Source organism: Acinetobacter sp. MF4642 (genome assembly GCF_002018925.1).
Classification (GTDB): Bacteria; Pseudomonadota; Gammaproteobacteria; order Pseudomonadales; family Moraxellaceae; genus Acinetobacter; species Acinetobacter johnsonii.
Genome location: NZ_MVON01000016.1, coordinates 1 through 57671, shown reverse-complemented (window position 1 = coordinate 57671; position 57671 = coordinate 1). Strand labels below are relative to the sequence as shown.

Below are 57671 nucleotides of genomic sequence, written 5' to 3'. Positions count from 1 at the left end.
TCGTGACGTTTATGGCCATTTTAGAGTTAACCCGTCAGCAACGTATTCAAATTGTAAGTTCAGGTGTTGAAGCACCGCTTTCGATACAAGGAGTCAAAAAATAATGTTAGAACAAACCGCTCCTGTAACGAATGAAGACAACTTGCATGAAGTACTGATGCAGTTAGAAGCGATTATTTTTGCCAGTGATGCGCCTGTTTCACTTGCACGATTGAAAGAATCGTTCCAAAATCAATATAGCAAACAAGATTTACGCCATTTTTTACAACAACTTGCCATGCTACAGCATGGTCGTTCGATTGAACTGATTGAAACTGCTCAAGGTTTTCGTTTTCAAGTTCGAGCAAAATACCGTCAAATTGTTGCACAAACATGGCCAGAGCGACCAACTCGCCTTTCGCCATCGCTACTCGAAATGTTGGCCGTGGTTGCTTATCATCAACCAGTCACTCGAGCAGATATAGAACAAATTCGAGGAGTCTCAAATAACAGTCAACTGTTACGAACGTTATTTGATTGGAACTGGATTAAAGAATCTGGTTTTCGTGAACTCCCAGGAAGACCTGCGTTGTTAGTTACGACGCCCCAATTTTTAAATGCATTTGGCCTAAATTCTTTAGGTCAGTTGCCTCCCCTGCAGGATGCCAAGGAAGCTTTTATGGCGCTCGATGCGAATGCACCGAAGTCGTAAATAGGTGAACTGTTGATGATAATTTCTAAGGTTATGCTGTCATGAGTGAAAAGTTGCAAAAGGTACTCGCACGAGTTGGTTTGGGTTCTCGCCGTTATATGGAAGAAGTCATTGCCGCTGGTCGTGTGAGTGTCAACGGCCAAGTTGCCCAAGTAGGCGAACGTATTGAACCAGGTGATGAGCTTCGCATCGATGGTCGTAAAGTATCGTTCCAAATTGAAGATGAAATTCGTCGTCGTGTTCTGATTTACTATAAACCAGAAGGCGAAATTTGTTCACGTAACGACCCTGAGTCACGTCCAACCGTATTTGATCAATTACCTGCAATCGCGAATGATCGCTGGGTGATGGTGGGTCGTCTGGATATTAACTCAACAGGTCTACTATTGTTCACAAATGATGGCGAACTCGCGAATCGCTTGATGCACCCATCAAATGAAGTTGAACGTGAGTATGCTGTACGTGTTATGGGTGAAGTGACGCCTCAAATTAAGAACAACATGCTCAAAGGTGTGGTGTTAGATGATGGCCCAGCGAAGTTTGAGTCATTCTCTGAAATTGGCGGTGAAGGGATTAACCGCTGGTATCAAGTGGTGGTAAAAGAAGGTCGTAACCGCGAAGTACGTCGTATTTTTGAATCGCAAGGTTTAAAAGTCAGCCGTCTACTCCGTACACGTTATGGCACGGTTATTTTACCACGCGAACTACGTACGGGTCGTTGGATGGAATTGGACAAAAACGACATCGATAACTTAACCAAAGCCGTTGAGCTAAAACCACGTCAAGGCACAGGTTTGTACGGCATGGCAAAACGTCGTACTGAACGTATGCAAGAAAAACCAATGGCTGCACGTCGTGGTGGTTTCTTACGTCAACAGCGCCGTGACAATGAAGATGAAGGCCAACAACAAGCGAAGCCAGCCTTCAATCGTGAACGCCGTGAAAATCCAAATGGACATAGCCAGCGTCGTCAGGACAATGCACAAACAGGTTATGGCCAAAGTGAACCACGCCAAAACTCAGGCTATGCACAACGTGACAGCCGTCCAGAGAACTTTGGCAACAAAGGCACCTATGGTCAACGCGACGCACGTGATGAAAATGCGCCACGTAAACCTTTTGGAAATAAAGGCTTTAAGAAGTTTTAATTTTTAAAGTCAAAATTTGAGCCACTTTCGAGTGGCTCTTTTTATATGTGTTTACGATGCAATAATCGCTTTCTATTCTTTAACACGAACAAGCTGCAAACCCCTCATAAAAAACGCCCAATCTATTGAGCGTTTTTATTATTACAACAACAGCCACCCATTCATGACACACTTTGCGGAATAGCACTAAGTAAGCGTTTGGTATATTCATGCTGTGGTGACTGGTACAAATCATCTGAATTGGCTATTTCCACCAAATCACCATGATTCATGACCATGATTTGATCTGAAATATATTTCACCACTGATAAATCATGTGAAATAAAGATATAACTCAGTCCAAATTCATCCTGTAAATCTTGCAGCAAATTCAGTACTTGGGCTTGTACCGAAACATCCAACGCTGAAACAGACTCATCACAAATCAAAATTTCAGGTTTTAAGGTTAGGCAGCGCGCAATCGCAATACGTTGACGCTGTCCGCCTGAAAACTCATGTGGATAACGATAAAAAGCCTGTGCAGGTAAGCTCACGCGTTCTAACAAGTCCAAAGCCATCTGTTTGCGTTCAGCATCATTCGCTCCGATCCCATGCACTTGCATCGGCTCCATTAAAATCTGCCCGACAGTAAAACGAGGATTGAGTGATGCATAGGGATTTTGGAAAATGATTTGAATCTTGCGTTGATACCGAGCAAACTCTTTTTCTGACATGGCTAAAATATCTTGACCTTCAAACAGCGCTTTTCCTCCTGTCGCCTCCTGTAAACGCATCAGCAATAATCCGATGGTCGTTTTCCCCGAACCAGACTCACCCACCAAGCCCAAAGTCTTGCCTTTTGCCAGTTGAAAACTCACGCCTTTGACCGCTTGAAATTCCTCTTTTCCGAATAGTCCTTTACGACTATAAAATGACTTTTTAAGGTCACGCACATCTAAAATAACCGCTTCTTGGCCAGTTAAGCCGCGAGATCTTTGTTGAAGTGACTCGACATCGACGCTATGCGTTTCAATATAGTCATCGCCCTTTTGTTGCATAAAGTCACTGATCATCGGCAAACGCATGGGACGTTTAGATAGTTGTGGACGGCAGTGCAACAACGCTTTGGTATAGACATCTTGAGGACGTTCAAGTACATCTTTAACCCAGCCTTGTTCACGAATTTGACCATGCCGCATCACGATTACCTGATCGGCAATTTCCCCGACCAAAGCCAAATCATGGGTAATAAACAGCATCGACATTTGATGCTTCTTCCGCAAAGACTCCAACAAATCTAAAATTTGCTTTTGAATGGTGACATCCAGCGCTGTCGTCGGTTCATCAGCAATCAATAGTTTGGGTTTACACGCAATTGCCATAGCAATCATGACGCGCTGCTGCTGCCCACCCGACAACTGCCCCGGATAAGCATCAATCTTGGTTTCAGGAGATGGAATCCCAACTTCTATCAAGAGTTCCAAAGCACGTGCACGCGCCTGCTTACGACTCATGCCCAAGTGTAACTGCAAAATTTCTGCAATTTGTGAACCTACCGTAAACACAGGATTCAGTGATGACATCGGCTCTTGAAAAATCATGGCAATATCTTTACCGCACTTTTTCCGCATTTCACGGCGTGGTAAATCGAGTAGGTTTTGTCCCTCAAACAGAATTTTACTGTCCGAAGAAATTTGACTGCTTTCTGTAGGTAATAGCCCCATGGTTGCTAGCGATGTGACCGACTTCCCACTGCCTGACTCCCCAACCAAGGCCACAGTGGTATTCACTGGAATACTAAAACTGATGCCTTTGACTGTTTCAATGTACTGCTTTTCTTCATTTTTAAAGCTGACACGCAAGTTTTCCACCTGAAGTAAGGCTGGCGCTGTCATATGATTAAGTTCAGACATTCTCATGCTCCTATTTCAGTTTCGGGTCTAATGCATCTCGCAGTGCATCGGTAAACATTGAAAATGCAGTGACCAGAACCGCCATTGCTACCGAAGCGGCTGCTAACTGCCACCACTTGCCTAAAATCAACTCACTTTGAGCCTCATTCAGCATACTGCCCCATGACACCACACCGACAGGGACACCAAAACCTAAGAAGCTCAAAATCACTTCTGACTTAATAAAGGCCACCACTAAAATTGACATTTGAACCAGTGCAATATGACTGACATTGGGAAATATATGCACAAAGATGCGTCGGCTATGACTCACTCCAATCGCTTTTGCCGCCAGCACATATTCCCGCGAAGTATGCTTCATATATTCGGCACGAATTAAACGATATACTCCCGTCCACCCCGTTAAACCCAAAATCAAAACAATGGATAAAACGCCTTTTTGTTGTAGTACTGCGGCAATCGCTAAAACCAAGAGCAAATAAGGAATCGAAGTAAAAATGTTATAAAACCAGTTCAAAACATCATCGACCCAGCCACCAAAGTAGCCCGAAATGGCACCTAAAACCGTGCCAATCACGACAGCAAGAAAAGCTGCAACTAAGCCAACAATAATTGATGTTTCTGCACCTTTAATGGTTTTCAGTAAAACACTTTGTCCCCATTTGTCGGCACCTAAAATCAGGCTTTGCTTGAGTTCCGCTTGCTGATCTAGTAAATGACCATCCAACGCTTGGTCAATCGCTTTCATATCTTCGGCTAAAGGATCAACAACCCCATAGTAATCAATAGCACCACCTATACCCTGTTCAGCAGCAATTTCTGCGTTGAGCTCACGAATGACATCTTTTAAAGGATCAACAGGGTTTTCAGGCACAGCCGCTTCGACTTTTTGTGTTTCACTTTGCGTAGCAGGTATCGCAGCTGCACCGATAAACGTAGGCGGTGCATAACTCACAGCGACTTCTTTATTCCAGTCTTTTGCAATCAATCCTGTGGATGACAAAATTAACAGCACCAAATAAAACAGTACGATTAGGAGAGAAAACATCGCGATTCGATCGCGCTTTAAACGGCGCATGGCGAGTTGCCATAGCCCTGTAGATGCTGTTGTAGGTTCAGCAGTATCTGGTTTTCTTTTAGTGAGAACACTGAGCATAATTCACCTACTTCAACTGTACACGTGGATCGACCCATTTATAAATCAAATCGGCAATCAAGTTGAAAAACATCGTTGCGAGAGCAACGTACACAGTAATGGCTTTAATCACAGGAAAATCACTACGCTCTACTGCAATAATTACTTCACGACCAATGCCCGGAATACCAAAGAAACGCTCAATCAAAAATGCACCAATCAGCAAAGCAGGTAAACTTGCCATCACGTCTGTAATAATCGGGATTGAGGCATTACGTAGCACATGCACGCCTAAAATGCGCCGTTCACCCATCCCTTTGGCACGTGCAGTACGAACATAGTCTTGATTGACTTCATCCAAAACAAAACTACGATACAACCTTAAAGTCGGGGCAATACTGACCACCAACATGATCAGAATAGGCAATAAAGCATACTTAAACAGGTTCTCGCTAAAGCTATCACTCCAGCCTTGTACCGGAAACCAACTCAACTGATAGGCAAAGACATACTGAAAAACAATGATATACACCAAGATACTGATCGACATGCCAATCGTACACAGCATCATCACCATACGATCCGTTAAACTGCCGCGCACGGCTGCCACCGCCAAAGCCAAAATAATAGAAATAATGGTTTGTAAGATCGTCAGTGGAATGAGCAAAGTCAGTGAAGGCCCGAGTCGTGTCGTGATAATTTGCGATACCGACTCCCCTGTACTCCAACTTAGCCCATAATCAAATGTCAAAATCTGCTTAATGAAAATCCACAGTTGCACATAATAGGGCTGATCGACCCCAAGCTGCTGTCGGATATTTTCAATCTGTTCAGGGTTCGACATTTTCCCTGCTAAAATATAGGCAGGGTCGCCACCGACCCAGTTAAACAAGAAGAAAATCAGCAACACCACCCCAAGCATGGTCGGGATCATTTGCCAAATTCGACGAATAATATATGCCAGCATAAAAATGCCCCTTATTTCACCCGTTGACCGGTAATTTCATCGAAAAAGGCTTTGTTATCAGGTTCACGACCCAAAAAGTCTTTGACCAATGCTTTGGCAGGTTTTTGACCACCTTGGGACAAAATCGTTTGACGATAGTGCTGCCCCACTTCAGGGTTATTTAAGTTATCACCAAAGGCTGAAAGCATGTCCAATGCCATCACTTCTGACCACATATAGCCGTAATACCCGACTTGATAACCACCCATGATGTGACCAAACTGCCCCGGAAACTCGGTGGTTGGAACATAACCCAAGGCCGTTTCCCCTTCCATTTTCTCCCAAACCTTTAAGGGCTGAACCTCTCGTGCATCACTGCCATGTAGCGCCATGTCATACTGTGCATACAACGTCTGTCGTGCATAATGCAAACCACGCCCATAACTATGAACGGCATTGAGTTTAGTAATCAACGCATCATCCACGCGTGGGCAGTCAGGTTTGCAGTAGTCCGCCACCTTTGACAGAGTCTCTTTGCGTCGTGCCCATTCCTCATACATTTGTGAAGGTGCTTCGACAAAGTCTCGTTCAACCGAAGTTCCTGACTGAGATGAAAAGCGTGTGTTGGATAAAATGCCATGCAACGCATGACCAAACTCATGTACAAAAGTTTCTAACTCATCACTATTTAAACCATTGCGGTTAAAGTTAGTCACCAGTGCTGAAATCGGTTTGCGCCCAGTTAAGCTACTCCCGCCATAAACACCCCACACAGCAGCATGTCCATATTTACCTTTACGTGGAAATTTATCCATATATAAGCCGCCGAGCAGTTGCCCAGTTTTGGCATCGGTCACATCGTAATATTCCACTTCATCTTGCCAAACCTCGACTTTGGCAGGCTTAAACTTGATGCCATACAGGTTTTCAGAAATGGCAAATAGCCAGTCTTGAGAGGCTTGCGTTGGGAAGTATTGACGTAGCTGTTCTTGGTCGACCTGATACTTGGCTTTGCGTAATTTTTCACTCCAATATGCTTCGCTCCAACGCTCAATACGGGCTTGCTCAACAGGAATATTTAAACTTTGCGCTTTAAACTCACGTAGAGTTTGGACTTCCTTTTTCTCTAGGGGAGCTACGGTAGCATGTACATCTGCCAAGAATTTATTCACGGTTTCAGGGTTTTTCACCATACGACTTTGCAATACCCACTCGGCATAACTGGACTTACCAAACAGTTGTGCTAACTCATAACGTAGGTCCATGGCTTGCTTCAGCAGCGCCAGATTTTTCTCGCCACCACGTCGGGTAAATGCAATTTGATAACGCTTACGTGCATCATCGTTATCTGCCAACTCCATAAACGGCCGATAATCGGGATACTCAAAACCGAGTAAATAATTGCCTTTGTCATTTTTCTTTAAGCCATCGATATAACTTTGTGGCAGGCCTTTTAGCTCATCAGGGCTAAATTCGAGTTTTTCAGGATTATCACGGACATTACGCGCATACTCTTGTTCAATTTTTGCCAGTTCATCAAAAATCGCTTTTAAGCGTGCTTGTTTATCTGCTGAAAGCTGTATCCCAGTTTTTTCAAAGCCTTCCAAAATATCTTCACGGAACTTGGCTTCAATTGGATCAGCAATTTTAATTTTCTTAATTTGTTGATATAGCTTTGGATTCTGATACACATCAGTTTGGAATTGGCTAATTTTAATTTCACAATCTTCAGCCGCTTTACGCAGTGCTTCATCAGGGTCAACATTGCTATACAGACCAATCGGGCCGTAAAAATCTTCAAATGATGCAAAAATACGATCCCATTCAGCCAATACAGGCGCTGCTGCCGTTTCGTTTTTAAGGGGCTTATTTTCAAACGTTTTAAGTTGCTTTTTCACATCCGCAATTTTGGCATTACACATTGCAGGGATGTCTTTAGCTTGAAAGCTGGGTAATGTTTGGCGCTGTGCTGTTTCCGCCAAAGCCATCTGACTCATTCCTAGGCCCAACATGCACAATGCAGTGAATTTAAAATGTTGCTTTTTCATCATGACTCCAGTTTTGTTTAATTTCTATTTCTTCAAATCAATATCGATATACATCCACTCTGCAGGCAGTATGGGATGCTTTTTAAAACCAATCACCCGCGGTTGTGCCAAGATATTGCGGTAACGCGCACCAATCACCTGCACAGGCATATACACCTCTAGCAGACGCGACATTTTGGCGTAGATTGCATCGCGTTCTGGGCTCGGTATCATCTTTTGGGCTTGTTCATATAGACGGTCATATTCAGGAATTTTGACGCAGCCATTGTTAGTGATCTTGATGTTTTTGCCATAAAACAGCTGCATAAAGTTATCTGCATCTGGGTAGTCTGCAATCCATGCTGATGCTTTAAACATGGTTTTACATTGTTTTTCTAATTTCAAAGCTTCAGCAAAAGGCATCGACTTGGTGGTTATTTTGATTTTGATACTGTCTAAGGTTTTCTTCCAAAACTCGGCCTGTTGTTGACTGCGTAAATTATTGCCCGAAAGCGTCATCTCAATCACCAAAGGTTTCCCATTCGGCTGAGTACGCCAACCATCTGCAGCTACTTTATAGTGATAACGATCTAACAATAAATTTGCCGCTTTGACTGAGTAAGGAATACTGCTTCGATAATTGGGATCATAGCCCACCACACCACTTGGAATCGGTGCTTGCAGTTTTTGCGAATCGCCTTTTTGTAAAATATTGATGTAGTTATCGGCTGAAAACGCCATCGCCATGGCACGGCGCAGAGCAATTTTATCTTTACTTAAGCCGCCGACCACTGGGTTTTGCATATTCCAATAATGATAGTCAATCGAGGGATCGGTGATCCGTGACAGCTGTACGCCTTTTTTAACCAATTCCGGTTTTAGTTTTCCATCTTGCAAGGCTTGAACCGTCAACTCACCATCCAAAGCAAATAGATCCACTTCATCTTTAATAAAGGACAACCAGCGTGATTGCCCCTCTTCCATTACCTGAATATCAATCTCGCCAATTTGCGGCATTTTTTTGCCTTGCATGGCTTTGACGATCTTTTGATCCTCAGGCGTACTGGCCTTAAAGTTCCAAACAAAACTTCGGAAATCAGGGTTGGCCTTTAAAATGATCCGCGAACCCGGCGTCCAACGACTGAGCATATACGGCCCCGTTCCTATTGGATGCCCCATGACAAAACCCGCTTTGTCACGATATTTTTCGATGACTTCCCGTGCAACTGCACCTGCAGGCTGATGCGCAAGCAACATTGGAAAGTTCTGATCAGGGTTGGTCAGGCGAATAACCAAGGTATAACGGTCTGGTGTTTGCAAGCCCGCGACAGGTTGGTCGTAATTGAATTTTCCCGTTTTCTGTGCCTGTTTCAGCAAAGCCTCCATCCCTAAGATTCGCCCATCGAGCAGCCAACTGTTGGGTGAACGCAAGCTCGGATCCAGTAAGCGTTTAAAGGTATACACATAATCAGTCGAGGTCAGCTCACGCTTTTTACCTTTAAACACTGGGTCCGCAGCAAAATAAATCCCCTTTTGCAAACGAATGGTATAGGTCAATCCATCCGCACTCACCTCGGGTAAAGCCGCAGCTGTTCGTGGTACCAATTTCGCAGGTGAGGCTAAATAATCATAGGTAAACAAAGTTTCAAAAATCGAAGCGTTGACATGCGCCGAGTACAAATCATGCACGCCCGCAGGGTCAAAGCCTGTTTCAGCCACAGGAAAAACATAACGTAAAACTTTTTTCGGGTCGGCAGGGCTTTGTGCAAAACTGGAAACTGAACTACTCAGCAGAATGCTGCCTGCCAAAATTCCCAAACCCCATCGTTTCAATTTCTGATTTAGATCTCTCATTATGTTCTACATCTCAATTATTTTTTATGGGCTGAATATCCAAATACTGCCAGTTGGTGTTCATCATCGGATGTGCTTTAAAACCCTGAACTTGTGGATGTAACAACCAATTTCGAATGCGACTGTTATGAATAATCCATGGATTATCAGCCTCAATTTGACGACTGAGTTTTTCATAAAATGGCAAACGCTGAGGTGGTGGGAGTGCCATTGCTTGTGTATAAAGTGCATCATAGGCTTTGGACTGGTAGCAACTGAGATTGCCCTGAGCCGAATTGGGCCCATACAGCAGCTGGGCAAAGTTTTCCCCTTCAGGATAGTCCGCAATCCAAGCCCCACCCCAAATCATGTATTTACATTGCATCGCTGCTTTTAAATTGTCAGCAAAGTTACTCACCACAAAGTCGGCACGCAGACCAATCGCATCTAAATTTTTCTTCCACAGTTCAGATTGAATCACGGAACTGGAACTGTTTTCAGTCATAAACTTAAGCGTTAGAGGCTGACCATTCGGTAGCCGACGGTAACCATCTCCCCCCTTTTTATAACCGAAACGATCCAGTAATTTATTCGCCAAGAGCGGGTTATAGGCCACGCTACTCCGATAATTCGGATTAAAGCCTTGTACCCCCTCAGGCACCAACATCTCCGACTTCACCGCCTGCCCTTTATACAGTTGTTTAATGGCTTCTGCTTGGTTATAAGCTAGACTAATCGCACGTCTTAATGCAACTTTTTCAAGCCCAAAACCGCCCACTGTAGGATCTTGCATATTAAACATGGTATAGGTGATTTCAGCGTCTTTATTGGGGAAATGTTGAATGCCTTGCTTGACCAGTTCAGGTTTGAGTTGTTTGCCATTTAAAGCCCGTGGTACCGCATTGGAAGTCAGTTTGTCAAAATCGAGTTGGCCTGATTTGAACGCGAGCCAGCGTGATTGTTCTTCTTCAATAATACTGACGCTGACTTTGCCAATTTGCGGCATTTTTTTGCCTTGCATTTCTTTAACCAGACGGTTGTCCCAACTCGAACCTGTAGATTTAAAATTCCAAGTAAAACCACGATATTTCGGGTTGGCCACCAGTTCAATACGACTCCGCGGTACATATTTACTCAGTTGATAAGGTCCTGTTCCCACGGGATGCTGCGCGATTCGATCCCCATAAAACTCCACCACTTCCCGCGCTGTTCCACTAAATGTAGCGTAAGCCAAGATATACGGGAAATTATAGTCAGGACGGGTCAATGTGATTTGTAGTGTGTATTTATCGAGGGCTTTTAAACCCGGAATCGCGGCATCATAATTAAACTGGCCTGTTTTCTTGGCTTGAGCAACAGCAGCATCGCCACCGACAATTTTGCCTTCAATAAATGAATAGGTCGGTGAGCGGTTTTTCGGATCCATAATCCGCATCATGGAATAAATATAATCCTGCGCCACCAACTCTCGCGGCTTGCCTTTGAAGGCCGCGTCATCGCTAAAATAAATATTGGGCTGAATTTTTAAGATATAGACTTTGCCCTCTTGTTCTATTTTTGGCATCGACACTGCTGTATTTGGAACCAATTGAGCGGGGCGTGCCAAATAATCGTATTTTAAAAGCGGTTCAAAAATGGCTTGGGCAATACTACCACTATAAAAATTATAGGTTTTAACCGTATCAAAACCATCATCAGGCGCTTCATAAGCGATATTTAATACTTTGTTTGGATCTGCAGGCGACTTTGCATAGGCAGAAAAGCCAAAACCCATCGCAAGGGATAAAGCAGCAAGCTTCAGTTTTTTTGAATTCAAGTTCATACCTATACACATCTTTTTTTTAAGCAAGGTGATCTCATGCCATCCATGTTCAATGTCAGTGTTTTATTTTTCAGACAACACTAACAAAAACTTAAAACATAAACCCATGTTTTATAAATTAAATTTTAATTATCAAAATTTAAAAAACGGTCATGGGCAAATATTCACCTCAGCAACAAAGCGAATATCATGCCACGCCTATTTTTTTATCATTCTAATTTAACATTTTGTAAGAAAAATATATGGATATTAATTAGTTATAAATGAGAGGCTCAACTCACATCGGAACATTTTGCCAATTAGTAGCTATTTTTAAACATTCAGTTTAAATAAACTATTGCACAGATTTAATACACCAATGATTCAAATTCGAACATCTCAAGAAATACAAAAAACCAAATAAAACATCGCAAATATTTATTTATTAAAGATAAATACTGATAATTCAGTATAATTACAAATAAGATTTTGTATTAAAAATTCAAAAAATCACGACTCATTTTTGATCACTTATTATATGAATAATCATTTTATGATTATTTTTTAATCGATTTATAAGTAATTTTTTGCCATTTTAAATTTTTAAATTCTAGAAAAATGAAGATGAGTTACATAAATCCATACAAATAATAAAATAAAACAATATTTTCCAATAACTTAATTCACAGTCTTTTGTCTATCACTGAAAGTTGGCATTTGCCTTGCACTCCCTCAGCACAGCAATACCGCTAAATATAGAAAAAGAAGGGTTGAATTTACGATGCAAAAAAACAAACTTGTTCGATCTATGGGGACCCCAACCATCAGCAAATCAATACTTAAACTAAGTACCCTGACTTTAAGTATGATATGTTTGTCTTTAGCTCATGCAGAAGAAACCGAAAGCTCAGTCTCAGCAGAACCAACTAAAAAAGTTGCTAAAGTGACTGTCACAGGCTCCTCTATCAAAGGAGTTGCAGCTCAAAGTTCTTCACCCATTACCGTCATTAAAGTTGAAGAGCTTGCGCAACAAGGCGTCACAACTGCCGAAGAAGCTTTAACCAAAATCAGTGCCAACCAAGCGGGTTACACAACCGCGCAAAACGTGGGGGCAAGTAATACCTCTGGTTCAACAGCCAACTTACGTGGCCTAGGTCCAGACAAAACCTTAGTATTATTAAACGGCCGCCGTTTGGCTTATAGCCCTTTTAGTACCTCTGAAACCAACCTCAATACGATTCCTCTAGCAATGGTTGAACGCATTGAAGTCCTCCGAGATGGTGCATCCGCGGTATATGGCGCAGATGCCATTGCTGGGGTGATCAACTTCATCACAAAAAAACAATATGAAGGTTTCGGTATCAGCAGCGGTGTACTCAAACCCGAAGAAAAAGGGGGGGAAGAATACGATGTCTCTATCTTTGGTGGCTATGGCGACTTAGACGAACAAGGTTTTAACGTATATGGCGCAATCAGCTACCAAAAGTCTAAAGAAATTATGGCCAAAGACCGTAAAGTTAGCCGTCGTGGTGGGCTTCTACCTGAATTAGGGATCGATGCTGGCTCTGCGAATGGTTTTCCTGCTAACTTCTATGACCCAACCAGTGGTGTATTAGCCAATCCTTACGGTAATGCCAACTGTAATAACACTCCTAATGTCGTTGCGGACGATGGCCTGTGTTTTTTAAACACTCAAGCCTTGATTGGTATTCAACCAGAAACAGAAGACTTATCGGCCCTAGGTCGTGCAACTTTCAAACTCAGTGACCATTTCAACGCCATTGCTGAATATGTATATGCAAAAAATGAAGTCACTACCTCAATCGCACCCGATGTCTATAGTCGATCTGTGACACTTCCCAAAGGAAGCCAATATTATCCAGGTGAAGGTATCACACCTGCTGTTCCCGGTTTAAGTGGTGATCCTTTACAACTCTACCTACGCTCACAAGCAGGTAACCGTGTTTCTAAGACAACCAATGAATCACATCGTATTTTTGCAGGGATTGAAGGTGAAGCATATGGCTGGAACATCGACAGCGGCGTGACCTATGCAAAAGGTAAAGCAAAGGACAGTTTCGTTAGTGGCTATTTAAATCGTAGTCAACTGCAAGAAGGGTTAGATAACGGTACCATTAACCCCTTTGGTCCTTCAGCGGATTCAAGTGTTTGGAATTCATTAGAAGTCAGCGGTACGACCAATGATGCGACCTTAGACTCCACCACCTTTGACTTTACGATCAGCCGTCCAATTTTCACCCTTCCTGCGGGTGACGTGGGTTTTGCCTTCGGCGGTAGCTTTACCACGCAAGACTGGGAAGCAAGGGTAAACTCAGACCTTGTTCGACTTGTCCCAGGTAGTGGCATTGACCCTGACAAACCTATCAGTAAGGGTGACCGTGACATTACAGCCGTTTTCTCAGAGCTACAAATTCCGATTACTTCCACTTTAGAAGCGCAACTTGCAGCACGTTATGATGACTACAGTGACTTTGGCGACACCTTCAACCCGAAAGTGGGTTTACGCTGGGAGCCTTTAAAACAATTAATGTTCCGAAGTACTTACAGTACAGGTTTCCGTGCACCAAGCTTATATGAAATTAATGCGCCGCAAAGCCAAACTTACACGGGGGCAAAATACGATGACCCTGTGCTCTGTCCAGGTGGCGTAGCAACTTCACCGCAATATCAAACAGAATGTAATACCCAGTTTAAGCGTATGCAAGGTGGTAACTCTGAGCTTCAACCCGAAGAATCAACCACATTTACAGCCGGCTTTGTTTTTGAGCCCCTTAAGAACCTAGTCTTAGCAGTCGATTACTACAATATCGAAATCGAAAATCTTATTGGCTTAACGGGTGAAACTTCCATTTTCGAAGATCCAACCAAATATGCAGATCGCTTTGTGCGAGATGCAGACGGCCGTATCCAATACATCAATACCACTTTAATGAATACAGGTGGCATCAAAACTGAAGGGATCGACATTAGCTTAGATTACCTCACTCCTATGACATCAACAGGTCGGTTTGGCTTTGGAATTAATGGAACTTATGTCATCAAAAATGACTACCAAGAAGAAAAAGATGGAGACTGGGAGGGCTTAGTGGGCGTTTATGATGACCCTGCTGTACTGCGCTGGAAACATACCGCAAACATCAACTGGAGCTATGAAGACTGGAAATTGGTCTTTGAACAGCAATTTTTCCGAGGTTATCACGACCAAAATGCAACAGGTGAAGAAGGCTTTGATAACCACAAAGTTCCAGACTATACCCTCTACAACATTGCAGGCACCTATAAAGGTTTCAAAAACTTAACCCTAACGGGTGGCATCAAAAACCTATTTGATGAAGAACCTGCTGCATCGAATGTTCTCGATAACTTCCAATACGGCTATGACCCACGTTACAGCGACCCAACAGGACGTACTTTCTATGTAAGAGGTACATATACGTTCTAAGCGGATCTGAGCCACAGATTGAAGTATTCAATCTGTGGTGATGTTTATACATGCTCAACTTTAACCAGATATATATGGATTTTCCCAAGTGCAATCCAATGCTTTTAAAAAGTAGATTTGGCTTAAATTTTAGGAGTAACTATGGGCACTACATTTGAAGATTTAGAAAAAAACTCCGCCAAAAAACTCACAGGTATTGGCGTTGTGATTTTCTTACATGTTCTTGTTGGCTTGGTGCTAATGGCGGGCTTGGCAAAAGATATTGTCAAACCCTCAACCGAACCTGTGGAATTGGTCATTCTGCAAGATATCAAGCCGCCTGAGCCTGAACCACCTAAAGAAGTTCCACCAGAGCCACCAAAAATGGTGGAAAAAGTAGCGCAGCAGCCTGACCCTAAACCTGTAGAAAAAGTAGTCCCAGTGCAAAAAACAGTTGCTACACCCGTCACTAAACCGACGATAAGCACGCCGACGCCAGTTGCATCATCGCCTTCTCCAAGCCCATCTCCAACCCCAACACCGACTGCCGCTGCTCCATCACCGGCACCCAAACCCACAGGTGTTACACGTGGAGTCTCGGAAGGTGAAGCTGGCTGTAAAGCTCCAAGCTATCCACGCGAAGCAGAGATGAGTGGCATTTCTGGCACCGTACTGATTTCGGTCTTTGTCGATACCAATGGTAAGGCGCAAGAAGTCAAAGTGAAGCGTTCAACAGGTGACCGTACTTTAGACCGTGCTGCAACGAAAGCGTATAGCTTGTGCACATTTAAACCTGCAATGAAAGATGGCGTAGCTCAAAGCGCTTGGTTCGACATCCCATACGAATTTGTTCTCGAATAATTGAAAAAGATCAGCCGACATTAGGAGTTACACAATGCAAAAATTAAAAAACTTTACCGCAGCAAGCCTACTTGGAATGAGCACATTACTTCCTCTACAAGCTGTTTTCGCAGAGGAAACAGCTGTGCCCACTACAGCATTGACTACACCAGTCACTACAACTGAGAAAGTAGCAACACCTGTTCCCCCACCCTTAGCTGAAAAAGCACCTACTGCTTCAGAAAAAGTACATAACCCTTATGGCTTAGAAGCAATGTGGAAAGAAGGTGATCTGGTGTCTAAAGTGACGCTGTTTATTTTGGTGATTATGTCGATTGGGACATGGTACATCATTATCACCAAGTGCTTACAGCAAGGCAAAATTCGCAAACAAGGCCAACATGCCGATAAAAACTTTTGGGAAGCAACCTCTCTCGATACTGCAACTGCAGGTTTAGATGATGCCAGTGTGTATCGCTTTATTGCTGAAAAAGGCATTAAGTCGACAAAAAACCATGGTGGAACATTATTAGAGCGTATCGACTTTAATACTTGGGTCACTATCTCGATTCAACGCGCCATCGACAAAATTCACAGCCATTTAAGTGGTGGGCTAGCTTTTCTAGCAACTGTAGGTTCAACCGCACCTTTCGTGGGTTTATTCGGTACCGTTTGGGGCATTTACCATGCGTTAACCGCGATTGGGGTATCAGGTCAAGCATCTATTGATAAAGTCGCAGGCCCTGTGGGTGAAGCCTTAATTATGACTGCAATTGGTTTAGCCGTGGCTGTTCCAGCAGTGCTTGGTTACAACTGGTTAACCCGCCGGAATAAAGCCGTGATGGAAGAAGTTCGTACCTTCGGTTCAGACCTGCATGCTGTGTTGTTAAGTGGTGAAATCAGCACCAACAATCCTGTTAACCGTGACATGAAATAAGAACATGAGGAATCAGCCATGGGAATGACGGTAAATTCAAATGACAGCGATGATGATGTAATCGGAACCATTAATACCACACCATTGGTTGATATTATGTTGGTTTTGCTGATTATTTTCCTCATTACAGTGCCTGTTGCAGTTCATACCGTGCCAGTCAATTTGCCTGAAGAAAAGAATGTACCTTATGAAACTAAACCTGAAAATATTCAACTCGCAGTCAATAAAAATGGCGATATTTTCTGGAATGAAAGTTACATTGCCGATAAAGCCACCTTACTGGCACGCTTACAAATAGAGGCGCAAAAGAGACCTCAGCCCGATGTTCACATTCGTGGTGACCAACTTACGCCATACGATGCGATTGACCAAGTCATTACTACCACGCAGCAAGCGGGGATTGGCAAAATTGCCTTTATCACCACACCGCCCTCTTCCCCTTAATCAAAGAAGGATTCAGCTATGGGTATGAATGTTGGTTCCAACCAAGATGATGAAGATGTGATGCTTGATGTCAACATGACGCCTTTGATTGATGTCATGTTGGTATTACTGATTATGTTCATTATCACGATTCCGTTGCCAAACAACGCCATTAATATTAACCTCCCGAATGGCACACCACCACCAGTTCAGGAAAAACCACCTGAAATCGTGGAACTACGCTTAGATGCTCAAGGCAAAATATTTTGGAATGAACAAGCTGTGGAGTCCAAACAAGCGCTCGAAGCCTTGTTTCAAACCGTTGCTCAAAAAGCAGATCAAGACCAAATTAAACTCAAAGCTGACCGCGCAACGGAATATAAATACATTGCGATGGTCATGGCCGCAGCCCAACGCCTTGATGTGAAAAAAATTGGAGTCGTGAGTAATCAGTAAATAAAACCGTCAAAAAAACCGCTGACAACTTTTGCTGTTAGCGGTTTTTTATTTTTTAATGACTCTACGAATTACTTCAATACAGGAATATCGATCCACAATGCTTGCGGAAAATGTGTCGCCAAATAAGCTTTTAAATAGCTCGCAGTATCTTTAGAAATGAGTTCATCTTGAGATTCATCATTTAAGTTATAGGCCAAAGCATAAAGCTCCAAACCACGACTTTTCAGTGCTTCCAAACTTAAAATGGTATGGTTAATACTGCCCAAACGCCCCGAACTCACCAAAATTACAGGCAGTTGCTTGGCTGCAATATAGTCAATGCTGAGCAGATCTGTGGTTAAAGGCACCATCAAACCACCCGCACCTTCTAACAACACCACCTCATATTTTTCAGCCAGCTGCTGAGTAGCACGCTCGATTTTTGCAAAATCAATCTCACGACCATCAATTTTAGTCGCTAAATGTGGCGATGCAGGATAACTAAAAATTTCAGGCATGGTCAGCTTACTGTCATCTTCAGGAAACCAGCCCATACCCATAATTTTACGGTGCTGTTCAATGTCTTCAGAAACATCCACATTACCCGTTTGCACTAACTTTTGGGTAATGGTTTTTTGGCCTTGTTCATTCCAGAGCTTGGCTAAGTAGCCCGTGGTATAGGTTTTCCCAATGCCTGTATCGATTCCACTGATAAAGTAAACTGATCCAGTCATGGCATTCTCCGTGCAATACAATAAATAGGGTGATAACTCAGGCGATAATAAATCTGCCCAGAGGTATCGAGTTGTGAAAATTGTTGATAATCTTGATAAAAGCGTTCAAGCGAGTGCTTGGTCCAACGAAAGCTCGATGCAGTTGCCGTGACACCTGTGGCTTTTAAATGTTGCAGTACCTGTTTCGGTGTCGCAAAGTCTAAGTACTCAATCTGTTCAGACAAATGCAGAACTTCAAATCCTTGGTTTTGCAATTTTTCCCGTAGTTGATCGAGGTTGACATAATCTAAGCCTTGCCCCGTTAAGGTCTTAATCTCTTGTAAATTCCGCTCGCCAAAGGTGGAAAAACAAAACAGCCCTTGTGGGAGCAGACTGTCATTCGCTTTCTGAAAAACAGCAGCAAGATCTGTCATCCACTGCAACGCAGACGTCGATACAATCAGTTCCAAATGAGCTGGAAAAACGAGCTGTTCAATATCGCCCAATAACCAATCTATATTTGAATAACCCTGAAAGTGCTGCTGCACCTCGGCATATAAGTCATTCAGTAGATAGTGCTGAATTTGGAAATCCTTCAGCAAAAGATGGCTTAAATTGCCTGAACCACAACCAATTTCAAACACCCGCTCAAATTGCGATTTAACAGCATAACGTTGGATTAAATTAAAAAGCTGGCGTGCAATTTGCTTTTGCACAACCGCATGCTCACTGTAGCTTTGCCCTGCCTGAGCAAAGCGCAATGCGACTTGTGCTTTATCAATCTCTAAATTCTTCACGACTCACTCACAACAACTGAATCAACTGATCTAAATCAGTATGGCGAACTTGAGCGGTCAAGGAAATACGTAGTCTAGAACTATGCTGCGGCACAGTCGGTGGTCGTACAGGCATAATATAAAAACCTGCTTGTTGCAAAGCTTTCGCCTTCTCCACCGTTTTGCTCGAATCACCGATGATCACAGGGACAATTTGAGACGTTGATGGACAATCAAAACCTTTGGCCTGAACTGCTTGCTGTAGGCGCTGACTGATACTGTGTAAATGCTGACGTGCATTATTTAACTGCAAGACTTGTTGCAAGATAAAGTTGCTCCACGCCATGCAGATCGGCGGTTGTGCCGTACTAAAAATCAATGGGCGCATCGTATTGATCAGATAGTCTCGAATCACAGGATGACAAATCAGATAGCCGCCGATTGAAGCCATAGCCTTACCCAAAGCACCAACCAAAAAGTCGATCTCATCAATCACTTGATATTGCTCGGCACAACCCAAACCTTGCTCACCACGCACACCAATACCATGTGCTTCGTCGACATAGAGCATGACTTTTTCAAACTGTTTTTTGATGCGGACCAATTCAGCCAAATCAGTTTCATCACCATCCATACTAAAAATGGACTCGGTCACCACAATAATTCGCTCAAAAGCATCATCGGTATGATACTTGTGTAAAAGTTGGGTTAAATGTGCCAAGTCATTATGGCGATAACGTACCAACTTCGCTGTCGATAAACGAATGCCATCAATCATGCTAGCATGGATTAATTTATCAGCCAGAATTAGAGTTTTGCTGTCCGCTAACGCAGGTAAAATACCAATATTCATGTGATAGCCGCTGTTGAATACCAAAGCAGCGCGACCATGAAAAGCCTGACTTAGACTGGCCTCAAACTGTTCATATTCAGGAAAATTACCCGTCAATAAGCGTGAAGAAGCTGAACTCATCCAGCGCTGCGCATTTGGTGTTTCATCGAAAAACTGTTCTCGTAATTCGATATTTGCAGCCAATCCTAGATAGTCATTCGATGCCAAATTCAACATCTCATGATCATTGATTCGAATCATCCGCCCTTGCTGCACATTGGACGTAAACCGGCGCAAATTGCCTTGCTGTTTAAGGATATCCAACTGCGCTGCAAAATGCTCTACATGCCTCATACAACAGGCTCCTGCATCTGCGCTACCACTTCAACCAGTTGCTCAAGCAAGGTCTTCAGTTCCTGTGAGGTAATCACATAAGGGGGCATCACATAAACCAGTTTTCCAAATGGTCGCACCCAAATACCACGGCGGACAAACTCCTGTTGCAAGGTCTTCATATCCACATTAAACGTCAGCTCAACCACACCAATGGCCCCCAATACACGAACTTCATGGACATATTCAAGTGACTGCAACGGGGCCAAGGCGGTACGAAGTTGTGTTTCAATGCGTTGAATATTGCTTTGCCAATCTTGTGAAATGAGGAGTTCTGTACTTTTCGCCGCTACTGCACACGCCAAGGGATTGGCCATAAACGTTGGGCCGTGCATAAATACGCCCGCTTCGCCTCGACTGATGGTTTCAGCAATATGCTTTGTGGTTAAGGTTGCTGACAAAGTCATATAGCCGCCTGTCAAACCTTTACCCATACACATAATGTCAGGTTCGACCTGTGCATGCTCCCAAGCAAAGAGTTTCCCCGTACGCCCAAAACCCGTCGCAATTTCATCAAAAATCAGTAAAACACCATATTTTTCACAGAGCAATTTGGCCTGTCGTAAGTACTCAGGATGATAAAAACGCATCCCTCCTGCACCCTGAACAATCGGCTCAATAATCAGCGCGGCGATACTTTCATGCTGTGCAGCTAAGATGTTTTCAAGCTCACGAATGTCCTTCTGATCCCAGGCTGCATCAAAGGCAACTTGCGGTGCAGGAACAAAAATACGATTGGGTAAGCTTGAGCCAAAAATTTGATGCATCCCTGTGACAGGGTCACAGACCGACATCGCATTCCACGTGTCACCGTGGTAGCCCGAACGCGGGGTGACAAAATTGGTTTTGTCTTGTTTCCCAAGCGAAGTCCAATACTGAACTGCCATTTTTAACGCCACTTCAACCGCAACAGAACCCGAGTCTGCATAGAAAATTTTATCTAAACTTGGCGGGGTGATTTGCAACAGTAATTTACCCAGTTGAATGGCGGGATCATGGCTAAAGCCACCAAACATAATATGTGACATGTTTTGCAGTTGGTCTGTCACCGCCTGATTCAGTTCAGGATGGTTATAGCCGTGTATGGTGCACCACCACGAAGACATTCCATCAATCAGCTGACGCCCGTCTTCTAGTTCAATGGTTGAGCCAAAGGCTTTTTTAACTTTAAAGGTGGGGAGCGGATTGGTCATCGAGGTATAAGGATGCCAAATATGTTCCCGATCAAATGCTAAGTCATCCAACTCACCATCCAATTTGGCATTGATCTCAGTCATCCTTAACTCCATATCGACTACAGTTACAGCAAAATTTCAATTTGACTGATCTTAAACCTGCGCGCATCAAAAAGAAATTGCGATATTCGCCACTCAGCGAATTGTTTAATCCATTTTTTGTAAATATTGGCAGATTTTGTCAGTTACGTCATCGGCATGAAAAACTGGAAGTCCATGTGAACCACTTAAAAGCATCGCATCTAAAAAATTTGCACCTAAAGCTTTTAAATTATCCAAGACTTTGTAGCTAACTAAAAAATCTTGTTTGGCCAATAGATGGAGTTGATGTCCCGTATAATTTTGTAAGATCTCAACCGTATTTAAATACTCTAAACAATTGAGTCCCTGTCTTAAAAGATCTAAAGACTGAGGCTGAATCAAACTTTGCAACTGCAAAAAATCTTGCTTGGTGGTTGCTGTCCCCTGGCACACCATAAATCCAAATTTCTTTAAGGTTGCAATCGCATCTGCTTCGAAGGATTGTTTAAAGCTTTGAAATGTCGCTGGACTCATCGCAGTTGGCCAGTTTTCATGCGCCACAAAGCACGGATTTGAAGCCAGAGTGATTAACACTTTTTGCTGTTGATACTGCTGTTCAACAGCCGCGACCAATAAAGTTGCCAGTTGCCCCCCCAAAGACCAACCTATAATGACATCAAAATCTTTGGCTTGTTCAGCATGTTGCTGCAATACTTGCGCATCCAATCCATTAAAAATATTGATCAGCTCAACCGAATGACCTTTATGTTGCAAAGCATGAGTTAAAGGTTGCAGTAACTTGGCTCCACCACCCCAGCCCGTGATGAGTAAAATACGTTGATTCAATGCAGACTCTAAAACTGTAAATTTCAAACAGTATAAAACCTCAGACTCCGTTGCAAAGCAAGCCCTTTGAATGAACAGTAAATTTAAATAAATAATTCAGATTTAGACACCAGAATCTCAGCACTTTAGTGCCTTAAAATTTGCTAAGATCGATGGAATACATTTCTGGACAGCCTACACAATGAAAATAATGCAAATGGCAACGATTAGCTTAATTTTGCTAGGTAGTTTCTGTGCCATCAGTAGCGCCACTTATGCAGCACCGGCTTTTTCAAGCGCTTCATCAGACCAAAAACAATGGGTAGGCAAGCCCGCACCGAGTTTTAAGTTACAAGATCAAAATGCCAAATGGCATGAGCTCAAACAATATCAAGGCAAATGGGTGGTGTTATATTTTTATCCGAAAGATGACTCGCCGGGCTGCACCCAAGAAGCCAATCAGTTCAAAGCACTCTACCCACAATTTAGCAAAAATAATGCGGTGGTCTTAGGCGTGAGTTTGGACGATGTACAGTCACATCAAAAATTTTCTAAAAAATTGGGGCTAAATTTCCCTATTTTGGCTGATAACAATCATCAACTGGCAAATCAACTCGGCATCGTGCGCAACTTAGGCATCGCAAAAATTGCGAAACGTGAAACCTTTCTGATTGACCCACAAGGTACGGTGATCTATCACTACAGCAGTGTAAACACCCAAACCCATGCAGGACAAGTATTGGCAGATATTCAAAAATTCTCTAAAAAATAACCCATACAAAAAAGCCTTCGAACATTGATTCAAAGGCTTTTTAATTACTCAACATGTAAATATACATGCCACTTTTTACATAAAGTGGCATGTATCTCTTACATTTGAGACTGAATGTAGTTTTGCAGACCAATCAACTCGATTAAACGTAATTGTTTTTCTAACCAATAAGTGTGGTCTTCTTCAGTATCTGACATTTGCTGACGTAACATGTCACGGGTAATGTAATCACCCTTTTCTTCACACAATTTTACGCCTTGCGCTAATTTTTCACGTACATGGTATTCAAGCTTTAAATCGGCTTTTAAGCATGAAACCACATCTTCACCAATTTCAACGTCATCACGTTGCATATTCGGTGTACCTTCCAAAAACAAAACACGGCGAATAATCGCATCTGCATGTTGTGCTTCTTCTTGCATTTCATGATCGATACGTTCAAAGATTTTGCTTAAGCCCCAATCTTCATACATGCGTGAATGAATGAGATATTGATCGCGTGCAGCCAACTCTCCACCGATCAACATATTTAAGTAGTCTACGACTTCAGGATTGCCACGCATTTCAAAATCTCCATTCTCTAATGCAACTATTATGGACACATTTAATTCACTTTGCAAAAGATAAATTATGTAAGTTTATGATTTTTATAAAATTAAAATGAGAAACATACGCATTTGCAGTATGAATCATCAAAATAATAGTTATAAAAGAAGCCTTTGCAAAACTTTATCCTTTTTGCAAAGGTTTTTTAGGCTTGAACCGCCCTGTGCTTCATTTTGTAACCATTAAAAATGCTTCTTATTTCAGCCTTGGAACGGTATTCCTTCTTTCACTTGTTCTGAGCAACGGACCAAAGAGAACCCACTCCTGCGGACTGGACTCGGGCCTGAGCTTGGCGATAAAAACGGAAAAATAACCCTGCAAAAAGAATAGCAAAGACGTCAATCCACCATAAAGAGGAAGAAGATGACCATAATCCAATCTCAGGTAAGAGCAGTGCTATAGCAGAAGTCAAAGGCGTAAGCAGTAAAACAATCACAATCGACAGCAATAACGTTGGCAATGCTCGTGCCGCGCCCAGTACAAAGCTCAGCATTAAACTGAAGATAAAAATCGCATAATAGATATACATAAACCATGCATTGATACTGTGTAGCTCAGGACTGAATACATAGGCCCAACGCCCGATCAACATACTCATAACAATGCCAAAGACCGTTCCCAAACATGCCCCTATGGTTAAGTTTGCAACGAATTGCACATCTTTACGCTGTGTAGGTGGTGCTAAATTTGGATTTTTTTGTCGCTTTACACGCGATTCAATCCATAGAATATTGCCTGAGTAAAATAAAAATGCTCCGCCTAGACCCAAGGCCAAATACAACCAACGGGTAAAATCTCCGCCATAGTTACCAAAGTGCAAACTGAACATCGATCGAATCAGTTGATCTAGACCAGAACTTTGGGTATTTAAATTGGCTGTACTATAGGGTGCAGGCTGATAAGGATTGAAGAACATCACGTCGAAGTTATCACCGCGTAACATCTGATCTGGACTATATAAACTGACGCGTGCCGATGCCTTGGCAGGTTGGTCTAGATTGTTAAAGCTTACAGACGAGACCTCATAGCCCTGTGCTTGTTGCTGTACCTTTAAGAGTATTTTTTCAACATCCAGTTGAGGCACCGGATCTGCAATCTGCACCGCAGCGGGACGTTCAAACAGTGGTTTACCTTTGGTGACCAACTGCCCCAAGCCATCATAAAATAAATCATGAAATGCAAAAACAATCACCGTCACACTAATCAAAATATGAAACGGTAAACTGGTAATGCCAATCACATTATGCGCATCGAGCCAAAAACGTTTTTTGTTCTTACCTTGCCGTATCGCAAAATAGTCTTTGACCAACGTCGGCAAGAGGATGATTAAACCTGTCATTAGCGCCAAAAAATATAAGACCGAAACCACACCCATCACATAAACACCGAGTGTATGATGCCCAAGCATCCCCGGAATGCCTGCGGTTTCATGCAGCTGTTCAATCAACCAACCCAGTTTAGATAAGTTTTCTTGTTCAACCTGTAAAGTCCCATCTGGTTTCAGTGTTGCTAACATCGCGCTTTGATCGGTATCAAAGGCATGATCATCATGTACTTGACTTTGCGCAGGTTGCCACTGAATCGGGGCATAATGAAACTCTTTGGAGTTTAAATTGATCTGAAAGCTTTTTTGAGCTTCAGGATAATGCTGCTGTACCTGTGACACCAAATCGTTGTACTGATGGAATTCAACCGTATTTAAACTTTGTTGCGGTGGCGTTGCCCACTTACTCAAATCATGCTGAAACATACTCAGTCCACCTGCAAAAAAGCAAATGAACAAGAGAATGCCTGCACAAATTCCTACCCACGTATGTAACTCTTTGGCCAGTCGGAGAATATCTGTACGTACCTTCATGCCCTATTGCCCTCTGAGCCAAAACACAAGTGTGTAAGCCACGATATTGAAAAACAGATAAATCACAATGGACTGCCATCCACGTGGAATAAAATAGGCCACGAAAAAGAGTGGTAACCAAATCCACGGAATCGACCACATCCCTAACTGTGGAGCAAGACTACGATACTCAGATTGCAGTCCCCACATTGTGATTAATGCAGCTAAAGCGAAAGCTAGGCTGAGTCCAAGAACTGCTCCTGCAAAGCTTTTCGTCCACCAGTCAGGTTGTATCTTTTGATCGCGTAGTAACCTCATGCGTCAAAGCCCCATGTAATAAAGGAATAAATGGTAGTGCTGACCACAACACCAATGGCATCAGTAACCACATCAACACCGCCACCAGTTTTGGTAATACCGCCAGTAAAAGAACCAATGCCAAAATAAAAGCAAACCACCCGACCCAACGATACTTTTTCGCCACAGCCTGTTTAAGAACCGTTTGATTAGGATGGGTCAAATACAGCAGTACACAACCACCGCAGCACAGGAATAAACCGAGAAATTTCATCATTGCGTTCAACTTAAATGAGACAGCATTCAGACATAAAAAAGCCCACTGCATCGCAATGGGCTGATCATAAAAATTAGAAATCGAAAGTGACGCCAAGTTTATAGGTACGTGCACCACCAACCGTTGCATAGTAAGAGTTGAACACACCTTCCCAATATTTTTTATTAGTCACGTTATCGACATTGGCTAGGAAAGTCGTGTTTACACCACCCAGTTTTGTTTTATAGCGCGCACCAACATCAAGAATAGTATAGTCAGGAAGTTTATAGGTATTCAAACTATCTAAATATTGTTCACTAACATAGTTAGCCCGAGCATTAACATTTAAACCATCTACCACATGTACGGCATAATCCAAGCCTAATGAGGCAGTAAAGTCTGGCACACCATAAATCGTATTGCCTGAAATATCAGTGGTGCTTGTAGAACCTTTTGTATATTCAGCATCAATATAAGCCATGCTTCCCAGTAGATTTAAGTCCTCAGTCAAATTCCCTGAGAAGGACCATTCAATACCACGTGATCGACTTTCCCCACCGTCTTCAGTGATCTGTGTATTACCATTAACCGCTGTCGCCAAAGCTGTTGTGATCAGAGTCGGTTTTTCAATTTGATAAAGTGCCAAGCTATTTAACCAAGAACCAGCTTGATACTTTGTCCCCACTTCATATTGCTTCGTTTCGTAAGGCTTAAACAGTTTTCCTTCATTCACATCCGCGGTAGAAGTTACTGAGTCTGCTTTTGATAAACCTTCAACATAACTTGCATAGAAAGATAAATTTTCTCCAAACGGTTTGATTACGATGCCTAAACTTGGTGAAAGCTTATTTTCATCGTATTTCACATCTGTAGTGAGACTTTCTAACTGCATATCTTGATAACGAGCACCCAAAATCAACTGAAATTTGTCATCCAACATTGAAATTTGATCCGTCAAAGTATAACTCATGAATTTATCATCTTCATAAGGTACAATTGTTGGATAGGTCGTTGGCATTGTCCCGTTCGAGTTAGGATTATAAAGATTCGTTGTAAATGATGAACTTGTCGCACGAGAGTGTTGATCGTATTCGCGATGCACATAATCTGCACGTAACCCAAGGGTATGTTTAATGGCGCCTGTATTGAATTTAGTTTCAATACCCGTATTACCACTTAGGTTATTTTCTTTAGATGCGACTCGATAGTACTGCGAAGTTGCATCACCTGCACTGTTCTGCAAGATCATACGCGTACCAAAAATATGGCCCGAATAACCTTTTTCAACATAACCCACACCTGCAAAAACCTTGGTATCAGGAGTGAATTTATATTCTCCATTTAAGCCCGCATAACGGCTATAGGTTTCCCCATGAATTTGATCAAAGTAATTATTATCACCCTTTGGTGCAGCAACTACGCCTGTTTTTTGCATAGAGACCATTGCAGGTGAACCATTATCACGGTTTTCACGAATGGCATAAGCATCAAAGTTTAGTTTTAATTTATCGGTCGTATAGTCTGCTGCAATCGAACCCAGTGCTAAACGATCATCCATACCTTCAATAAGATGCTCACCGTCTCCATATGTGCCGTTTACACGAACGCCAAATTGTTTTTGGTCACCAAAACGACGAGAAACATCTACATTGGTTTTATAATAACTCTCATCTTCTAATGACGTCGAAATACGTGTTAGATCTTGGTCGGCACGTTTAGAATTAGCAATCACTACTCCGCCAACGCTTCCTGCTGGTGCCATACCTGCAACCAAAGCATTCGGCCCTTTCAATACTGTCACCGATTCTAGTAAATCTGTTGGTATACGTCCCATAGGAGCTACAGCGTATAACCCGTTATAAGCCATATCATCATAGCCGACACTAAAACCACGAATTTGGAAGTTTTCGTTTAAATGACCTTGATTGGTCGTCGCACGAATACTGGCATCATTTTCTAAAACTTCCCCCACTGTAGATACTTGTTGATCACGAATCAGTTGCTCTGTATAAGTAGAAACCGTAAATGGTGTATCAATCGCTGACTTATTCCCTAAAGCACCCAAGTTAGCCGCCTTCGCCAATTTACCATCGGCATAGCCTTGTTGTGATTGCGCTTCTGATTTTAAGGCAGGTAAAACTGAAACCTCCTCTGCAAAAGCAAGCTGTAAACAGCCTCCACCCATCATCAAAAGCCCAACAGAGCTTGCAAGAATTTTCTTAGAGAAGGATTTCATTTTAAACAACACTTATTTTTAATGAGAATCATTATTATATGTAAAATAATTATCATTATTTATTGTATTTTATCATTTGACTTATCTATCTGATCTAAAATACAAATTTAAGGTTACTTCAAAAAATACGTTCTACTCGCTCATTTTCAATACAGTGTGGTGCAATATTATAAAATGACGCATAAGTCAGACACCTGTTCACCCCATAGGCAAAGACTTTCATGGCATTCACGTTTACACTAAGCCAATACTTAAAACAACAATGGGTAATCTATGACAAACTTAGCAACACAAGCACCGGTACTGGTTACAGGTGCATCGGGTTATATTGCCAGTTGGGTGATTCAAAAATTATTAACCCAAGGGTATACCGTTCATGCCACTGTACGTGACTTGAACAAAACCCAAAGCTTCGCGCATTTATCTAAAATTGCAGACAGCAGTGCCGGAACACTGAAACTCTTTAAAGCCAATTTGCTCGAGCCCAATTCCTTTAAAGAAGCGATGCAAGACTGTGAAATTGTTTTTCATATGGCCTCTCCTTTCGTAGTCACCAACTATAAAGATGCGGTGAAAGACATCATTGAACCTGCTGTTTTGGGCACAGAAAATGTCTTAAACACTGTCAATGAAATCGAGTCCGTTAAACGTGTCATTGTCACTTCGAGTATTGCGTCGACCTATGGCGATGCCATTGATATTTTAAAAACAGACCATAATACTTTTGATGAAAGTCACTGGAACAGCAGCAGTTCTGAGACCCATCAGCCGTATCCCTACTCTAAAGTGATGGCTGAGCGTAAAGCTTGGGAAATGGCTGAGGCACAAGATCGTTGGCAGTTGGTCTGCATTAACCCTGCGTTGGTCTTTGGTCGTTCATTGACACCAAATACACAGTCAGGCTCAATTGAGGTCTTACAACAGTTTACCAATGGTTTGACTTTAGCTGGTGTCCCACCTATGTGGAATGGTGTGGTCGATGTTCAAGATGTTGCTGAAGCACACTTACAAGCAGCATTCAACCTAGAAGCAACGGGTCGTTACATCGTAAGTGGTGGAACTTTAAGTCTGCTTGAAATCGGTCAATTGCTTAAAGCACATTTTGGTTGGAAGTTTCCATTTCCACGAAATGAACTGCCCAAAGCAGCCTTTAAGGTGATTGGTCCATTCATTGGTTTTAGCCGCGAGTTTGTTGAGCTGAATATGGGTTATCCAATTTATTTTGATGCGAACAAGAGCCAAAAAGAATTGGGTTTAGAGTACCGAGATGTCAAAGAAAGCCTCGTTGAGCACTTCCAACAATTGCTCGATGACGGTGTCATTAAGCAATATATTCCCTGAAATAAACAACCTAAGTTTGACTTAAATATTCCTCCAGCTCATTGAAAAGCAATGATCTTGGCGGAGTCTTATCAAGTTCTCACCCCATTTCATCATCAGCCTGCAGCTGGCCCTACTTTTGTTTTGGCAAAAGTAGGCAAAACATGTTCACTTTTGGATTTATCAGAAATATGTCGCAGAAACATTAGCTTATTTACACCACACAGGTTGCAGATGACGTTATCGAGTATCATATTTCTGATTATAAATGAGTTAAAAATCTAAACCTCTAACTGGCCATAATCTTTCATCAGTTGAATAAACTCAGCTTCATTGATCACAGCGATCCCAAGCTTCTCTGCTTTATCCAACTTTGAACCTGCTTTTTCACCTGCAACAACACACTTGGTTTTACTCGACACACTACCACTGACACGTGCGCCCAGTGCTTGTAGGAGCTGTGTTGCTTCATCACGCCCCATCGTACTGAGTGTACCCGTCACGACCCAACTTTCTCCATTTAGAGGTTGGCGACTTGGTGCCACAGGCGCGTCCCAGTGAATACCTGCCGCCAATAATCGGTCTAAAACTTCAAGATTATGTGGTGCTTGGAAAAAATCGACAATCCACTCCGCCGTGATATCCCCCACATCTGGAGTTTTCTTTAAAGCGTCAATGTCTGCAACACGTAGCGCATCTAAAGTTTGGAAAGTATTGGCCAACATACGTGCTGTGGTTTCACCCACCCCACGAATCCCCAGTGCATAAATAAATGCAGCCAAGGTGGTCTTCTTGCTATTTTCAATCGAATCAATCAAGTTCTGAACGGACTTCTCACCCATTTTTTCAATGGTTAATAGTTTTTCTCGGTGCTCGTGTAGGTGATAAATATCAGCCACATCTTTAAGCAAATCAAGATGTAACAATGATTCGACCCAACGATCACCCAAACCTTCAATATCAAGAGCTTTACGTGACACGAAGTGGCGAATTGCCTCAATACGCTGTGCGGCACAATACAAACCACCTGAGCAACGTGCTAAAGCTTCACCTTCGGGCATCACCACTGGCGATTCACACACGGGACATTGGCTCGGGAGTTCAACTTCAGTCGCATCGACAGGACGGAATTCAGGCCACACTTTTTCCACTTTGGGAATCACATCACCACTACGGTAAACACTGACAGTATCGCCAATTCGCACATCTAAACGGTGAATTTCCCCAATATTATGCAAGGTCACATTTGAAACGGTCACGCCGCCCACAGCAACAGGATTCAAACGCGCCACAGGGGTCAATGTACCTGTACGCCCCACTTGCCAGTCAATATTTTCAACCGTGGTGAGCGCAGCCACCGCAGGGAATTTATAAGCCGTTGCCCAACGCGGTTCACGACTTAAAAAACCGAGCTGTTGCTGTTGTTTGAGACTGTTGACCTTAATCACCATGCCGTCAATTTCCACACTCAATTGTGGTCGTTCCGCATTGATTTGCTCATAAACAGCTTGAACTTCTTGAATACTATCGCAGACAAAATGACGCTCACCAACTGCAAAACCAAACTGTTGCAACCACGCTAGACTTTCCGACATGGTGCTTTGACCATGATTTGGTTCACACTGCGCAATACCATAAGCATAAAATGCAAGTGGACGCGAAGCCGCAATATTCGGGTCTAACTGACGTAGACTTCCAGCTGCGGCATTACGTGGGTTGGCAAAAGTCTTCTCACCTTTGGCTTCGTTTTCTGCATTGAGCTTTTCAAAGCCTGCTTTAGGCATCAAAACTTCACCACGAACTTCCAGTAGCGTAGGTACTTCGCCCTGATCTGTACTCAACACCTTCGGCAAGTTACGAATGGTTTTGACGTTTTGGGTAATGTCTTCCCCTGTCTCACCATCACCACGCGTTACCCCACGCACCAGCACGCCATGTTCATACCACAGTGAAATCGCAAGACCATCAAACTTCAGCTCGACATCATATTGAATCGTTTGATTCGGCAAACGTTCTTCTGCACGGCGTGCAAAGGCAAAGAGTTCTTCTTGATTAAACACATTACCTAAGGACAGCATCGGTACCACATGCGTCACGCTAGTAAACTTCGCCAAAGGTTTACCACCGACTTTATTGATCGGGCTGTCTGGCTGAATACACTCAGGGTATTGTTCTTCTAAAGCTTTCAGTTGATGAAAGAGCTGATCATATTCACTGTCTAAAATGGTCGGCTGATCCATCACATAATAAGCATGATTATGCTGTGCCAAAATTTGGATCAGTTGACGCATTTGCGCAACGACAGTCGAAGGTTGAGTCATAATTTCACCATAAAAAAGGGCGGTCTTTGTTCCGCCCTAAAAATTGTATTTCTACTGTCTATTATAGAAATCGTTACCGCTGCTTTCAATCAGATTAAGCATCGATTGCTTGTCCAGCACGGTAATCAATCGCCAAGTGGCGCCAATGCTCACGCAGTTGTGGCGTGAACTCTTGGTTATTTTGATCATAAACCGTTCCATCGATTTCACGGGCAATTAAACGTGAAATACTGTCCATGGTGTCAAAGGCATTTTGCACGTCACGGTGTGGTAAGGCCAAGAAAAATGCCAAGCCTTTAATTGGATCGGTTGACAGATTTTCCAAGTCAAAACCATCCATACCTGTATCGGTAATTTGCAACACAGAGAACAGTAACTTGGTTCCATCTTCGTTATAGCGATGGAAACAAGACATTTCACCAAAACGTAAACCATACTTCATTAAAACTTTTAAAGTTTTCTCACCAGACAACGCGCGACGCTCAGGATAAACATTCAAGGCAATAAACGACTCTGCTGTGGCTAAGGCACTTTCATCATCGACAATTTTCTGCTCATACAAATGTGCATCTAAAATGCTGCTTTCATCGTCAAACTCTGAAATTTCAGCTTTTTCGACGTTGGCATTTAAACTAAATTCAGCTTTATCCGCTTTTGCTTGGTCATCAACAAGCGAGGAGCTTGCACTTTCAGTCGTTAATTCCGTTGCATCTGCTACAGCATTTTCAGGAGCGACTAAGTCTACTGCTTTATTTTCTACCTCAGCTGACGCATCCAAACTTGGTTCAGTACTGCTGCTTTCGAGCACACTGTCTGCATCCAAAGCTTTCGGTTCGGCTTTTTCAGACAGTGTCTCTTCTACAGAGTTTTCGTTTAAAGTCGGCTCTTTACGTTCAGCCTCTTCAACTGATGCCGTTTGCAGTTGATCACGTACGTGACGCGGGATAATCGGTTTTTGACTGTCAGCATCGATATGCAATGCGGACTCAAGTGAAGGCGCTGCATCTGCCGGCTTTCGAAAAATCATTCGAACCCCAAACAGCATAATGATCACTGCTATGACGATACCAATAATTGTTGTGTATTCCATCTTATTAGGCCTCCGCGACTAAACCGTATTCTTTTGCCTGTTCTAAATTTACAGTCACTAATTTTGATGTTCCCGGTTCAGGCATCGTAACACCTAACAAGTCGGTCGCCATCGTCATTGCGAGTTTATTATGGGTAATGTAAATGAATTGCACCTGTTCAGAAAGCTCTTTTACAAGATTACAAAATCTTCCCACGTTCGCATCATCCAAAGGTGCATCTACTTCATCCAAAACACAAAATGGCGATGGGTTGAGGCGGAAAATCGCAAACACCAAGGCCAATGCCGTCAGGGCTTTTTCTCCCCCTGAAAGTAACGCCAAAGAGCTATTGCGTTTGCCTGGCGGACGGGCCATGAGTTTAACCCCAGACTGCCAGTCATCTTCCAAAGTCAGACTCGCTTCTCCACCATTGAAAACTTTCGGGAACAGATCTTGTAGTTCGGTATTAACCCGATCAAAAGTGCTCATGAACAGTTTACGGGTTTCTTGGTCAATACTTTTCATTGCAGCACGCAACTGCTCAACGGTATTTTCCAAATCTTGAATTTGATGGCTCAACTCTTCAAAACGTTTTGATACTTCTTCATATTCTTCTGAAGCCGCCAAATTGACGGCGCCCAATTTCTCAAACTGCTGCTGTGCTTTTTCTAAAATCTGTTGATGGCTGCTGATCTCAATGTTCAAACCCTCAATAGCTTCAACATTCATCTCTTTCAGCTGTTCAGAATAATGTTGTAAGTCTGACTTTGCCGCTTGCCATGCCAAACGCTTCTCTTCTAACTGGGTTCTCAGCTTTTCATCTTGTTGTTGCTGTTGATGACGGTGTTCGGTCAAACTTTGCTGGCGCTCTTGCACTGCATTCAGTTCAACTTGCCATTCAGACCATGTCTTTTGCAGCTTTTCAGTAATCTGTGCTTGTTCGCTAAACTGGCTTTCCAATGCAGGCAGCTCAAGTTGTACAGGGTCAATAAACTTTTTGGCCTGCTCCATCTGTGACAATATTTGCTGATACTGCGCTTTTAAGAAAGTACTGTCTTTTTCTAACAGTTCAATCTGCTGTGTGGTTTGCACCGCCTGACGACGCACCATTTCAAGTGCTTGCCAAACCTGCTGCGCCTGCTGCTGGCTATCATCCAGTTGCTCAGTCAAAGACTCCACTTGGAACTGCATGGTTTTGTAGTTTGGCAAGTTTTGCTCGAGCTTAATATTCAATGCATGCAGATCAATCTCCAGATCATCTTTTTGCATGGCATCTTCTTCAAGCTGACTGTCTAACTGCGCCAGTTGATTGGCCAATTGTTGCTTTTGCACTTCAAAGGCTTGGTTGGTACTTTGCACTTTGGCAATATTCAAATCAATCTGCTGCGTCGCTTGAACTTCTTTTTTCAACAGTTGTTGATCCGCTTTTAACTGTTCATCCACCGCTTGGACTTGAGTACGAAGCTCGGTAGTTTTCGTTTCAAGCTGGGTCAGAAGTCCCGTTTTTTCAGCAAGACTCTGTTCAATTTCATCTAAACGAATCCGATGGCTTAACGCACCCTGTCCAGCTTGGCTTGCTTCGTCATAATCCAAACCAATCACCCAGTCCACGCCGACATGGTAACCGTCTAAACTCAGAAGAGACTGACCATCTTTCAATTGCTTTTGCAGCGCTAGGGCTTGTTTTAAGTTGGTGGTCACACCCACCTGCTGCCACAAAGAGGATTGCGGCGATTCAATCCAACTGGCTAGGCTATCGCAACCTGCAATTTCGATCAGTTCAACATGCGGCTGAGGCGTTAACTGACGTGCAACGGCATCGGTGAATGCATCGCTGTTGTCCAAACAATGCGCTGAAAGCCATTTGGCTAAGAATTTTTCGACCAGCACGGCATGGGTTTTAGCCGCATCTTTAAGCTGCAGCACATGCATCAACTGTGGATGATCACTATTTTTTAAGGCACTGACTTTGACCAACAACTGCTTTAGATGCTTCTGCTCGGCACTTAAAACCTGTATATCTGCTTTGTGCTGATTCAACTCAGTTTGAGCAGCTTGATGTTGGATACGCAAATCATCCAGCTGCAACTGCACCTCAATGATACTTTGCTCACGTTGTAACTGCTGTGCCTCAGCATCTTGCTTGGCATGTAACAGTTGATCAATCGCATCCAACTGGCTTTGGTTTTGAATTTGCGCCGCTTGCTGCTCTAAAATTTGCTTTTGCTGTTCAAAGCGTAAAATGTTTTTGGCCAACTGTTCACTTTGCGCCAACATTTGCGTTTTTTGTTGCTGCTGTTTTTCAACCAAACTTTTGACTTGTTCAAACTGTTGAAGCAACTGTTGCTGCTGTGCTTTTAAATCCGTTAAACCTTGGCTTTGCTGTTGGTTTTGACTTTCTTGCTGTTGTAACTGTTCGGTATGAAGCTCATTTTGTTCGTGCAAACTTTCCAGTTGCAGCTCGATCAGTTGCATACGTTCTTTGGTTTGCGCCTTCTGCTGTTCAAGCTGTGCCAAAGTGGTGGTGTTTTGCTGGAACAGTGTCTGCTTTTGTTCCAAAGTCATTTTCAGCTCAGCCAGCTTTTTCTCTGCCTGTTGCCACTCACTCTGTAGTGGCGTGGACTGCTGAATCAGGCGTTGAAATAGTTCACTGGTCGAAGTCAAATCATGCTCTAAAGTGGTTAACTCTGAACGCACCAGCTTGAACTGCTCACCTAAATCATTCATGTGCAGCGTATATTCTTGCTGTAAACGGCTGCTTTGTTCACACTGAAAAGATAAAACTTCGACTTTAATGGTGCGAATTTGGCTTTCCAGTGTTTTGTATTGAATCGCGGTTTCAGCCTGACGTTTTAAAGTTTTTAACTGTGATCTTAATTCAGAGGCAATATCTTCTAAACGCGATAAATTTTGCGTAGTGTGATCCAAATGCAATAAAGTTTCACGGCGACGTGCTTGATAACGTGAAACTCCTGCAGCTTCCTCAATAAAAACCCGCATTTCTTCAGGTTTCGCATCGACCAAACGGTTGATCATGCCCTGTTCAATAATCGAATAAGAACGTGGCCCTAAACCTGTGCCTAAGAATATATCGGTAATGTCCCGACGACGGCACTTAGTACCATTTAAAAAGTATTCAGACTTGCCATCTCGGTTAACCTGACGTTTGACCGCCAGTTCAGTATAGGCATTATAGCTACCGCCTAACTTGCCATAGGTGTTGTCAAAACGCAGTTCTACACTCGCGACACTGACAGGTTTACGCTTTGCCGTACCTGTAAAAATGACATCCTGCATACTACCACCACGCAACTGACGCGCACTGGATTCGCCCATGACCCAGCGAATAGCATCGATCACATTGGATTTACCACAACCATTCGGCCCAACCACTGCTGTGCGGTTATCTTTAAAGTGTAATGTGGTACTGTCGGCAAAAGATTTGAAGCCGGAAAGTTTTAAACTGCTTAAACGCATAATGTCCTGACTAACGTCGTGAGCGTCTCGCCCACGCAAGTTCAATTTGTTTCATTCGGGTCAGAGATTCCAACACCAAGTTACGTAAGTGTCGACAAAAATCTTCCATAAATAAAGTAGCTTGTTGTGATTTTCTGATTAAAACCGCATCAGTCACCAGTTTAAATAAATCATAAGATTCTTGTAACTCTCTACGCGAAGTATTTAAGGTTAAAAAATAGCTCCGCCGTATCGAGGGTAACAGTTCTTGGTAAAACTTCATCAAATAAGCATTGCCCACCATTTCATGCTGGCGCGCCAATCCTTCAAAAATCAAATCATAAAATTTTTCGATACTGCCCTGTTTCAGCTGATTCCCCAACTCATCCAATAGCAGCTGTAAACGTTCCGCTTCATAGCTGCGCCATGTCTCCGCTATGCGTTGCACAATTTGCCCCAACAGCAGACTACTGGTGTCAAACAAGGCGCGCACTTGCTGAGCGGACATTTCAGAGACTATAGCGCCGCGGCGCGGGTAGATTTCAATCAGATGTGTACGTTCAAGCAGTAACAAGGCCTCACGCACCGAGCCGCGACTCACATCCAGTTCAGCGGCAATACGTAATTCTTGTATGCGCTCACCTTCGACCAACTCACCGCGAATGATTTGTTCACTGATGTGCTTGGCAATTTGTTCGGACAAACTCTCTGTATCATGTGCTTGCATACTGTTCCTAACTTGTTTTTATAAGATGCAATCCATGGTCTTTAGTGACCTATTTTTAGGTTTTACCCGATCTTAAACGCTAAACACTATGTCATTGTCTAACAATTTTACCGTCTATAATGCCAATCAACAGCAACGCACACAACATTGTCAAAGAAATTAAGAACTAAACCCTTGATAAATAAAATATAAACCAACTACCACCAACAAACCAGAAAAACACTTTTTCAACATCGCAGGCGATAAAAGATGCGCCACTTTTGCCCCAAACTTGGCAGTGATAAAACTCATCAGCGCAATCCCGAAAAAGGCATAGACATGAATATAACCAATGGTATTCGGTACATTTACTTCAGCTTGGTGCCCAAACCACATAAAACCTAAAGCTCCAGCCACTGCAATTGGTAAACCACAAGCCGCAGACGTCGCTACTGCTTTTTGCATAACCACACCATGACGGTTTAAGTACGGCACCGTCAAGCTTCCCCCACCAATGCCAAAGATCGCAGAAGCCACACCAATGCCTGCACCGACAAATAACTGTTTGCCTGTAGAGGGCAACTGACGCGATGGATCGACCTCAACATGTGCGCCACTAAACATTTTGTACGCCACCCACACTGCAAAAAAACCGATCAGCAGTTGTAAGCCATGTCCCGACATATAGTCTGCAATGCCCGCACCTAAAAAAGCACCCATGACTAAACCAGGAGCCAAATTGCGAAACACAGACCATAACATTGCCCCGCGTTTATGATGCGCACTCACGGAACTCATTGACGTGACAATAATGGTCGCCAGTGATGTACCAACCGCCATGTGCATAATGACACTCGGGTCATAGTTTAGATGAGTAAACACCACATATAAAATCGGGATGATAATAAGTCCACCACCGACCCCAAATAGCCCCGCAGCAAAACCAGCGATTGCGCCAATCAGTAAATATATGATTAACTCCATGATCATTTTTCACTTTTCTCAGATTCATATGGATTTAGAGACACGCCAATTACAACAGCTTCTCGCTGAAGCACAGCAACTTCCTGAAGTTTTATTGCTTAAGCCAGTTACCACATCCACCAATGATGATGTGCGTGAAATTGCGCAAAAAGGGATTCAGAGCGTTTTGGTCTGCAGTACACGACAAACTCAAGGTCGTGGACAGCGTCAACGACAATGGGTTTCTCCTGAAGGAAACATCTATTTAAGCACATTGCTACAAACCAAAACACCTATAGATGGGCGCTTGGCTTTAGAAATTGCGTTAAATATCTTGCAAATGCCGAGTTTGCAAGGCCTTGCTCTGCAAGTGAAATGGCCGAATGACCTTTACAGTGCTCAAGGTAAATGGGGCGGAATTTTAGTTGAACCACTGTCAAGCCACCAAGCTATTATTGGGGTGGGCATCAACATCAACCAAGTCGAAGATACCCAGCTTGATCAAGCCACCAGCTCACTTGAACAGCTGGGTTTAGCCCAAGCAGAGCGAATTCGCTTAATGGCGGAACTATATCTAGCGATTCAACAGGCAGGCCTATGGTTCACCCATAACAGTGCAAATTTGGCTTCTCGTTTCAATCATTACGCAGCATTTATGCAGCAACAAGTTGAATTTGAACATATGAAGGGTCTGTCTCAAGGCATCTTCTTAGGCATTCAAGATGATGGTGCGGTACAAATTCAGACCGCCAATGGTGTTGAAAGCTTTTATCAAGGCCGTTTACGCCCAATGATCCCTGTTTAAATGATTGAGCATCATCATGAAAAATTTATGGTTAGATATTGGTAATACTCGTCTGAAGTATTGGATTACGCAGGAAGATCAAATTTTGGAACAAGGGGCTGAGTTACATTTACAGTCCCCTGCCGATTTGCTTTTAGGTCTGATTCAGCATTTTAAAAACTTAAACATCCAACAGATTGGTGTTTCTTCGGTTCAGGACAAAAAAAATAATGACCGAATCCGTAGACTTTTAAAAAGTTTAAATGTGCCGATCACCTTTGCTCAAGTACAGGCCAACTATGCTGGCTTACAATGCGGCTATGAACAACCTGAACAACTCGGGATTGACCGTTGGTTGCAAGTGTTGGCCGTCGCACGTGATCCTAAGCAGAACTATTGTGTGATTAGCTGTGGCACTGCGCTGACCATCGACTTAGCGGATGGTTTGCAACATTTGGGCGGCTATATTTTACCCAACCTCTACTTACAAAGAGACTCGCTGATCCAAAACACCAAAGGCATTAAAATTCCAGATGCGGCTTTTGATGAACTTGGGCCCGGTCGTAATACCATCGACGCAGTGCATCATGGGATTTTGCTCGGTTTGGTCAGTACCATTGAAAAAGTCTTGCAACAGTCTCCACGCCAACTGATTCTAACTGGCGGTGATGCGCCTGTATTTGCGCGCTATTTGGCAGAGTATACACCATGCATTGAAAATGATTTATTACTTAAAGGGCTGCAATATTATATTCAGCATCAACCCTGAGCCACCGCCTGTTGTTGTAAAAGGGGTTTTAAAGTATTTAGCAGTAGCTCAAATTCAGCATAGCCATTTTCCCGCATAAAATGCCCTGCACGTTTCACCTCCAGTACCTCTGCACTCAAAAAGTGCCCAAAGGTCAGTGCCAAAGGCGGTGGAACATAGGGGTCATTATTGGAAAACATCACCACACGTGAAGCGATGTGAGAGTGGAGTATCCCGCTGTCCAACTTCGCTTGCGCAATAAAACCACTTAACTCAGGTAAGCTTTTTAAAGCCGCTTTAAATCCCGCAATACAAAAGATCGCTTTGATTCGACGTTCACGCAGTTTACTACTGAGATAATGTAAAGTCGCCAGACACCCCAAACTATGCGCAATGATGATGGTATTTTCATCCAAAGTGGCCATTTGCAGGGCCAAAGCCTGTTGCCATTCTTCGAAATGTGGTGCATCGCTGTGCGGGAGCACTAAGCGTTTTACTTCAGCATGCAGATCCATCTGACTGAGTTTTTGACTTAGCCACGGAAACCAATGGTCATTGGGCGATGCTTGATAGCCATGCACAATATAGATATGTTGTTTTGATCCATTCATTTTCAACTTCTTATTATAATGTTTGAAAAGAATAAATTTTACGCAACTTTCAAGCCATAAACAGTGCGTTTTTGTTATTGATTGAGAGTATTGAAAACGCACACAATAATTTCCATAACTCAGAAAACAACATAAAAAAAGGCGCTCAACGCGCCTTTTCTGAAATAGTTAGAAGCAGATTACTTCTTATCGCTCCCACCAAATAATGGTCCCATTCCACCGCCACCACCAAACTGTTTTTGCATACCGCTTAATGATTTCATCATTTTTGCCATACCCGATGGATTGGCAAATTTCTTCATCATTTTAGCCATTTGCGCATGTTGTTTAATCAACTTATTGACTTCAACGACATCCATGCCACAGCCTGCTGCAATGCGCTTTTTACGGCTTGGGTTCATGAGGTCTGGATTACGACGCTCTTTGATGGTCATCGATTGGATAATCGCTTCCATCTTTTTCACTTGCTTTTCTGGGTTTGCTTGCGCCAACGCATCTTGAATCCCTGCATTGCTCATGCCAGGCAACTTATCCAAGAAGCCCATCATGCCGCCCATTTTATTCATTTGCTCAAACTGCATTAGCATATCTTCAAAGTTGAAGCTGCCGCCTTTTTGCAGTTTTTTCGCCATTTTTTCGGCTTTTTCTTTGTCGACTTTACGTTCAAGCTCTTCGACCAAAGAAAGTACGTCACCCATACCCAAGATACGCTGTGCAACACGTTCAGGATGGAATGGCTCTAAGGCATCAAGCTTTTCGCCCATACCTAAGAATTTGATTGGCTTACCTGTGATTGCACGTACTGAAAGCGCCGCACCACCACGTGCATCACCATCAGTTTTGGTCAGAATCACACCCGTTAATGGCAGTGCATCATTGAAGGCTTTGGCTGTATTTGCCGCATCCTGACCGGTCATTGCATCGACCACGAACAAAGTTTCAGTTGGCTTAATTGCCGCATGAAGTTCTTTGATCTCGTCCATCATTTCATCGTCTACGTGTAGACGACCTGCAGTATCGACAATCAAGACATCCGCAAACTGAATTTTGGCTTGTTCAATTGCACGCGTTGCAATGGTAATCGGTTTTTCGTCAGCACTCGATTCAAAGAAAATCGCGCCAACTTCACCTGCAACGGTTTGTAGCTGTTTAATTGCTGCTGGACGGTATACGTCGGCAGATACCATCGCTACTTTTTTCTTTTGGCGTTCTTGTAAGAAGCGAGCAAGTTTTGCAGCCGTTGTTGTTTTACCTGCACCTTGTAAGCCCGCGAGTAGGACTACAACAGGAGGTTTTGCTGCAAGATCAAGGCTTTCATTTGCCTCGCCCATCATTTTTGTTAATTCGTCATGCACGATTTTAACAAATGCTTGGCCCGGCGATAATTGAGTCATGACTTCTTGACCCAACGCCTCTTCCTTAACTTTCGCGATAAATTCACGAGTTACAGGAAGTGCAACATCGGCTTCAAGAAGTGCCATACGTACTTCACGTAGGGTATCTTTAATATTGTCTTCGGTTAGCTGCCCAGAGCCAGTAACATTTCTTAAACTCTGCGTGAGTCGTTCCGTTAAGGTATCAAACATTGCAAAATCCGCTTAAAATTGCTAGTTGCAAAAAAATCTTTCTTAAAATAGAAAATTTATGCATAGAATGCTATAGGATACTGTAGTTCGCACCGAATTTATATAAATGAATATTCATCATCCTGAAAAAGGTTTGACATGATTAGCCTGCCCTTGGTTTACACCATCTTAGCATTAGTCGCTTATACCACCTCTTTTTGGTATTTGTTTCTCAAATTAATGGCTAAACGTGATCCAAACCATTGGTTTATTGGCATTATTTTAGACTTAGGCTTATTGCTACATGCAACTGTTTTGTACCATGACATGCTCACGCCGATGGGGGTGAATTATGACGTTTTTGTCTTAATGTCATTTACATCAGGGCTCATGCTGTTACTTAGTCTACTCTATAGCACTTATCGTCCAATTCTAGCTTTGAACCTGATTGGCATTCCTGTGGCCGCTACAGGACTCATTTTAGGTTTTGCCTTTAGCCAGTCTACCCAATTTATTGAACAGCGCTCATTGGGTTTAGATATTCATATTATTTTATCGCTGTCGGCCTATGCGGTGCTACTCATGGCAACCATACAAGCCGTGATTTTATGGTTCCAAGATCGTGAGTTAAAGAACAAACAAAAGAAACGCTTTTGGGTCAACTTACTGCCCTCTTTTCAAGCCATGGAGTCTTTACTGTTTGACTTGATTAAAACGGGTTTTCTTTTACTGACCGTAGCGTTGGTGTTTGGTTTCTTTACCATCGATAATTTTTTTGCCCAACATCTGGCACATAAAACCGCTTTTAGTATTATTTCTTGGTTTGTGTATGGGGCTTTGCTCATCGGACATTACCGTTTTGGTTGGCGCGGTCAAAAAGCGATTCGTTTTACCTTAATTGGATTCTTCTTGTTGGCTGTCGGTTTTATCGGATCTAAGTTTGTATTGGAAATGATTTTAGGTCGATAAAGTCTTTTGTTTAATTCGCTTAATTAAAGATACAGAGCTCTACTCACAAAGTAGATGTGCAACTTGATAACCTAAAAGAAAAGCCCAGCTTGACCAAGCTGGGCTTTTCTTTTTTACATAACTTACTTCGTTAATTTTAGTTTATCTAATAACCATTTACTTGATCCAATAGCCATTTTGCTCCGCGAGGAGCTTATTATATTCAGTGGAGTTATACATACTAAGGCAATTCATCAGTATTGCTGTATTTCCTGTACTTTGATAGACATCATTATTTTTACTGATATACCTATCAACAAATATTTTTATATTTTTATATGCTGGCTCTTCATACGTGCCTTCTTGAAAATATCCTCCCATTGCTAGAGAAGATTCAGAAAGCAATACTTTGTCTTTAGTTTTTGTTAGACAGTAGCTAAAGCCAAAATTTTTAATATTAATTTCATCTTTTTTAAATATATCTACTTCTATTTTTTTTGAATAACATGAACTTGCAATAAAACAACTGAATATGATTAAAAGAAATTTCATTATCTTAAGTTCCAAAAAAGAATATCTGTGGTACTGACATTTGGTCTATCATGAATAAAATAACAACTATCACCACAATCGCTTTCATTCCATAATGTAACATGCCCTGAAGCATCTCCCCAACCTGACACTTTAAAAATAATAATTCCTTTTTTTCCTTGTAATTGAGAAGATACATCCTGATTGTTTTGTGGTTTAAACGTTATATCAGCCTTACCTAAATTTTGCTCGACAAAAGTGATCATCTCACGAACTCTTAATAAATAAGGCTTATTATCAGAACCTTTGACTTTGTATCCCTTTGTAGATTGTTTAATTGGCATACCTCCATAATTAAGAGAACGACTCAACCTCAAAGCACAGGCATTTGCATAAGGATTTTGTTCTAGATGTGAATTCTCTTCATATAAAGCGAAAGCTTGCCCACCAACTAAAGCATAAACGTCTCCAGCAGCCATTTTTACAGGATAGTTTTCCCATAAATTTAAAAATAAAGGTCTTTTTGCTTGTACCGTTGAAGACTGCCCACCAACTGTCGCTGTTATAACTGCCATGATTAATATTCCGTATCAATAATTATAGTTTTTCCTTGAAAAACATTCTTTAATAACCCTTTACCGTCACTATCAACAGTTAATGAAACACTAAATTTCTTAAATGTCTCTAAATCCTTACATTCAGGACTTATTTCCACATCAACACTTTCACCGATCTCATAACCCGTAGTTTCTATATGTAAGTTTAAATCATCAAAAAAGCGTGATTTGTTTTCTAATGGGATATAATTCCCCCCATAGCTCCAATATAATTTATTAATTATTTTTTCTTCATTATTTTGAATAAAATTTGATGTTAATGAAGATGTTGGAGTGTTTACTTTCGATATTCCGGACCCATTACTCATAACAGCCAAATCTGAGGCTTTTAGATATTTTGAACCACAACTAGAAGAGTCACCTACAGCAACAATACTTCTCCCACTAACCGTCATAAAACCTTGATTAGAAGAAATTGCTCGTGATTGAATTTTACATTTAGGGCAAAAATGTGTCATTCCATCAAGATGTACAGCCTTACCATCTACTAAAAAAGAAAAATCTCCTAAAACAATGATTCCACCATGATCCGTTTTACAACCAACTGTTATTAATGCTTTCATTTTTTAATTTTTACTTTTAATAAAAGAATGTGGATATTAAAGCATAAAAATAAACGATACAAAATTTGAGAACTCTATCTCAATATCAGGTCTATTTAAAATAATAAAGCTTATACGAAATAACGCTAAAAGAATTTCTAACACCTTACAATATTTTAGTTCTCTATTGCTTATCATCCCTACTAAAAACGTATAGCACCACTGTGAAACTCATCCGTACATTCATAAAAGCCAAACTATCTCAATCCTGCGGGTTGTACTCACATCTACAGGAAGCATCGACTAGTGTATGACAATATTCCCTAACCAATAGCACTGATCGATAAACCTTAAGTACATAAGAAAGATAATAAAATGGATCGTTTTTTATCCACCTGCTATACTTGTTAAAATTATTACACCTCCCTTGTTCTATTTTAGAGTAACGCCAATGAAGTAAGTCTTATTTTCCGTCAAATCTAATTTATGTGTTTTCTGACGTGCAAAATAAACTTATTTACTGCTCTATATCTCTATAAAAATTTATTTTGTATGTCCTGTATAAAGGAGTCTTCAATGACCCAACAGGCCTGTACTGTAAAAAATCTCAGCGTTCAATTTGCTCATGAACCACTTTTTCAGCATTTAAACTTTGAAATGCCCGCTGCTCAATGTTCAGCTTTGATTGGACGTAATGGTCAAGGCAAATCAATATTAATGTCCCTACTCACTCAGGCGCACATGCCCAATTATGCGAGTGGCGAAGTGATTTGGTATATGCCATTTTCCTACTTAAGTCAGCTTGAGCGTTTAAGCAACTGTACGCTTGCCGAAGCCCTTAACATCGCTGATCTGCATGCAAGTTTTCAGCGTATTGAACAATCGACTGCGAGCTTTGAAGACTATGACCGCGTCGAACATGCATGGCATCAACCCACTGAGTGGCTGAAATTACTGGAAAGTGCCAACTTACCTACAGATCTATCTAGCTCGGTTTCTCAACTCAGTGAAGTTCAGAAAATCAAACTGGCACTGTGTCGCCTTTTTTTACAAACTGGGCATTATTTACTTCTTGATGAGTCCAGTAATCACTTAGACCATGCAAGTCGTGCATGGTTAAGTCAAAAAATCCTTCAGCATCCTGCGGGCTGTTTAGTCATTAGCCACGACCGCACATTGTTAAATCAAATCTCCAATACCTATGTTTTAAATGATTTTGGTTTGCAACACTTCCATTGCAACTATACCGAGTATTGATCCTAGCCAAAATCCTACTCGACTTTAAAAAAGAACGTGCGAGTCAAACCTTATCGGGAGTCGCGCAGCAACAACTTCGCCAAAAGGAACAAGCGCAAGATGAGCTCAAAAACAAACAGCAGCAACTAGAACAGATTAAGTCACAAAAGTTTGATTTCCATTTTCAACCTAAACAAACTGGTGAAATTCTTCGTTTGAAAGAAGTGGGTTTAGCAGCACTTTCTATCTCGCCTATTTCTTTCGCCTTACACAACGGAGAAAAAATCCAACTGCGCGGCCAAAATGGTTCAGGTAAGTCGACCCTACTTCGTGCCATTCAAAATCATAGTCATGTTCAATCGGGAGACATTTTTAAGCGTGGAGCATCGTTATATTTAGATCAAAACTTTAGCCTACTGAATCCAGAACTGAATGCGGTACACAATTTACAATTATTGAATCCGTCTTTGTCCGATGAGGAGTGTCGGAATCAATTGGGGCAACTTCGAATTCGACGAGATAAGGCTCTGCTTCCCATCTCACTACTCAGTGGCGGTGAACAACTCAAAGTCGCTTTACTGTGTATCAGTCTCGCAGCACAGCCTGTGGACTTACTGTTACTGGACGAACCCGAAAATCATCTCGACATCAACTCAAGACAACTGTTGGCACAGGCTATACGCGATTTTACAGGGGCGGTTATTTTAGTTTCACATGATGACGCCTTTGTCGAGGAGACACAGATTCAAAGCTATTTCGATTTAACCCAAACGCATTAGACTAGACAGCGTGATCGGATTTGCGTATAACACCGTTTTTCTATTTGACTGGTGACACCGCTGTGAAACTCATTCTTGCACCAATGGAAGGCTTAACCGACCCAATCATGCGTGATGTGCTCACGTCTGTAGGTAGCTTCGACTGGTGTGTGACCGAGTTTATCCGTGTGACCAATTCGGTCTTACCCGATCATATTTACCACCAGTATTGCCCTGAATTACTCAATGGCGGAAAAACAGCGGCGGGAACACCCGTGCATGTGCAGTTTTTGGGCAATGACCCTGAAATGTTGGCTGCCAATGCCATCCGTGCAGTGAAACTCGGTGCGCCCGCCATTGATATGAACTTTGGTTGTCCAGCCAAAACCGTGAACCGTCATCGTGGTGGCTCTGTGCTTTTAGATGAGCCAGAAGTGGTACATGAACTGGTCAAAGCAGTACGTGATGTGGTTCCTGCACACATTCCTGTTTCTGCGAAAATGCGCTTAGGTTATATGGACCGACATTTTATGTTGGACAATGCTCATGCCATTGAAGATGCAGGTGCAGCATGGGTTACGGTTCATGCACGTACCAAAGCCGATGGTTATACCCCACCCGCTTTTTGGGATCAGCTCCGCCCGATTCGTGAAGCATTGAAAATCAATGTGATTGCCAATGGCGAAATTTGGAACAATGCAGACGCGAAACAGTGTCGCTTAGAGTCTGGCTGTGAAGATTTGATGATTGGACGTGGTGCCGTGACCACACCCGATTTGACCCAGTGTATTCGTCAAAATATCGATACGCCTCTGCTGACATGGAATGAGCTATTGACTTTACAAATCCGTTTCTTAAACGGCGGGTATAAGAAAGAAATGAATATGGTCGGACGCTATAAGCAATGGTTGGGCATGATGTCTAAACACTATCCTGAAGCCAAAGCCCTCTGGGATGAAGTCAAACGTATCAAGCCGCTGGATGACATTATTCTTAAACTAAACGCAAGCGCGACTTAATCCGTTCGCGCAACGATCGCGACATAAGTGGGTAAGTTCCACGCACCACCTGCAAAGCCTTTACATTGCTGCGATTGAGCCTGATAACTGAGGACAAAAGCCTTTCCATTCCAAGCCCACTCGGAACGAATACCACAGTCAGCGATACCCCGCCCTTTTTGCTCTGAGAAAATTTGCGCCTCACTAAAACTTGAGCCTGATGTGGTGACTTGCTGCTGAATCTTTTGCAATGCTTTGTCCATAACCCAATAGCCTAGACCTTCATTGTACGCCCCACGCCAGCATGGCACTTGAACCACCACTTGTTCCACATTCAGCGGATAGACTGAAACCCGATCTTCCTCAAAAAACTGTGCCTCATAGAGATTTGGACAGTCTTGTTCATCTGTTGTTGCTTTTAATTTTTTAAAGAGTTGATTTGCAATTTTACTGTCCACGGCAAAATGACTGGCAACCGCAGGTCGGTATCCCGTAATACCAATTTGAGGGATGGCTTTGGGCTGTAGAACATTTTGCTCAGACTGATTGCCTTTTTGATATACCGCGTTCGGTGTATTTACACGTTTTTGTATATCATCCATTTTAAGCAAAACTGCATTTGCCCCAGCAGTTGAAATTTGCCATTGCTGTGCTTGGGTCGTAAGACGAATATCTTCTGCACCTACCAAAGCCTTTAGCAACTGCGCACTTTGAGCACTGGACAGTTTCGCTGTACTTTTCTTGGCATCGATGGTCAGACTCCCCAGAGATGTTCCTCCTACATTTAAACTGGCTTCAGTATCCTGCGTAAACTCCTCAGCCACTTGAATTTGGCTGAGCACCGCACTGCCTGCACCTGCCGGACGAGAAATCAGTAATGAAACTGGATGACCAAACTGAGCATCACTTTGATACCCTACCGCGCGGCACATACCCGTATTATCACAGGCAAGCTCCCAGTCTTTATGCATAAAATAGTTACCCGTTTCAGCATGAGTCAACTGGCTCAAGGCACTCATCAGCAACACACCAATAATGGGACTATTTCGTTTTATGATCTTATTATTCAACATATGCACTCACTCCACTTTAGAGGAATATAATCTTGCACTCAAAAACTGCGGCTTTGCACGATACCTGTATAATTTAAACAATCTTCAACGCGTATCCGTTGTACTTTCGACAGCTGATCTATATCAAACCAAGCATAAGCCGTATGTTCATCACTGAGCCTGATCTCAGCAGATGCAGCCAAATGGCATCTAAAAATAAAGGCATGCGAGGTCACTGCCGAATGAAAATACACACCCGATAAATACTCGATCTGAACCTGACAACCGAGTTCTTCTTGGCACTCACGCAGTAAAGCCTGATGAATGGTTTCTCCCATATCCAAGGCTCCACCGGGTAGTCCCCAAGCCTGATCGGCATAATTGGCTTTCAGTAATAAAACCTGTCCTGCATCATTGGTTAGCACCGCATGAGAACTCAGTCGGTAAAAATCTTGAAATGCCATAGATACCTTCTTCTTAAGTTGTTCATGTTGTCATTCAAACATAGCCCAGCAAAACGGAGGTGGCTCAATCTGTACCCAAGCCAAAGCTATAATCGAGCTCAGTCTGGAAAATGAATCGGCTTTGACATTTTAGTTTCAAAGTCCACAGGCACCGAAATATGCTGATGGGCAACCAACCACTCACCTGCCGTTTTTTGAAAACATAGCGTGGTTCTGCACCAAGGAATCTCTGGGGTTGCAACGCCACTGGCATGATCCAATTTAGAATAACAATGTAAAAAAGCTAAACCATCACGACTAAAAATATTGATGTTACGCCTGAACACTTTGATTTCCCCCTGAAAAAATGGGGCATATCGTCTCCACAATTCTTGATAGGCTTGCACGCCTTGCAACTCAAATCCAATATCAAACAAGCTGACATCACTCTGACAAAGACGAATGATATTTTGTACGTCCATTTTACAAATGGCATCATCCCATTGTTTGAGTTTGAAGATAATTTCATGCCCTGCATGCTCATCTCCAACTAATCGAAAATCCACATCGCACTCCCACACTACAAATCAAACCGCATAAAAAAACGCGTGCGCCATCCATAGCAAACACGCGGTTTTCTTTAATTCTTAAAACAAGCAAAATATGTAATCTGATCTTAAGTCGTCAAATCCTTAATCGTGGTACTTGAACCATTGTTTTTGACCGATTCAATGCCTTTGTCTCGGGATTGCTCACTGGCATAAAACTGACTGGTACCAATAATCTGATGATTGGCAGCCTTTAAGTTAAAATAAGGTTTACCATTTTTGGCTTCCAAGCGTTCATAACGCGTATCATCGGGGCTGTTTTTTTGCACCGACTCAATTCCATTATGTGCTGACGCTTTTGCTTTATACAGTTCACTGGTCAAAATGACCTCACCATTTCCCGCTTTTAAAACAAAGCGATATTGGCCATCATTTGCCTGACTTACTTCGTACCATCCTGACATAAGCTCACCTATTGTTATTTTAAAGTGATTGTAAATCCACCAAAACCGAATAAAAAATCATCCAATTTCATAAAATATAAATGACTTCTTTTATAAAAAAAAGTGCATTTACTACCAGCCCAGATTTTATTTTTTTAAAATAACAGCGCTATATGAATAACGCATGACAGCCTCAAACCGTTTAAATGACACACTAGCTCGGCCCAATAAACGGTTTGGCACTCTTCATAATTTTATGCTTTTAATACCAATTTGCTATAACTGCTTTTTGGCATTTCAATAATTTCTACACAAATTTGTACCGTTAAATCCTGAGGAGCGGTAAAGTTTTGCTGCAATGTTTTAAGTAATTTGCTCGAAATGGCACACTTAGTGGCTTCATCTCGTCCGCTTAATAAAGACACTTTGGCATGCAAATAAGCCTGCGCATCGCCTTCTACCCCAATCACAAAATCGGACTGTCGAATGGCACGACTTTTGATGTCATTGCCCGATTGTACAAACTGACCATCCAGCAAAGCTTGGTTTAACGCCAGTAACATCGGCTTAACATCAAGGGTGTCGATATTATCTGAATATTCAAGGTGGATATGTGGCATAACGTATTCTTCAACAGTTTTTATCTTTATAGCATGCTGTGCTGGTGTTTCAACGCTTAAATGTCTTTTCAAAATGGCTAAAAAACAAAAACGGAGTCTAATTGACTCCGTTTTAATCTCGAACTGCAAACTCAGCGCATTAGGCTTTTTTCACATACTCAGATTTCAGTTTCATCGCACCGACACCGTCAATCTTACAGTCAATGTCATGACCATCTGCGGCATCTGGCAGTAAACGAATATTTTTCACTTTGGTTCCGACTTTCACCACCGATGACGAACCTTTAATTTTTAAATCTTTAATCACCGTTACCGTGTCACCGTCAGCAAGTAAGTTGCCGTTAGCATCTTTAATTGCCACCACTTCTTCTGTTGCTTCTCCCTCTTTCCATTCGTTTGAACATTCAGGGCAAATCAGCAAGTCACCATCTTCATAGGTATATTCGGACTGGCATTTTGGGCAGTTGGGTAAAGACATAAAAACCTCAAAAATAAAAAAATAAGCAATTCACATTGCTCAAAACGCCAATATAGCATTTTTCAGATGAAAACGATGCGAAACACATATTTATTTTAAGGCTTTAACCTTGTCACAAGATAGATCAAATAAGGCTTAGAGCAATATAAATTTTAACTGTAATGGCATCACTCCAACGCTTATTTTTGTTCCAAGCACTGCTTCAAAATCACCACATGGTTATGCTGTTCTTCTTTGGCTGCGGTGAGTAACGTGATCTGCTCACGCACTGCCAGTTGGCGCAAATCATTCAACTCGGCGGGATGTGCTTCCAGTTCTTTCATATAACGGACTTTAAACTCATCCCAGTGTGCCACCATGTCTTGGTGATACCATTTCCGCAGTTCATTGGATGGCGTGAGAATTTTTGGCCATTCATCTATTTTGGCCTCAAGTTTTGAGACCCCTCGTGGCCACAACCGATCGACCAAAACCCGTTTACCATCCTCGGCCTCAATAGGCGCATAAATCCGCTTCATGCGTATTGGCATGCAAAACTCCTTTTATTCTTTTATGCAACTTATTCTATTGTTCAACGATGACAATGCACTATTCATCGGGAATGTCTGGATTCACTAAAAAAGCCAAGAGTTGCAATGACTCTTGCCAGCCCAGATAACAGCCATCGACAGGAATCACATCGGGTAAACCAGACTGCGTAATATGAACCTCTGTACCGACAGATACTTCTTTAAACTCAACACGTACTTCAATTTTTCCTGCTAGTTCAGGTACATCGAACTCATCGGTATAGCGTAATAAACTGTTTTCAACGATTTCATGATAAGTGCCATGAAATGAATGCTGCATGCCTGTACTGAAGTTGGTAAAGAACATGCGATATTGACCACCTTCACGCAGATCGAACTGATCTACATGTGCGGTAAAGCCGTGTGGTGCCATCCACTTCACTAAAGCATCTGCGGTGGTAAAAGCACGATAGACGCGCTCGACGGGCGCACTAAATACGCGGTGTAATTGGACGCTATTTGACATGATTTTTCTCGTTCTTTTCAAATATTCAGATTTAGTTTAAAACGCTCAAACCCACATACTGTATTTTTTTTGTGCATCTTTTTTTAAATAGCCAAACTCGGCCCGCTGGCTTTTCTACCCACCAACAAAAAAAGCATGTTTTTCAACATGCTTTAAGTTTGACCATTTTTTAGGCCTGACCTTGCTCATAATCCTCATCATCTTCTTCGTCATAGACATAGGCCATACAGCCCCAGCCGTCATATTCGCCACCAAACTGCTCTGCAATTTTAGTAAACCATTGTTCTAAGTCGACAATGTCTGAATACTCAGGTTCCATATACACGTAAATGGTAATAATCCACTCAGATACGTCACTTTCTTCATCGACAAACAAAGTGATTTTTTGCTCTTCTTGTAATAAATACAGCGCACACTTTTCTGCTTGTGACTGCTCTTGAAAGGCAATCGAATATTCTATTTCATGCGGTTCAGATAGGTCGTCACCATCCTCAGCCATTTGCCAAAGTACATTTCCGTTATCATCATCTGGATATAATTCATAATCACGTGTCATGCGTATGTCCTTGTTATCTTTTTAGCCAATATATCGTTGGCAAGTGACAAAATAGTGACTTCAACATAGCATATTTTGCTCATTTTTATAGCAGTTACGTCTGATTTCTCGAAGGTTGTTTAGACTTTATTTCACGCTGGCTTTGCCGTGTTAGTGTAAAATCCGATGCTCAACTAAAATGTCCGCTTGAAACTGTAAATCACTGCTTTTTAAGTTTTCTAATAAGGCTGCAAATTTAAGTTCTTCTAAGCGTAAAGCCAGATAACTCTCTTGTATCTGAGTATGACCAAAGGCCGCACCATAGTGATTGATGAGGGTAAAGTCATCCTGCAAAGCTTGAATCAAAAGACCAAGATTATCTTTACTCACACGTTGTAAATAAAAATCTGCTTTGGTATTAAACAACTGTGAAACCAAGACCATCACAGATAGTCGTCGATGTTCATCCATAAAGGCACAGGTCACAACTTCATTTTGCTCAACCGCACGAGTCACCTGTTGCCGAACTTTCAGTAGATGACCGGCCGCATCCGTTTTCCCATAGCCTTCAATGAGTTCATCTAATAACTGCTCCGAAGGCAGTTGATAACTCTGGCTGTAGGTTTCAATTTTATGGTGTAGTGCCTTCGATATTTCAGCCAGATGTTGTCGTTCTTCAGCCATATGAAAAAAAGCACCCAGTTTTTCTCTGGCACGCAGCATGCTCATTTCTTTGGCTTTACGCTCATATTCCGTTAAAAAGTGATGTACTTTTTCGATGCGCTGCCGACATTGTTTAAGCATTTGTTCAGCATCAAATTTAACCGTTTCAGCAAACAATTCAACTTGGTTGTGTCGTTCAATGACATAGTGTTCGACATCAATAATTTCTTGGTAAGGACTCAAAGTTTCATTGCGTTGTCTGAGTGTTCCAAGCTTAATTCTTAAACTGGTCAGCCGATGTTGTAATTCACTTTGCTGCTGTTCATAAACTTCTAAACTGTTTCGACTGCGCTCTAAATTGATTTCTAAGGATTCAATCTTCTTTTTTTGGGCAAGGCTGTGTATTGTTTGCCAACATATAACCGCACACAGCAGCACAAGAATGACAGCAAATACATAAAGCATGGCCTATCTCCCTACGGAAAAGTCATTTTTCTTTTAAAGACTCCGCTGCAAGAACACATCAAATTCGAACAGTAAGCCTTGGAACAGACAAACCTATTTTCATTCAACTTCAATCAATCGTGACCATGGCCAAAAAGCCAAACTCAAATGTTAATTTCCACAAAGATAAGCACACTGGATAAAACTGCACTTACACAACTTACGCTAACGGTTTTTTAAACGGCCGGATATCCCAAATTTTAAGTATTTCTCATAATGTAAATAAAGTGTGACATAGTTAAAATGGCACTCGTCCATGAATCGCAACCGATTGTCCACTTAAAGGCTGCTGAAAGGCGAGAAAACTGGCATGTAAAGCCATGCGTTTTAATGGGCTTCGTGTCGGCTCAGGGTGATACAACTTATCCCCTGTAATTGGATGCCCAATATATTGCATATGCACACGGAGCTGATGTGAACGCCCCGTAATCGGAGTCAGTAAAACTCTCGTAATATCGGTCTCAATGTCATAGCTAAGAGCTTGATAAAGTGTTTTTGCAGGTTTGCCCAACTCAAAGTGCACGATCTGCCGTGGTCGATTTTCCCAGTCAGTAATCAGTGGCACTTCAACACTGCCTTCGGCATCCAACTGGCCTTGAACTAAAGCAATATAGTGTTTATCCACCGTGCGGGCTTGGAACATTTTACTGACAGCAACTTCGGCATCGCGGTGCTTGGCAAACATTAAAATTCCCGAGGTCGCCATATCTAAACGGTGGGTAATTTTGGCATGTGGGTACTGAGCTAAAACCCGTAAATAGGCACTGTCTTGGTGTTCTGGTAAACGTCCCGGCACAGACAACAAGCCCGCAGGCTTTTCAATCACCACCAAATCATCGTCTTCATAAACGATCACCAAGTCTTCTTGGGGCGGTGCATAAATAAAGTTGTCATTTAGAGCCATGGGAATAACAGCATACAAAAGCGAGCGCGAAAAATAGCAAGCTGTGTTTCAGCTGTCAATCATTCAAACAATATGGAAAACAGCCTTAATCCTACGCATTCATCACCCTATATAAAGCCAACTTTTTAGCAGAGCTGATTGGATTGAAAGTCTAAAATAAAATGATGTAAGTGAAACTACAACAGCAGAATTTTTCGATTTTTTGGGAAATATTAAAATTTATTTTTTTGATTTATATTTTATTCGAGTTCAAATTTTTTAGGGTGTCTGGGAAAACATATTGTTTACTTCAACTATCATAACTTTGTAAGTGATGATCTTATAGCCTATAAACTTTTGATTTATAGCGTCCTAAGCCGAATCAAGACCTTTTGGGTAAGTACTACTCACGCGTTTTGCGCCACTGGTAGCATGCTACTCTTTTCGATCCCGTCACACCCTTGAGATATAATTTAACAATCCAAGGGCGGGATTGTTTCCCGAAGATAAAGTCTTTTTAGCTATTTTTGGAAAAAAATCTTGGCTTTCAGGTTATCTAAAAAATATTTTCCCAAATGCAGCGTATTTATGATTTTTTTCTCACATAAAAGCGCTTTTCTCAGGATTTTATTTCTTTGCTGCATCACAGATGAGAAATTCAACTTCCTGCACAGACCTGCATCAGCTGAATGAGATTCCCGCAGGTATCATCAAAGACTGCAACTTTGACTTTTCCGGCCCGTATCGGTTCACTGGTAAAGCGCACCCCTAAGTTTTTGAGTCGCTCATATTCCGCATCGAGGTCATCCACTTGAAAAGAAGTATAGGGAATCAGGTCTGCTTTAATTGCAGCTTTAAACGGCTGTGCCGCGGGATGTGCATCAGGCTCCAGTAGCAGTTCAACCCCCTCTGGACTTTCGGGTGAAACCAAAGTCAACCAACGATAATCACCTACAGGTACATCATGTTTGACTTTAAAACCGAGTTTTTCTGTATAAAACTGACAAGCTTTTTCTTGGCTATCCACCATGATGCTGGTGACATATATTTTCATTGTTGTTCCATATTTTTATCAGACTTTTAATGGTTATAGCAGAACTCTAAGCGTTCCAATGTTATCAAATCGCAATTTTTTTTAAGCTGATTTCGCAAACCAAAGCGCCAATTTGTTTTGACACAGTTAGAGCAAATATTTGGATAAATTCGGGGCAATATAGAAGTTTAAAATGGAAGAAAATATTTGAATGGACGTGTCTTTTATCGTGTTGTTTTTATAATTTACTTTCTAGGGATCAGGAGATAACTTCAACGATTAAAACTGGGTAAGTTCTAAACTTTTGCCTATAAATGGATAATCTATAGCATCCTAAGCTGAATCGAGACCTTATGGGTAAGTACGACGCTGATCTGATAGATAACGAGTCGCAAACTACTCTTTTCGATTCCTGTGCCCTTAAACGCTATATTAAGCAAATTGGTGCGGGATGAATTTCCGAAGATTAGCTAATTTCAAGCGATGATGAAAAATATTTCCATAAATAAAACCAGACTTGATAAAAATATTCATAACGACAGTTGAATCATCTATTTCATCACATAAAAATGAACTTCTATCATTTTTTACACCATCATTTCAGAACGCTTAAGTCCTCATATAGCCTTGCAACCATGTTGCAATAAACCACCATAAACTGATCGCAGACATACCACAGAGTAAATTGGCAAGCACCTTTTGCATATTGCTGAGCTGAGACAGATAGATTTTTCGGTTAATTACATACGCAACCACAGCTAAGGCTCCACCGATTGCACCACCAATCATCACTAAAAACAAAGGCCAGCCTGCCATCAAATGGGCAGCTGTACTCAGCTTAGGTTTCTCTTCAACACTCAAAGCCAGTTCTTTACTTTCCATCGCTTTCCCCTATACATGATCAAGCAGTCATGTGACTGATGCCTCAGACTCACGTCACTCATAAAAGTGCATTTTTGAAATATAAGTTAGCAAAAACTAAGCCAATACTATTCAAGACTCAGATCATCGATGTCTTGAATTTTGCTCAAATACAGCGGAGCAACATTCACTTTGCTCCATGTTTCTTTAAATTTAGGGTCACTATCCGGGTCTTTATTGAGATTTTCTCTGACCAGCTTCTTAGCGGTGAGAAAATTGACACTGGTTTCGCTGTTCACATAAGGGCCGAAATTATCGGAGCTGTTATAGCCAATCAGACGCATATCACGCCCCTCTAAACGGAACTGATAGGCCCAATATCCATAACGGCCATGGGCATAATGTAGTTTTAACAGGCCTTTTTCGATAGAGGGCACCAACTCAGGCACAAAGTACACACCACCATCTTCATTTTCTGAAGAAAACAGTGACAGGTTCTGAACGACTTTTTGGTAGCGCCCTTTTGTATTCAACAACACAATCACACCACGGCGGTTGCGATCTAGTTTTCCGCGGTATTCATCGGTGACCCATTGTTTCGGATCTGTACCTTTGACGATTAAAACCACATCTTTCAAGCCATCTTTGTTTAAGTCCCCTTGCACGACCTCAAACACCGTATATTTTGTGGGAAGGTAAGCTTTATATTGGCTGGTGGCTTTTTGTCGCTGAATATCCTCTTTGCTTAAATTTTCAGCATACAAATTGGCGGATATACCCAACATTGCAGCGAACATTAGAGAAGTTTGAATGAACTGTTTTTTCATAGTTTTGTTAATTTTTTAAATAAAGTAGTTAAGCGAGCACACTAATAAATGCTTCATTTTTGGCATCTGTGCTGAAGCTTAGCATTTAACAGAATGAACCGTACCGGGTTTGTCGGAGACTCAATATTCTGAGAGACTATTCCGATGACAAAATTAAAATATACCCCTGAAATCAGAGAAAGAGCGGTTCAATTATTGATTGAATCTGAAAAAGATTATC

54 protein-coding genes and 1 pseudogene (1 of these 55 running past the window's edge) are annotated in these 57671 nt (G+C 42.1%); 15 read left to right on the top strand and 40 right to left on the bottom strand.

The features are described from left to right. The 3 genes in view from MF4642_RS10175 to rluB are tightly spaced (at most 41 nt apart) and all read left to right on the top strand, a layout consistent with a single transcriptional unit that may run on beyond the window. On the top strand, nt 1-104 hold the 3' end of the coding sequence (locus tag MF4642_RS10175; protein WP_005400316.1) for a segregation and condensation protein A. It extends 691 nt beyond the left edge of the window; the window shows 104 of its 795 coding nt (coding positions 692-795); its start codon lies off the left edge, out of view; the stop codon is at nt 102-104. Next, the gene (gene scpB, locus MF4642_RS10170; RefSeq protein ID WP_078426149.1) at nt 104-691 is read left to right on the top strand and encodes an SMC-Scp complex subunit ScpB; all 588 of its coding nucleotides are present in this window, start codon (nt 104-106) and stop codon (nt 689-691) included. Before MF4642_RS10175 ends, scpB begins: the two co-directional genes overlap by 1 nt. 41 nt (nt 692-732) lie before the next feature. After that, a complete protein-coding gene (gene rluB, locus MF4642_RS10165; RefSeq protein ID WP_078426148.1) occupies nt 733-1839 on the top strand; it encodes a 23S rRNA pseudouridine(2605) synthase RluB in 1107 nt (368 codons plus the stop codon). 161 nt (nt 1840-2000) lie between these two features. Here the strand turns inward: rluB and MF4642_RS10160 are convergent, their stop codons facing one another. The 6 genes from MF4642_RS10160 to MF4642_RS10135 are packed head-to-tail and all read right to left on the bottom strand — an operon-like array spanning nt 2001 to nt 11494. Continuing rightward, nucleotides 2001-3731, bottom strand: a complete 1731-nt coding sequence (locus tag MF4642_RS10160) for an ABC transporter ATP-binding protein (RefSeq protein ID WP_078426147.1) — start codon at nt 3729-3731, stop codon at nt 2001-2003. 10 nt (nt 3732-3741) lie between these two features. Then, nucleotides 3742-4887 (bottom strand): ABC transporter permease, encoded by a 1146-nt coding sequence (locus tag MF4642_RS10155; RefSeq protein WP_078426146.1) that lies wholly within the window; start codon nt 4885-4887, stop codon nt 3742-3744. 7 nt (nt 4888-4894) lie between these two features. After that, nucleotides 4895-5833: an ABC transporter permease gene (locus MF4642_RS10150; RefSeq protein ID WP_078426145.1), complete on the bottom strand. Its 939-nt coding sequence runs from the start codon at nt 5831-5833 to the stop codon at nt 4895-4897. An 11-nt stretch (nt 5834-5844) separates the two neighbouring features. Then, nucleotides 5845-7860 (bottom strand): M3 family metallopeptidase, encoded by a 2016-nt coding sequence (locus MF4642_RS10145; RefSeq protein WP_078426144.1) that lies wholly within the window; start codon nt 7858-7860, stop codon nt 5845-5847. A gap of 24 nt (nt 7861-7884) precedes the next feature. Continuing rightward, entirely contained in the window at nt 7885-9693 is a 1809-nt protein-coding gene (locus MF4642_RS10140) for an ABC transporter substrate-binding protein (RefSeq protein WP_078426143.1), read from the bottom strand. A 13-nt stretch (nt 9694-9706) separates the two neighbouring features. Further along, nucleotides 9707-11494, bottom strand: coding sequence for an ABC transporter substrate-binding protein (locus MF4642_RS10135; RefSeq protein WP_078426142.1), 1788 nt, complete (start codon nt 11492-11494; stop codon nt 9707-9709). Nucleotides 11495-12254: 760 nt separating this feature from the next. Here MF4642_RS10135 and MF4642_RS10130 point away from each other — a divergent pair. From MF4642_RS10130 to MF4642_RS10110, 5 genes are all read left to right on the top strand, one after another. Then, the gene (locus MF4642_RS10130; protein ID WP_078426141.1) at nt 12255-14936 is read left to right on the top strand and encodes a TonB-dependent receptor; all 2682 of its coding nucleotides are present in this window, start codon (nt 12255-12257) and stop codon (nt 14934-14936) included. 141 nt (nt 14937-15077) lie between these two features. Beyond that, complete coding sequence (locus MF4642_RS10125) at nt 15078-15776, top strand: energy transducer TonB (RefSeq protein WP_004695319.1); 699 nt, start codon at nt 15078-15080, stop codon at nt 15774-15776. Between the two features lie 34 nt (nt 15777-15810). Continuing rightward, entirely contained in the window at nt 15811-16692 is an 882-nt protein-coding gene (locus tag MF4642_RS10120; RefSeq protein WP_078426140.1) for a MotA/TolQ/ExbB proton channel family protein, read from the top strand. A gap of 18 nt (nt 16693-16710) precedes the next feature. Next, nucleotides 16711-17136, top strand: coding sequence for an ExbD/TolR family protein (locus MF4642_RS10115; protein WP_078426139.1), 426 nt, complete (start codon nt 16711-16713; stop codon nt 17134-17136). A gap of 18 nt (nt 17137-17154) precedes the next feature. Continuing rightward, nucleotides 17155-17571 (top strand): ExbD/TolR family protein, encoded by a 417-nt coding sequence (locus MF4642_RS10110; protein ID WP_078389252.1) that lies wholly within the window; start codon nt 17155-17157, stop codon nt 17569-17571. Nucleotides 17572-17642: 71 nt separating this feature from the next. On the opposite strand, the gene bioD is transcribed toward MF4642_RS10110, so the two are convergent. The 5 genes from bioD to MF4642_RS10085 all read right to left on the bottom strand — a co-directional run bounded on the left by bioD (nt 17643) and on the right by MF4642_RS10085 (nt 22396). Continuing rightward, on the bottom strand, nt 17643-18287 hold the full coding sequence (gene bioD, locus MF4642_RS10105) for a dethiobiotin synthase (protein ID WP_078426138.1): 645 nt from the start codon (nt 18285-18287) through the stop codon (nt 17643-17645). Next, on the bottom strand, nt 18284-19063 hold the full coding sequence (gene bioC, locus MF4642_RS10100; RefSeq protein WP_078426137.1) for a malonyl-ACP O-methyltransferase BioC: 780 nt from the start codon (nt 19061-19063) through the stop codon (nt 18284-18286). Before bioC ends, bioD begins: the two co-directional genes overlap by 4 nt. A gap of 7 nt (nt 19064-19070) precedes the next feature. Continuing rightward, the gene (locus MF4642_RS10095) at nt 19071-20228 is read right to left on the bottom strand and encodes an 8-amino-7-oxononanoate synthase (RefSeq protein WP_078426136.1); all 1158 of its coding nucleotides are present in this window, start codon (nt 20226-20228) and stop codon (nt 19071-19073) included. After that, nucleotides 20225-21544: an adenosylmethionine--8-amino-7-oxononanoate transaminase gene (bioA, locus tag MF4642_RS10090; protein ID WP_078426135.1), complete on the bottom strand. Its 1320-nt coding sequence runs from the start codon at nt 21542-21544 to the stop codon at nt 20225-20227. Before bioA ends, MF4642_RS10095 begins: the two co-directional genes overlap by 4 nt. Before the next feature lie 105 nt (nt 21545-21649). After that, nucleotides 21650-22396 carry a hydrolase gene (locus MF4642_RS10085; RefSeq protein ID WP_078426134.1) on the bottom strand — a complete coding sequence of 249 codons (747 nt, stop codon included), beginning with the start codon at nt 22394-22396 and terminating at the stop codon, nt 21650-21652. Nucleotides 22397-22559: 163 nt separating this feature from the next. Between MF4642_RS10085 and MF4642_RS10080 the strand changes: the two genes are divergently transcribed. Then, on the top strand, nt 22560-23120 hold the full coding sequence (locus tag MF4642_RS10080) for a peroxiredoxin (protein ID WP_413772805.1): 561 nt from the start codon (nt 22560-22562) through the stop codon (nt 23118-23120). A 98-nt stretch (nt 23121-23218) separates the two neighbouring features. Here MF4642_RS10080 and ftn read toward each other — a convergent pair whose 3' ends face one another. From ftn to MF4642_RS10060, 5 genes are all read right to left on the bottom strand, one after another. Further along, nucleotides 23219-23683, bottom strand: a complete 465-nt coding sequence (ftn, locus tag MF4642_RS10075; RefSeq protein WP_004695301.1) for a heteropolymeric bacterioferritin subunit Ftn — start codon at nt 23681-23683, stop codon at nt 23219-23221. A 269-nt stretch (nt 23684-23952) separates the two neighbouring features. Beyond that, nucleotides 23953-25584: a PepSY-associated TM helix domain-containing protein gene (locus MF4642_RS10070; RefSeq protein ID WP_078426132.1), complete on the bottom strand. Its 1632-nt coding sequence runs from the start codon at nt 25582-25584 to the stop codon at nt 23953-23955. 3 nt (nt 25585-25587) lie between these two features. Next, entirely contained in the window at nt 25588-25881 is a 294-nt protein-coding gene (locus tag MF4642_RS10065; protein ID WP_078426131.1) for a hypothetical protein, read from the bottom strand. Further along, entirely contained in the window at nt 25847-26137 is a 291-nt protein-coding gene (locus MF4642_RS16870) for a hypothetical protein (protein ID WP_161489510.1), read from the bottom strand. The genes MF4642_RS10065 and MF4642_RS16870 overlap by 35 nt, the downstream gene beginning before the upstream one ends. 73 nt (nt 26138-26210) lie before the next feature. Then, nucleotides 26211-28352, bottom strand: coding sequence for a TonB-dependent receptor (locus tag MF4642_RS10060; protein ID WP_078426130.1), 2142 nt, complete (start codon nt 28350-28352; stop codon nt 26211-26213). A 273-nt stretch (nt 28353-28625) separates the two neighbouring features. Between MF4642_RS10060 and MF4642_RS10055 the strand changes: the two genes are divergently transcribed. Next, nucleotides 28626-29693, top strand: a complete 1068-nt coding sequence (locus tag MF4642_RS10055) for an SDR family oxidoreductase (RefSeq protein ID WP_078426129.1) — start codon at nt 28626-28628, stop codon at nt 29691-29693. A gap of 260 nt (nt 29694-29953) precedes the next feature. Here MF4642_RS10055 and ligA read toward each other — a convergent pair whose 3' ends face one another. The 5 genes from ligA to MF4642_RS10030 all read right to left on the bottom strand — a co-directional run bounded on the left by ligA (nt 29954) and on the right by MF4642_RS10030 (nt 38209). After that, nucleotides 29954-31993: an NAD-dependent DNA ligase LigA gene (ligA, locus tag MF4642_RS10050; protein WP_078426128.1), complete on the bottom strand. Its 2040-nt coding sequence runs from the start codon at nt 31991-31993 to the stop codon at nt 29954-29956. Nucleotides 31994-32087: 94 nt separating this feature from the next. Next, nucleotides 32088-33083, bottom strand: coding sequence for a cell division protein ZipA C-terminal FtsZ-binding domain-containing protein (locus MF4642_RS10045; protein ID WP_078426127.1), 996 nt, complete (start codon nt 33081-33083; stop codon nt 32088-32090). A gap of 4 nt (nt 33084-33087) precedes the next feature. Continuing rightward, the gene (gene smc, locus MF4642_RS10040; protein ID WP_078426126.1) at nt 33088-36540 is read right to left on the bottom strand and encodes a chromosome segregation protein SMC; all 3453 of its coding nucleotides are present in this window, start codon (nt 36538-36540) and stop codon (nt 33088-33090) included. A gap of 10 nt (nt 36541-36550) precedes the next feature. Further along, nucleotides 36551-37246, bottom strand: a complete 696-nt coding sequence (locus MF4642_RS10035) for a GntR family transcriptional regulator (RefSeq protein WP_004983028.1) — start codon at nt 37244-37246, stop codon at nt 36551-36553. Between the two features lie 159 nt (nt 37247-37405). Further along, the gene (locus tag MF4642_RS10030) at nt 37406-38209 is read right to left on the bottom strand and encodes a sulfite exporter TauE/SafE family protein (RefSeq protein ID WP_078426125.1); all 804 of its coding nucleotides are present in this window, start codon (nt 38207-38209) and stop codon (nt 37406-37408) included. 28 nt (nt 38210-38237) lie between these two features. Between MF4642_RS10030 and MF4642_RS10025 the strand changes: the two genes are divergently transcribed. After that, on the top strand, nt 38238-38993 hold the full coding sequence (locus MF4642_RS10025) for a biotin--[acetyl-CoA-carboxylase] ligase (RefSeq protein ID WP_078426162.1): 756 nt from the start codon (nt 38238-38240) through the stop codon (nt 38991-38993). Nucleotides 38994-39009: 16 nt separating this feature from the next. Continuing rightward, nucleotides 39010-39741, top strand: a complete 732-nt coding sequence (locus MF4642_RS10020) for a type III pantothenate kinase (RefSeq protein ID WP_078426124.1) — start codon at nt 39010-39012, stop codon at nt 39739-39741. On the opposite strand, the gene MF4642_RS10015 is transcribed toward MF4642_RS10020, so the two are convergent. Both MF4642_RS10015 and ffh read right to left on the bottom strand, forming a co-directional pair. After that, nucleotides 39732-40331 carry an RBBP9/YdeN family alpha/beta hydrolase gene (locus MF4642_RS10015; RefSeq protein ID WP_078426123.1) on the bottom strand — a complete coding sequence of 200 codons (600 nt, stop codon included), beginning with the start codon at nt 40329-40331 and terminating at the stop codon, nt 39732-39734. The genes MF4642_RS10020 and MF4642_RS10015 overlap by 10 nt on opposite strands. A 179-nt stretch (nt 40332-40510) precedes the next feature. Then, complete coding sequence (ffh, locus tag MF4642_RS10010) at nt 40511-41917, bottom strand: signal recognition particle protein (RefSeq protein ID WP_004695248.1); 1407 nt, start codon at nt 41915-41917, stop codon at nt 40511-40513. Between the two features lie 138 nt (nt 41918-42055). Here ffh and MF4642_RS10005 point away from each other — a divergent pair, with 138 nt between their 5' ends. Then, nucleotides 42056-42865, top strand: coding sequence for an inner membrane protein YpjD (locus tag MF4642_RS10005; protein WP_078426122.1), 810 nt, complete (start codon nt 42056-42058; stop codon nt 42863-42865). 156 nt (nt 42866-43021) lie between these two features. Here MF4642_RS10005 and MF4642_RS10000 read toward each other — a convergent pair whose 3' ends face one another. Genes MF4642_RS10000 through MF4642_RS09990 form a run of 3 tightly spaced genes read right to left on the bottom strand, consistent with a single transcriptional unit; the run spans nt 43022 to nt 44555 of the window. Then, nucleotides 43022-43396, bottom strand: coding sequence for a hypothetical protein (locus MF4642_RS10000; protein WP_162841313.1), 375 nt, complete (start codon nt 43394-43396; stop codon nt 43022-43024). Continuing rightward, nucleotides 43396-43950 carry a type VI secretion system amidase effector protein Tae4 gene (locus MF4642_RS09995; protein WP_078426121.1) on the bottom strand — a complete coding sequence of 185 codons (555 nt, stop codon included), beginning with the start codon at nt 43948-43950 and terminating at the stop codon, nt 43396-43398. The genes MF4642_RS10000 and MF4642_RS09995 overlap by 1 nt, the downstream gene beginning before the upstream one ends. A gap of 2 nt (nt 43951-43952) precedes the next feature. Then, nucleotides 43953-44555: a PAAR domain-containing protein gene (locus tag MF4642_RS09990; protein WP_078426120.1), complete on the bottom strand. Its 603-nt coding sequence runs from the start codon at nt 44553-44555 to the stop codon at nt 43953-43955. 555 nt (nt 44556-45110) lie between these two features. On the opposite strand from MF4642_RS09990, the pseudogene MF4642_RS09985 reads away from it, so the two are divergent. After that, nucleotides 45111-46549: pseudogene (locus MF4642_RS09985) on the top strand (ATP-binding cassette domain-containing protein). A gap of 62 nt (nt 46550-46611) precedes the next feature. Next, the gene (locus MF4642_RS09980; RefSeq protein WP_176538203.1) at nt 46612-47547 is read left to right on the top strand and encodes a tRNA dihydrouridine synthase; all 936 of its coding nucleotides are present in this window, start codon (nt 46612-46614) and stop codon (nt 47545-47547) included. On the opposite strand, the gene MF4642_RS09975 is transcribed toward MF4642_RS09980, so the two are convergent. The 14 genes from MF4642_RS09975 to MF4642_RS09910 all read right to left on the bottom strand — a co-directional run bounded on the left by MF4642_RS09975 (nt 47544) and on the right by MF4642_RS09910 (nt 57451). Next, the gene (locus MF4642_RS09975) at nt 47544-48599 is read right to left on the bottom strand and encodes a DUF1176 domain-containing protein (RefSeq protein ID WP_078426119.1); all 1056 of its coding nucleotides are present in this window, start codon (nt 48597-48599) and stop codon (nt 47544-47546) included. The genes MF4642_RS09980 and MF4642_RS09975 overlap by 4 nt on opposite strands. 38 nt (nt 48600-48637) lie before the next feature. Further along, nucleotides 48638-49042 carry an NUDIX hydrolase gene (locus tag MF4642_RS09970; protein ID WP_078426118.1) on the bottom strand — a complete coding sequence of 135 codons (405 nt, stop codon included), beginning with the start codon at nt 49040-49042 and terminating at the stop codon, nt 48638-48640. 98 nt (nt 49043-49140) lie between these two features. Further along, on the bottom strand, nt 49141-49587 hold the full coding sequence (locus tag MF4642_RS09965; RefSeq protein WP_058870190.1) for a YybH family protein: 447 nt from the start codon (nt 49585-49587) through the stop codon (nt 49141-49143). 110 nt (nt 49588-49697) lie between these two features. Then, complete coding sequence (locus MF4642_RS09960; RefSeq protein WP_004695228.1) at nt 49698-50033, bottom strand: YegP family protein; 336 nt, start codon at nt 50031-50033, stop codon at nt 49698-49700. A gap of 233 nt (nt 50034-50266) precedes the next feature. Beyond that, entirely contained in the window at nt 50267-50632 is a 366-nt protein-coding gene (locus MF4642_RS09955; protein WP_078426117.1) for a 5-carboxymethyl-2-hydroxymuconate Delta-isomerase, read from the bottom strand. 139 nt (nt 50633-50771) lie between these two features. Further along, nucleotides 50772-51110, bottom strand: a complete 339-nt coding sequence (locus MF4642_RS09950) for a zinc ribbon domain-containing protein YjdM (RefSeq protein ID WP_004695225.1) — start codon at nt 51108-51110, stop codon at nt 50772-50774. Nucleotides 51111-51289: 179 nt separating this feature from the next. Beyond that, nucleotides 51290-51640 (bottom strand): DUF488 domain-containing protein, encoded by a 351-nt coding sequence (locus MF4642_RS09945; protein ID WP_078426116.1) that lies wholly within the window; start codon nt 51638-51640, stop codon nt 51290-51292. Nucleotides 51641-51698: 58 nt separating this feature from the next. Continuing rightward, nucleotides 51699-52145: an SRPBCC family protein gene (locus tag MF4642_RS09940; RefSeq protein WP_010327413.1), complete on the bottom strand. Its 447-nt coding sequence runs from the start codon at nt 52143-52145 to the stop codon at nt 51699-51701. A 169-nt stretch (nt 52146-52314) separates the two neighbouring features. After that, the gene (locus tag MF4642_RS09935) at nt 52315-52701 is read right to left on the bottom strand and encodes a ribonuclease E inhibitor RraB (protein ID WP_078426115.1); all 387 of its coding nucleotides are present in this window, start codon (nt 52699-52701) and stop codon (nt 52315-52317) included. A gap of 150 nt (nt 52702-52851) precedes the next feature. Then, nucleotides 52852-53808 carry a DUF5660 family protein gene (locus tag MF4642_RS09930; protein WP_078426114.1) on the bottom strand — a complete coding sequence of 319 codons (957 nt, stop codon included), beginning with the start codon at nt 53806-53808 and terminating at the stop codon, nt 52852-52854. A 277-nt stretch (nt 53809-54085) separates the two neighbouring features. Beyond that, nucleotides 54086-54751: an RluA family pseudouridine synthase gene (locus MF4642_RS09925; RefSeq protein WP_078426113.1), complete on the bottom strand. Its 666-nt coding sequence runs from the start codon at nt 54749-54751 to the stop codon at nt 54086-54088. A gap of 637 nt (nt 54752-55388) precedes the next feature. Next, nucleotides 55389-55784: a VOC family protein gene (locus MF4642_RS09920; protein WP_078426112.1), complete on the bottom strand. Its 396-nt coding sequence runs from the start codon at nt 55782-55784 to the stop codon at nt 55389-55391. 588 nt (nt 55785-56372) lie between these two features. After that, nucleotides 56373-56645: a hypothetical protein gene (locus MF4642_RS09915; protein ID WP_004983070.1), complete on the bottom strand. Its 273-nt coding sequence runs from the start codon at nt 56643-56645 to the stop codon at nt 56373-56375. Nucleotides 56646-56752: 107 nt separating this feature from the next. After that, complete coding sequence (locus MF4642_RS09910) at nt 56753-57451, bottom strand: hypothetical protein (RefSeq protein ID WP_227518536.1); 699 nt, start codon at nt 57449-57451, stop codon at nt 56753-56755. Nucleotides 57452-57671 lie beyond the last annotated feature (220 nt).

Excerpts from the sequence above, each read along its gene's own strand:
- MF4642_RS10020 (WP_078426124.1), top strand. The coding sequence starts at position 39,010 with ATGAAAAATTTATGGTTAGATATTGGTAATACTCGTCTGAAGTATTGG.
- MF4642_RS10005 (WP_078426122.1), top strand. The coding sequence starts at position 42,056 with ATGATTAGCCTGCCCTTGGTTTACACCATCTTAGCATTAGTCGCTTAT.
- MF4642_RS10110 (WP_078389252.1), top strand. The coding sequence starts at position 17,155 with ATGGGTATGAATGTTGGTTCCAACCAAGATGATGAAGATGTGATGCTT.
- MF4642_RS10055 (WP_078426129.1), top strand. The coding sequence starts at position 28,626 with ATGACAAACTTAGCAACACAAGCACCGGTACTGGTTACAGGTGCATCG.
- MF4642_RS10150 (WP_078426145.1), bottom strand. The coding sequence starts at position 5,833 with ATGCTGGCATATATTATTCGTCGAATTTGGCAAATGATCCCGACCATG.
- bioA (WP_078426135.1), bottom strand. The coding sequence starts at position 21,544 with ATGACTGAGATCAATGCCAAATTGGATGGTGAGTTGGATGACTTAGCA.
- MF4642_RS10025 (WP_078426162.1), top strand. The coding sequence starts at position 38,238 with ATGGATTTAGAGACACGCCAATTACAACAGCTTCTCGCTGAAGCACAG.
- MF4642_RS10035 (WP_004983028.1), bottom strand. The coding sequence starts at position 37,246 with ATGCAAGCACATGATACAGAGAGTTTGTCCGAACAAATTGCCAAGCAC.
- MF4642_RS09950 (WP_004695225.1), bottom strand. The coding sequence starts at position 51,110 with ATGTCTTTACCCAACTGCCCAAAATGCCAGTCCGAATATACCTATGAA.
- MF4642_RS09940 (WP_010327413.1), bottom strand. The coding sequence starts at position 52,145 with ATGTCAAATAGCGTCCAATTACACCGCGTATTTAGTGCGCCCGTCGAG.
- MF4642_RS09990 (WP_078426120.1), bottom strand. The coding sequence starts at position 44,555 with ATGAAAGCATTAATAACAGTTGGTTGTAAAACGGATCATGGTGGAATC.
- MF4642_RS10065 (WP_078426131.1), bottom strand. The coding sequence starts at position 25,881 with ATGAGGTTACTACGCGATCAAAAGATACAACCTGACTGGTGGACGAAA.
- MF4642_RS10000 (WP_162841313.1), bottom strand. The coding sequence starts at position 43,396 with ATGAAATTTCTTTTAATCATATTCAGTTGTTTTATTGCAAGTTCATGT.
- MF4642_RS09995 (WP_078426121.1), bottom strand. The coding sequence starts at position 43,950 with ATGGCAGTTATAACAGCGACAGTTGGTGGGCAGTCTTCAACGGTACAA.
- MF4642_RS09955 (WP_078426117.1), bottom strand. The coding sequence starts at position 50,632 with ATGCCACATATCCACCTTGAATATTCAGATAATATCGACACCCTTGAT.
- MF4642_RS10140 (WP_078426143.1), bottom strand. The coding sequence starts at position 9,693 with ATGAGAGATCTAAATCAGAAATTGAAACGATGGGGTTTGGGAATTTTG.
- ftn (WP_004695301.1), bottom strand. The coding sequence starts at position 23,683 with ATGCGTGGCAATCCTGAAGTCGTAGACTACTTAAATATGTTGATCGGT.
- MF4642_RS10015 (WP_078426123.1), bottom strand. The coding sequence starts at position 40,331 with ATGAATGGATCAAAACAACATATCTATATTGTGCATGGCTATCAAGCA.
- MF4642_RS10145 (WP_078426144.1), bottom strand. The coding sequence starts at position 7,860 with ATGAAAAAGCAACATTTTAAATTCACTGCATTGTGCATGTTGGGCCTA.
- smc (WP_078426126.1), bottom strand. The coding sequence starts at position 36,540 with ATGCGTTTAAGCAGTTTAAAACTTTCCGGCTTCAAATCTTTTGCCGAC.
- MF4642_RS09945 (WP_078426116.1), bottom strand. The coding sequence starts at position 51,640 with ATGCCAATACGCATGAAGCGGATTTATGCGCCTATTGAGGCCGAGGAT.
- ligA (WP_078426128.1), bottom strand. The coding sequence starts at position 31,993 with ATGACTCAACCTTCGACTGTCGTTGCGCAAATGCGTCAACTGATCCAA.
- MF4642_RS10130 (WP_078426141.1), top strand. The coding sequence starts at position 12,255 with ATGCAAAAAAACAAACTTGTTCGATCTATGGGGACCCCAACCATCAGC.
- MF4642_RS16870 (WP_161489510.1), bottom strand. The coding sequence starts at position 26,137 with ATGATGAAATTTCTCGGTTTATTCCTGTGCTGCGGTGGTTGTGTACTG.
- MF4642_RS09975 (WP_078426119.1), bottom strand. The coding sequence starts at position 48,599 with ATGTTGAATAATAAGATCATAAAACGAAATAGTCCCATTATTGGTGTG.
- MF4642_RS09935 (WP_078426115.1), bottom strand. The coding sequence starts at position 52,701 with ATGACACGTGATTATGAATTATATCCAGATGATGATAACGGAAATGTA.
- MF4642_RS09910 (WP_227518536.1), bottom strand. The coding sequence starts at position 57,451 with ATGAAAAAACAGTTCATTCAAACTTCTCTAATGTTCGCTGCAATGTTG.
- MF4642_RS10135 (WP_078426142.1), bottom strand. The coding sequence starts at position 11,494 with ATGAACTTGAATTCAAAAAAACTGAAGCTTGCTGCTTTATCCCTTGCG.
- MF4642_RS09920 (WP_078426112.1), bottom strand. The coding sequence starts at position 55,784 with ATGAAAATATATGTCACCAGCATCATGGTGGATAGCCAAGAAAAAGCT.
- MF4642_RS10060 (WP_078426130.1), bottom strand. The coding sequence starts at position 28,352 with ATGAAATCCTTCTCTAAGAAAATTCTTGCAAGCTCTGTTGGGCTTTTG.
- scpB (WP_078426149.1), top strand. The coding sequence starts at position 104 with ATGTTAGAACAAACCGCTCCTGTAACGAATGAAGACAACTTGCATGAA.
- rluB (WP_078426148.1), top strand. The coding sequence starts at position 733 with ATGAGTGAAAAGTTGCAAAAGGTACTCGCACGAGTTGGTTTGGGTTCT.
- MF4642_RS10115 (WP_078426139.1), top strand. The coding sequence starts at position 16,711 with ATGGGAATGACGGTAAATTCAAATGACAGCGATGATGATGTAATCGGA.
- MF4642_RS10045 (WP_078426127.1), bottom strand. The coding sequence starts at position 33,083 with ATGGAATACACAACAATTATTGGTATCGTCATAGCAGTGATCATTATG.
- MF4642_RS10070 (WP_078426132.1), bottom strand. The coding sequence starts at position 25,584 with ATGAAGGTACGTACAGATATTCTCCGACTGGCCAAAGAGTTACATACG.
- ffh (WP_004695248.1), bottom strand. The coding sequence starts at position 41,917 with ATGTTTGATACCTTAACGGAACGACTCACGCAGAGTTTAAGAAATGTT.
- MF4642_RS09925 (WP_078426113.1), bottom strand. The coding sequence starts at position 54,751 with ATGGCTCTAAATGACAACTTTATTTATGCACCGCCCCAAGAAGACTTG.
- MF4642_RS09930 (WP_078426114.1), bottom strand. The coding sequence starts at position 53,808 with ATGCTTTATGTATTTGCTGTCATTCTTGTGCTGCTGTGTGCGGTTATA.
- MF4642_RS09915 (WP_004983070.1), bottom strand. The coding sequence starts at position 56,645 with ATGGAAAGTAAAGAACTGGCTTTGAGTGTTGAAGAGAAACCTAAGCTG.
- MF4642_RS10155 (WP_078426146.1), bottom strand. The coding sequence starts at position 4,887 with ATGCTCAGTGTTCTCACTAAAAGAAAACCAGATACTGCTGAACCTACA.
- MF4642_RS09970 (WP_078426118.1), bottom strand. The coding sequence starts at position 49,042 with ATGGCATTTCAAGATTTTTACCGACTGAGTTCTCATGCGGTGCTAACC.
- MF4642_RS10095 (WP_078426136.1), bottom strand. The coding sequence starts at position 20,228 with ATGAGGCATGTAGAGCATTTTGCAGCGCAGTTGGATATCCTTAAACAG.
- MF4642_RS10120 (WP_078426140.1), top strand. The coding sequence starts at position 15,811 with ATGCAAAAATTAAAAAACTTTACCGCAGCAAGCCTACTTGGAATGAGC.
- MF4642_RS10160 (WP_078426147.1), bottom strand. The coding sequence starts at position 3,731 with ATGTCTGAACTTAATCATATGACAGCGCCAGCCTTACTTCAGGTGGAA.
- MF4642_RS09960 (WP_004695228.1), bottom strand. The coding sequence starts at position 50,033 with ATGTCAGGATGGTACGAAGTAAGTCAGGCAAATGATGGCCAATATCGC.
- MF4642_RS10080 (WP_413772805.1), top strand. The coding sequence starts at position 22,560 with ATGCAAATGGCAACGATTAGCTTAATTTTGCTAGGTAGTTTCTGTGCC.
- MF4642_RS10125 (WP_004695319.1), top strand. The coding sequence starts at position 15,078 with ATGGGCACTACATTTGAAGATTTAGAAAAAAACTCCGCCAAAAAACTC.
- bioD (WP_078426138.1), bottom strand. The coding sequence starts at position 18,287 with ATGACTGGATCAGTTTACTTTATCAGTGGAATCGATACAGGCATTGGG.
- MF4642_RS10030 (WP_078426125.1), bottom strand. The coding sequence starts at position 38,209 with ATGGAGTTAATCATATATTTACTGATTGGCGCAATCGCTGGTTTTGCT.